Annotated in this window: 51 protein-coding genes (1 of these 51 running past the window's edge); 22 read left to right on the plus strand and 29 right to left on the minus strand. The window is 70.9% G+C overall.

What is annotated here, in order from left to right:
* From ACWDX9_RS17220 to ACWDX9_RS17240, 5 genes are all read right to left on the minus strand, one after another.
* On the minus strand, positions 1-299 hold a 299-nt coding region (locus ACWDX9_RS17220; RefSeq protein WP_449954598.1), incomplete at its 3' end, for an NAD(P)H-binding protein.
* Between the two features lie 350 nt (positions 300-649).
* Positions 650-1,249, minus strand: a complete 600-nt coding sequence (locus ACWDX9_RS17225; protein WP_192786541.1) for a response regulator transcription factor — start codon at positions 1,247-1,249, stop codon at positions 650-652.
* Positions 1,246-2,337 (minus strand): histidine kinase, encoded by a 1,092-nt coding sequence (locus ACWDX9_RS17230; protein WP_449954600.1) that lies wholly within the window; start codon positions 2,335-2,337, stop codon positions 1,246-1,248. The genes ACWDX9_RS17225 and ACWDX9_RS17230 overlap by 4 nt, the downstream gene beginning before the upstream one ends.
* Entirely contained in the window at positions 2,334-3,452 is a 1,119-nt protein-coding gene (locus tag ACWDX9_RS17235; RefSeq protein ID WP_449954603.1) for a sensor histidine kinase, read from the minus strand. Before ACWDX9_RS17235 ends, ACWDX9_RS17230 begins: the two co-directional genes overlap by 4 nt.
* Positions 3,453-3,503: 51 nt before the next feature.
* Complete coding sequence (locus tag ACWDX9_RS17240; RefSeq protein WP_449954606.1) at positions 3,504-4,487, minus strand: hypothetical protein; 984 nt, start codon at positions 4,485-4,487, stop codon at positions 3,504-3,506.
* 145 nt (positions 4,488-4,632) lie between these two features.
* Here ACWDX9_RS17240 and ACWDX9_RS17245 point away from each other — a divergent pair, with 145 nt between their 5' ends.
* Genes ACWDX9_RS17245 through mug form a run of 5 tightly spaced genes read left to right on the plus strand, consistent with a single transcriptional unit; the run spans position 4,633 to position 11,472 of the window.
* Positions 4,633-5,547, plus strand: a complete 915-nt coding sequence (locus tag ACWDX9_RS17245) for an LLM class F420-dependent oxidoreductase (RefSeq protein ID WP_350722841.1) — start codon at positions 4,633-4,635, stop codon at positions 5,545-5,547.
* A 44-nt stretch (positions 5,548-5,591) separates the two neighbouring features.
* On the plus strand, positions 5,592-7,067 hold the full coding sequence (locus tag ACWDX9_RS17250) for a 3' terminal RNA ribose 2'-O-methyltransferase Hen1 (RefSeq protein WP_449954608.1): 1,476 nt from the start codon (positions 5,592-5,594) through the stop codon (positions 7,065-7,067).
* Positions 7,006-9,513: a polynucleotide kinase-phosphatase gene (locus ACWDX9_RS17255; protein WP_449954611.1), complete on the plus strand. Its 2,508-nt coding sequence runs from the start codon at positions 7,006-7,008 to the stop codon at positions 9,511-9,513. The genes ACWDX9_RS17250 and ACWDX9_RS17255 overlap by 62 nt, the downstream gene beginning before the upstream one ends.
* Positions 9,514-9,563: 50 nt before the next feature.
* Entirely contained in the window at positions 9,564-10,964 is a 1,401-nt protein-coding gene (locus ACWDX9_RS17260) for a sugar porter family MFS transporter (RefSeq protein ID WP_449954614.1), read from the plus strand.
* A 10-nt stretch (positions 10,965-10,974) separates the two neighbouring features.
* Positions 10,975-11,472, plus strand: coding sequence for a G/U mismatch-specific DNA glycosylase (mug, locus tag ACWDX9_RS17265; RefSeq protein WP_449954617.1), 498 nt, complete (start codon positions 10,975-10,977; stop codon positions 11,470-11,472).
* A gap of 23 nt (positions 11,473-11,495) precedes the next feature.
* On the opposite strand, the gene ACWDX9_RS17270 is transcribed toward mug, so the two are convergent.
* The 3 genes from ACWDX9_RS17270 to ACWDX9_RS17280 all read right to left on the minus strand — a co-directional run bounded on the left by ACWDX9_RS17270 (position 11,496) and on the right by ACWDX9_RS17280 (position 15,980).
* Positions 11,496-12,362: a CAP domain-containing protein gene (locus tag ACWDX9_RS17270; protein ID WP_364239635.1), complete on the minus strand. Its 867-nt coding sequence runs from the start codon at positions 12,360-12,362 to the stop codon at positions 11,496-11,498.
* 315 nt (positions 12,363-12,677) lie between these two features.
* Positions 12,678-13,928 carry a class I SAM-dependent RNA methyltransferase gene (locus tag ACWDX9_RS17275; protein WP_350722853.1) on the minus strand — a complete coding sequence of 417 codons (1,251 nt, stop codon included), beginning with the start codon at positions 13,926-13,928 and terminating at the stop codon, positions 12,678-12,680.
* Positions 13,929-13,937: 9 nt separating this feature from the next.
* Complete coding sequence (locus tag ACWDX9_RS17280; protein WP_449954621.1) at positions 13,938-15,980, minus strand: APC family permease; 2,043 nt, start codon at positions 15,978-15,980, stop codon at positions 13,938-13,940.
* Positions 15,981-16,082: 102 nt separating this feature from the next.
* On the opposite strand from ACWDX9_RS17280, the gene ACWDX9_RS17285 reads away from it, so the two are divergent.
* The 4 genes from ACWDX9_RS17285 to ACWDX9_RS17300 all read left to right on the plus strand — a co-directional run bounded on the left by ACWDX9_RS17285 (position 16,083) and on the right by ACWDX9_RS17300 (position 19,193).
* Complete coding sequence (locus tag ACWDX9_RS17285) at positions 16,083-16,748, plus strand: potassium channel family protein (protein WP_449954624.1); 666 nt, start codon at positions 16,083-16,085, stop codon at positions 16,746-16,748.
* Positions 16,748-17,407 carry a potassium channel family protein gene (locus tag ACWDX9_RS17290; protein WP_350722859.1) on the plus strand — a complete coding sequence of 220 codons (660 nt, stop codon included), beginning with the start codon at positions 16,748-16,750 and terminating at the stop codon, positions 17,405-17,407. The genes ACWDX9_RS17285 and ACWDX9_RS17290 overlap by 1 nt, the downstream gene beginning before the upstream one ends.
* A gap of 810 nt (positions 17,408-18,217) precedes the next feature.
* Positions 18,218-18,880, plus strand: a complete 663-nt coding sequence (locus tag ACWDX9_RS17295) for a DUF433 domain-containing protein (RefSeq protein ID WP_449954626.1) — start codon at positions 18,218-18,220, stop codon at positions 18,878-18,880.
* Positions 18,861-19,193 (plus strand): PIN-like domain-containing protein, encoded by a 333-nt coding sequence (locus ACWDX9_RS17300; RefSeq protein ID WP_449954629.1) that lies wholly within the window; start codon positions 18,861-18,863, stop codon positions 19,191-19,193. The genes ACWDX9_RS17295 and ACWDX9_RS17300 overlap by 20 nt, the downstream gene beginning before the upstream one ends.
* A 329-nt stretch (positions 19,194-19,522) precedes the next feature.
* On the opposite strand, the gene ACWDX9_RS17305 is transcribed toward ACWDX9_RS17300, so the two are convergent.
* From ACWDX9_RS17305 to ACWDX9_RS17330, 6 genes are all read right to left on the minus strand, one after another.
* Positions 19,523-19,744, minus strand: coding sequence for a hypothetical protein (locus tag ACWDX9_RS17305; protein WP_363965927.1), 222 nt, complete (start codon positions 19,742-19,744; stop codon positions 19,523-19,525).
* 103 nt (positions 19,745-19,847) lie between these two features.
* Positions 19,848-20,519 (minus strand): DUF3159 domain-containing protein, encoded by a 672-nt coding sequence (locus ACWDX9_RS17310; RefSeq protein ID WP_449954632.1) that lies wholly within the window; start codon positions 20,517-20,519, stop codon positions 19,848-19,850.
* 3 nt (positions 20,520-20,522) lie between these two features.
* Positions 20,523-20,729 carry an OB-fold nucleic acid binding domain-containing protein gene (locus tag ACWDX9_RS17315; RefSeq protein ID WP_225289212.1) on the minus strand — a complete coding sequence of 69 codons (207 nt, stop codon included), beginning with the start codon at positions 20,727-20,729 and terminating at the stop codon, positions 20,523-20,525.
* Positions 20,730-20,948: 219 nt separating this feature from the next.
* Positions 20,949-21,587 (minus strand): DUF3710 domain-containing protein, encoded by a 639-nt coding sequence (locus tag ACWDX9_RS17320; RefSeq protein ID WP_449954634.1) that lies wholly within the window; start codon positions 21,585-21,587, stop codon positions 20,949-20,951.
* Between the two features lie 46 nt (positions 21,588-21,633).
* A complete protein-coding gene (gene dut / locus ACWDX9_RS17325) occupies positions 21,634-22,074 on the minus strand; it encodes a dUTP diphosphatase (RefSeq protein ID WP_355194384.1) in 441 nt (146 codons plus the stop codon).
* Positions 22,075-22,309: 235 nt separating this feature from the next.
* Entirely contained in the window at positions 22,310-23,569 is a 1,260-nt protein-coding gene (locus ACWDX9_RS17330) for an AI-2E family transporter (protein WP_449954637.1), read from the minus strand.
* A gap of 155 nt (positions 23,570-23,724) precedes the next feature.
* Between ACWDX9_RS17330 and ACWDX9_RS17335 the strand changes: the two genes are divergently transcribed.
* Positions 23,725-25,878 (plus strand): DUF6351 family protein, encoded by a 2,154-nt coding sequence (locus ACWDX9_RS17335; protein WP_449954640.1) that lies wholly within the window; start codon positions 23,725-23,727, stop codon positions 25,876-25,878.
* On the opposite strand, the gene ACWDX9_RS17340 is transcribed toward ACWDX9_RS17335, so the two are convergent.
* On the minus strand, positions 25,856-27,088 hold the full coding sequence (locus ACWDX9_RS17340) for an MFS transporter (protein ID WP_449954642.1): 1,233 nt from the start codon (positions 27,086-27,088) through the stop codon (positions 25,856-25,858). The genes ACWDX9_RS17335 and ACWDX9_RS17340 overlap by 23 nt on opposite strands.
* A 57-nt stretch (positions 27,089-27,145) precedes the next feature.
* On the opposite strand from ACWDX9_RS17340, the gene ACWDX9_RS17345 reads away from it, so the two are divergent.
* Positions 27,146-27,664: an ArsR/SmtB family transcription factor gene (locus ACWDX9_RS17345; RefSeq protein ID WP_449954645.1), complete on the plus strand. Its 519-nt coding sequence runs from the start codon at positions 27,146-27,148 to the stop codon at positions 27,662-27,664.
* A 69-nt stretch (positions 27,665-27,733) separates the two neighbouring features.
* On the opposite strand, the gene valS is transcribed toward ACWDX9_RS17345, so the two are convergent.
* On the minus strand, positions 27,734-30,223 hold the full coding sequence (gene valS, locus ACWDX9_RS17350) for a valine--tRNA ligase (RefSeq protein WP_449954648.1): 2,490 nt from the start codon (positions 30,221-30,223) through the stop codon (positions 27,734-27,736).
* Positions 30,224-30,331: 108 nt separating this feature from the next.
* Here valS and ACWDX9_RS17355 point away from each other — a divergent pair, with 108 nt between their 5' ends.
* Positions 30,332-30,616 (plus strand): DUF4235 domain-containing protein, encoded by a 285-nt coding sequence (locus tag ACWDX9_RS17355; protein ID WP_185077851.1) that lies wholly within the window; start codon positions 30,332-30,334, stop codon positions 30,614-30,616.
* Here ACWDX9_RS17355 and ACWDX9_RS17360 read toward each other — a convergent pair.
* Genes ACWDX9_RS17360 through paaN form a run of 4 tightly spaced genes read right to left on the minus strand, consistent with a single transcriptional unit; the run spans position 30,549 to position 36,201 of the window.
* Complete coding sequence (locus ACWDX9_RS17360) at positions 30,549-31,982, minus strand: alpha,alpha-trehalose-phosphate synthase (UDP-forming) (protein WP_449954651.1); 1,434 nt, start codon at positions 31,980-31,982, stop codon at positions 30,549-30,551. The genes ACWDX9_RS17355 and ACWDX9_RS17360 overlap by 68 nt on opposite strands.
* A gap of 10 nt (positions 31,983-31,992) precedes the next feature.
* Positions 31,993-33,528, minus strand: a complete 1,536-nt coding sequence (locus ACWDX9_RS17365) for an FAD-dependent monooxygenase (RefSeq protein ID WP_449954654.1) — start codon at positions 33,526-33,528, stop codon at positions 31,993-31,995.
* Positions 33,525-34,472 (minus strand): MBL fold metallo-hydrolase, encoded by a 948-nt coding sequence (locus ACWDX9_RS17370; protein ID WP_449954657.1) that lies wholly within the window; start codon positions 34,470-34,472, stop codon positions 33,525-33,527. The genes ACWDX9_RS17365 and ACWDX9_RS17370 overlap by 4 nt, the downstream gene beginning before the upstream one ends.
* 22 nt (positions 34,473-34,494) lie before the next feature.
* Entirely contained in the window at positions 34,495-36,201 is a 1,707-nt protein-coding gene (gene paaN, locus ACWDX9_RS17375) for a phenylacetic acid degradation protein PaaN (protein WP_449954660.1), read from the minus strand.
* A 99-nt stretch (positions 36,202-36,300) separates the two neighbouring features.
* Between paaN and paaI the strand changes: the two genes are divergently transcribed.
* The 3 genes from paaI to ACWDX9_RS17390 are packed head-to-tail and all read left to right on the plus strand — an operon-like array spanning position 36,301 to position 38,576.
* Positions 36,301-36,681, plus strand: a complete 381-nt coding sequence (gene paaI, locus ACWDX9_RS17380; protein ID WP_350723237.1) for a hydroxyphenylacetyl-CoA thioesterase PaaI — start codon at positions 36,301-36,303, stop codon at positions 36,679-36,681.
* Complete coding sequence (gene paaK / locus ACWDX9_RS17385; RefSeq protein WP_449954663.1) at positions 36,681-37,976, plus strand: phenylacetate--CoA ligase PaaK; 1,296 nt, start codon at positions 36,681-36,683, stop codon at positions 37,974-37,976. Before paaI ends, paaK begins: the two co-directional genes overlap by 1 nt.
* A gap of 3 nt (positions 37,977-37,979) precedes the next feature.
* On the plus strand, positions 37,980-38,576 hold the full coding sequence (locus ACWDX9_RS17390) for a TetR/AcrR family transcriptional regulator (protein WP_449954666.1): 597 nt from the start codon (positions 37,980-37,982) through the stop codon (positions 38,574-38,576).
* Here ACWDX9_RS17390 and ACWDX9_RS17395 read toward each other — a convergent pair.
* From ACWDX9_RS17395 to ACWDX9_RS17410, 4 genes are all read right to left on the minus strand, one after another.
* Positions 38,565-39,386: a hypothetical protein gene (locus tag ACWDX9_RS17395; protein WP_449954668.1), complete on the minus strand. Its 822-nt coding sequence runs from the start codon at positions 39,384-39,386 to the stop codon at positions 38,565-38,567. The two genes, ACWDX9_RS17390 and ACWDX9_RS17395, sit on opposite strands and share 12 nt — an antisense overlap.
* A gap of 79 nt (positions 39,387-39,465) precedes the next feature.
* Positions 39,466-39,765 carry a DUF4193 domain-containing protein gene (locus ACWDX9_RS17400; RefSeq protein WP_020542847.1) on the minus strand — a complete coding sequence of 100 codons (300 nt, stop codon included), beginning with the start codon at positions 39,763-39,765 and terminating at the stop codon, positions 39,466-39,468.
* Positions 39,766-40,085: 320 nt separating this feature from the next.
* Entirely contained in the window at positions 40,086-41,351 is a 1,266-nt protein-coding gene (locus tag ACWDX9_RS17405) for a sensor histidine kinase (protein WP_449954697.1), read from the minus strand.
* Positions 41,352-41,445: 94 nt separating this feature from the next.
* Positions 41,446-42,099 (minus strand): response regulator transcription factor, encoded by a 654-nt coding sequence (locus tag ACWDX9_RS17410; protein WP_350722895.1) that lies wholly within the window; start codon positions 42,097-42,099, stop codon positions 41,446-41,448.
* A gap of 235 nt (positions 42,100-42,334) precedes the next feature.
* On the opposite strand from ACWDX9_RS17410, the gene ACWDX9_RS17415 reads away from it, so the two are divergent.
* Positions 42,335-42,499: a hypothetical protein gene (locus tag ACWDX9_RS17415; protein ID WP_165959788.1), complete on the plus strand. Its 165-nt coding sequence runs from the start codon at positions 42,335-42,337 to the stop codon at positions 42,497-42,499.
* 46 nt (positions 42,500-42,545) lie between these two features.
* Here the strand turns inward: ACWDX9_RS17415 and ACWDX9_RS17420 are convergent, their stop codons facing one another.
* Entirely contained in the window at positions 42,546-43,334 is a 789-nt protein-coding gene (locus ACWDX9_RS17420) for an inositol monophosphatase family protein (protein WP_355194354.1), read from the minus strand.
* Entirely contained in the window at positions 43,334-45,310 is a 1,977-nt protein-coding gene (locus tag ACWDX9_RS17425; RefSeq protein ID WP_449954671.1) for a prolyl oligopeptidase family serine peptidase, read from the minus strand. Before ACWDX9_RS17425 ends, ACWDX9_RS17420 begins: the two co-directional genes overlap by 1 nt.
* A gap of 88 nt (positions 45,311-45,398) precedes the next feature.
* Here ACWDX9_RS17425 and ACWDX9_RS17430 point away from each other — a divergent pair, with 88 nt between their 5' ends.
* Entirely contained in the window at positions 45,399-46,385 is a 987-nt protein-coding gene (locus tag ACWDX9_RS17430; protein WP_449954674.1) for a ferrochelatase, read from the plus strand.
* On the opposite strand, the gene ACWDX9_RS17435 is transcribed toward ACWDX9_RS17430, so the two are convergent.
* Positions 46,376-47,545 carry a lytic transglycosylase domain-containing protein gene (locus ACWDX9_RS17435; protein ID WP_449954675.1) on the minus strand — a complete coding sequence of 390 codons (1,170 nt, stop codon included), beginning with the start codon at positions 47,543-47,545 and terminating at the stop codon, positions 46,376-46,378. The genes ACWDX9_RS17430 and ACWDX9_RS17435 overlap by 10 nt on opposite strands.
* A gap of 93 nt (positions 47,546-47,638) precedes the next feature.
* Here ACWDX9_RS17435 and ACWDX9_RS17440 point away from each other — a divergent pair, with 93 nt between their 5' ends.
* The 5 genes from ACWDX9_RS17440 (at position 47,639) to sepH (ending at position 55,218) form a co-directional block, all read left to right on the plus strand.
* A complete protein-coding gene (locus ACWDX9_RS17440; protein ID WP_449954678.1) occupies positions 47,639-48,841 on the plus strand; it encodes an MFS transporter in 1,203 nt (400 codons plus the stop codon).
* A gap of 54 nt (positions 48,842-48,895) precedes the next feature.
* On the plus strand, positions 48,896-49,621 hold the full coding sequence (locus ACWDX9_RS17445) for a polysaccharide deacetylase family protein (protein ID WP_449954680.1): 726 nt from the start codon (positions 48,896-48,898) through the stop codon (positions 49,619-49,621).
* Between the two features lie 43 nt (positions 49,622-49,664).
* Positions 49,665-50,942, plus strand: a complete 1,278-nt coding sequence (locus ACWDX9_RS17450; protein ID WP_449954683.1) for a D-arabinono-1,4-lactone oxidase — start codon at positions 49,665-49,667, stop codon at positions 50,940-50,942.
* Between the two features lie 318 nt (positions 50,943-51,260).
* Complete coding sequence (locus tag ACWDX9_RS17455) at positions 51,261-52,205, plus strand: S8 family serine peptidase (RefSeq protein ID WP_449954685.1); 945 nt, start codon at positions 51,261-51,263, stop codon at positions 52,203-52,205.
* 160 nt (positions 52,206-52,365) lie between these two features.
* A complete protein-coding gene (gene sepH, locus ACWDX9_RS17460; RefSeq protein ID WP_449954687.1) occupies positions 52,366-55,218 on the plus strand; it encodes a septation protein SepH in 2,853 nt (950 codons plus the stop codon).
* 242 nt (positions 55,219-55,460) lie between these two features.
* Here the strand turns inward: sepH and ACWDX9_RS17465 are convergent, their stop codons facing one another.
* Together ACWDX9_RS17465 and ACWDX9_RS17470 are read right to left on the minus strand one after the other, a co-directional pair.
* Positions 55,461-56,927, minus strand: coding sequence for a PH domain-containing protein (locus ACWDX9_RS17465; RefSeq protein ID WP_449954690.1), 1,467 nt, complete (start codon positions 56,925-56,927; stop codon positions 55,461-55,463).
* 269 nt (positions 56,928-57,196) lie between these two features.
* On the minus strand, positions 57,197-57,551 hold the 3' portion of the coding sequence (locus ACWDX9_RS17470) for a PH domain-containing protein (RefSeq protein ID WP_350722916.1). It continues 167 nt past the right edge of the window; 355 of the gene's 522 nt are visible here — the last part of the coding sequence; the start codon falls outside the window, past its right edge; the stop codon is at positions 57,197-57,199.

Below are 57,551 nucleotides of genomic sequence, written 5' to 3' on the forward strand. Positions count from 1 at the left end.
CGCTCGGCGTGATGATCGCGGCGGTCGTGGTGGCGGTGCTGGTGATGCTGTTCGCCTCGGGACCGATCAGCAGGTTCGTGGACCGGCACCCGAGACGCCCCGGTGAAGGCGCGCTCGACGGTTGCGGCGTCGCCGTGCGAGCCGGTGACCACCTCGACCCGTCCGCGCACGGCCTCGGGGAGCCGGGCAGGATCGCGGACCACGACGCGCAACTCCTCTCCGCGGGCGGGCGCGGCCTCGACCAGCAGAGACAGCAGCCGCCTGCCGATGTTCCCGGTGGGGGCGGTAATGACGATCATGAAAACCTCGCGGTCTATGTCGGATCGGTACGGCCCTTTGATCGTGCAGACCCGAACCGCATTGCCACAATGGAAACTTCAGCATCCAATCATTGCCCGAAACGGAATAATGCCGGTGAGCAGCCCAGACCCGAACCTCGACGCCAACCTCGCCGTCGCCCTCGACGCCCTGCTGACCGAGCAGAGCGTCACCCGTGCCGCCGCCCGGCTGCACACCTCCCCCGCGGCGATGAGCCGTACCCTGGCCAGCGGGCCACGCGGTCATCGGCATAGCGGGCGGCGACTGGCGTACCCAGGTGGACCTGCTGGCGAAGGTGCGCGACCTGCTGCGGTGAGGTCCCCGGCCGGGTTCAGAGCCAGCCCATGCGCTGGGCCGTGCGGATGGCCTCCAGGCGGTTCTGGGCGTTGAGCTTGGTCATCGCGCTCGACAGGTAGTTGCGTACGGTGCCCTCGGTCAGGTGCAGCTCGGCCGCGATCCGCGAGATCGTGGCCCCGTCGCCGGCCAGCCGCAGCGCGTCGCGCTCGCGCTCGGTCAGCGGGCTGTCGCCGGCGGCCATCGCGGCGGCGGCGAGCTCGGCGTCGAGATAGCGGCCGCCCGCCTGGACCTTCCGGATCGCCATGGCCAGCTCCTCCGCCGAGGCGTCCTTGCCGAGGAAGCCGCTCACCCCCGCCGCCATGGCCCTGCGCAGGTAGCCGGGGCGGCCCAGGCTCGTCAGGATGACGATCTTGCACTGCGCGCTGATCTGCTCGGCCGCGCTGAGGCCGTCCATGCCGGGCATCTCGATGTCGAGCACGGCCACGTCGGGCCGGTGCTCGGCCACGGCGGCCACGACCTCGTCGCCCCTGCCCACCTGGGCGACGACCTCGATGCCCTCCTCCAGGTCCAGCAGGGCCGCGATGGCGCCCCGGATCAGGTGCTCGTCGTCCGCCAGCAACACCCTGGTCGTCATGCCGGCACCGCCGCCCGCAGCAGGTAGCCGCCCTCGTGCGTCGGCGCGGCCTCCAGGGTGCCGCCGACCGCGCGTACGCGCTGGGCCAGCCCCGCCAGGCCGTTCGGCGCGTGCTCGCCCGCCGGCCCGCTCACCCCGTCGTTGGACATCTCCAGCACTCCATCCTCGATCGTGATCCTGCAGCGTCCGGCCGTGCTGTGCTTGAGCACGTTGGTGGTCCCCTCGCGCACGACCGTGGCCAGCAGCGTGCGGGTCTCCGGTGACAGCGAGCCCGTCTCGGCGCGCACGGTGCATCGTACGTCCGCCGCCTCCAGCACGGCCCGCACGCTGGCGAGCATCTCGTCCAGGTCGACGGCCCGGTAGCTCTGCACGACGGAGCGCACCTCGCGCAGCGACCGCCGGGCCAGGTCGCGCACCGCGAACATCTCCTCGGCCGCCGCCGCCGGGTCGGCCGGCAGCGTGCGCGACGCGCCCTCGGTGCGGGCCGCGATGTCGGTGAGGCTCTGCCCGAGCAGGTCGTTGAGGTCGCGGGCGAAGCGCAGGCGCTCCTCCGAGACCGCCAGCCTGGCCTGCGCCTCCTGCCCTTCGTGCGCCTCCTTGGCCACCCGCCAGAGCCACAGGTTCGTCAGCACGCCGCCCACGCTCACGGCGGTGAACACCGACTGCACCAGGAGCGTGCCCCAGATGGGCACACCCTGCAGCGCCACGTACAGGTTGAAGAGCACGACGGACAGGACCGACAGGATCACGATGGTGCGCCTGCGCACGAAGGGCCCCAGCATGCTCAGCCACGTCGGGATGGCCCACATGAAGAAGGCGACGGACATGACCAGGATGATCACGCCGGTCACCGCCAGGATCGCGGTGGGCCGCCTGCCGCCCCTCATGGCCACCCGGTGCGGCCGCGTCGCGAGCACGTTGAAGACCAGCAGCAGGGCGACACCGGCCAGGACCACCGGCCACGGCACGTTGCTCGTCCAGCGGACATAGAGGTCGTAATAGCCGAAGAAGGAGAACAGGTTGATGAAGTCGGTCGAGTAGACGATCACCCAGCGGATCTTGTCCAGCTTCGTCGCACGGCGGATCACGCGGGCACCGCCGCTCGCAGCAGGAACTCGCCCGCCGGGGTCGGCCGGGCGGAGAAGGAACCGCCCGCCGTGGCCAGCCGCTCCGACAGGCCCCGCAGGCCGCTGCCGGAGGCGGAGGGGCGCCCGTCCACGCCGTCGTTGATCATTTCGAGCACGCCGGCGTCGATCGTGATCGCGCAGCGGGTGGCCGCGCTGTGCTTGAGCACGTTGGTGGTGCCCTCACGCACCGCCCAGGCCAGCAGGGTCCGGGCGGCCGGCGACAGCCCGTCGGCCCTGGCGTCGATCAGGCAGCGCGCGCCGGCCGCCTCCAACGCCACCCGCGCGCCGGCCAGCTCCTCGTCGAGGTCGAGCGTCTGGTATCCGTGCACCGCCTGCTGCACCTCGGCCAGCGACTCGCCGGCCAGCCGGTGAACCTGGGCCATCTCGGCGTCCGCCCGCCCGGCGTCCTTGGTCGCCAGCTTGGCGGCCAGCTCGCTCTTCAGCGTGATCACCGACAGGCTGTGGCCGAGCAGGTCGTGCAGGTCACGGGCGAAGCGCAGCCGCTCCTCCGACACCGCCAGCCGGGCCTTGGCCTCCTTGCTGTCGTGGGCGTCCCTGATCGTCCACCAGATCCAGCGCCAGACCAGCATGGCCACCGTCAGCGCGACGGCGCTGAACGTCTCGGGGACCAGCACCCCGTACCACGGCTCGCCGGTCACGGCCATGACATAGCCGCCGGCCAGGCCGACCACGGCCACGCCGAGGCAGAGGGTCACGGCCCACGGCAGGTAGAGGGCGGCGATCGACAGCCACAGGACGCCGATCTCCAGCCAGGTGGGCACGTTCTCCAGCGGCTGGTGCGGCACCAACGCCACCGCGACCGCCGCGGACAGTCCCGCGACCACCAGCTTCGGCGTCGGCCGCGGCCTGGTGTCGTAGGCCTCCCTGAGCAGGGAGGGGAAGAGGCCGAAGCAGACCAGCAGGCATGCGAGGACGGCCGCGGCGTGGAGCGTGGAGATCCGGCCGTCCGCCAGGTAGATGACGATGACCACCACGAACATGACGCCGAGGAGCATGACCGCGGCGTCCATCCAGTAGAGCAGGATCTTTCGCGCCGTCTCCGGACGCGCCGCCATCACGCCATCCCCCTGCCGCTGGAAACCTCGCCCGTCGCGGAAATCCTATAGTCAGGGAGAGGCCTGCCAAAGAATCCGTGACACGTCCGGCTTCGGGGCGACTCCGCGCAGCGACAGCCAGGCCAGGCCGTGGCGGGCGGCGTAGGCGGCCAGGGTCCGGGCGTCGACCTCGTTCAGATCGCCCTCGCCCACCAGCACCGGGGTGAGCGCGATGTGCGGCCACGCCTCCTCGGGGTCGTCCAGGCCCTGGGCCCGCGCGATCTGGTCCCTGGCCGCCAGCACGGCCTCCGCCACCCGTCGCAGGCGGCCGTCTGGGGCGCCGCGCGGCTCGATGTCGGCCAGCAGGTTGACGGTGCCGATCTCGGCGCCCGCCTGGCGGGTGGCCCGCAGCATCGCCACGTCGCCGGAGCCGAGCCCGTCCGACTTCAGTGGCAGCGTGAAGCTGACCTGGAGCGGCCGCTCGCGCTGCATGGCGTAGATGGCCCGCGCCCGGCGCAGCACGGCGGCCTCGTCCCGGCTGTCGCTGACCTCGAAGTCGATGGTGTCGGCGTCGAACGCCCCGACCACCCTGCGGTAGGCGGCCGCGAGCCCGCCCGGCCTGGTGCAGGTGTCGGCCAGCTCCCGCCCCTCCGGGCCGCCGAACACGGGCGCGGCGTCGCCGCCCAGCGCCCTGAGCCGGCCGATCCGGTTGGCCACGGGGTTCTTGCCGGGATCGAGCGGGTCGGACTGGGACGGGCCATTCCATTTGGGCGCGCAGCCGTCGTCGCCGGAGACGAGGTGGCCGAGCGCGTACCGGCGCACACCGGTGCGCCTGGTCTCCTTGGACAGGTCGAACTCGGGCTCCCGCGCGGTGTCGACGAACTCCACGAACGCCGCCTGCGGCTCCACCGCCACCGGTGGCGAGACGGCAGGGGTGTGCCTCACCACCGGCGGCCTCGGCGCGAGCGTGGCACCCGCGGGAAGCATGCGCACGATCGCTCCGGTGGCGCCGGTGAGAGCGAGGGCCCCGAGGATCGCGAGCGGGCGCGGGAGCATGCCCGGCTCCCTCTTGTGCCGCGGCATAGGCCACCCCACGTGGTCATTCGGCTACTTTCCGGCGCTGACTCGAACGGTAGCAAGCGCGCGAGCCGCTGCGCGCTCCTTTTCCGGCACGCGTCCGTTGTGTGCGGATAATGTCGTCATGAAGCTGCGGATCTTCACCGAGCCCCAGCAGGGCGCGACATATGACGACCTGCTCACCGTCGCCCAGGCCACCGAGCGACTGGGTTTTGATGCTTTCTTCCGTTCCGACCACTACATGCGCATCGGCCCCGGCGACCCGGGGGTCGGCTCGACCGACGCGTGGATCACGCTGGCCGGCCTGGCCAGGGAGACCTCGAGGATCCGGCTGGGCACCCTGGTGACGCCGGCCACGTTCCGGCTGCCCGGGCCGCTGGCGATCAGCGTCGCGCAGATCGACCAGATGAGCGGCGGCCGGGTCGAGCTCGGCTTCGGCACGGGCTGGTTCGACACCGAGCACGCGGCGTACGGCATCCCGTTCCCGCCGCAGAACGAGCGGTTCGGGCGGTTCGAGGAGCAGCTCGAGATCATCACGGGTCTGTGGACCGCGGAGAAGAGCTTCTCGTTCGAGGGCAGCTACTACCGGGTGGCCGACTCGCCGGCGCTGCCCAAGCCGGTCCAGCGGCCCAGGCCGCCGATCATCATCGGCGGGTTCGGCGCCAAGCGCACGCCGAGGCTGGCGGCTGCGTACGCCGACGAGTACAACCTCCCGTTCCACACCCTGGCCGACACGGAGCAGGCGTTCGCGCGGGTGCGCGCGGCCTGCGAGACGACCGGGCGCGACCTGACGTACTCGGTGGCGCAGACGACCGTCGTGGGCGCGGATCGGGCGGAGGTCGAGCGGCGCGCGGCCGCCATCGGCGAGAACCCCGAGACCCTGCCGGTGGGCGGCCTGTGCGGCACCCCGGCCGAGATCGTGGAGAAGATCGGCAAGTTCGCCGAGCTGGGCGCCGAGACGGTCTACCTCCAGATCATGGACCTGAACGACCTCGAGCACCTGGAGCTGATCGCCGCTGAGGTGCTTCCGCACGTGTAAGTAATCATTGGCGGCGCTTCGTGGCGGTACGGCAGACTTGGGGCGTGCTGCTGACGATCACGACCACCGCGAGGCCCGCCACTGACCTGGGTTTCCTCCTGCACAAGCATCCCGGGCGAGTGCAGGAGTTCGGCCGGTCGTTCGGCACGGCGACGGTGTTCTACCCCGAGGCCGAGGAGGAGCGCTGCACGGCGGCGCTCCTGCTCGAAGTCGATCCGATCGCGCTGGTCAGGTCGCGCGGCAAGAGCTCGCCCGACTTCAGCCTGTCGCAGTACGTCAACGACCGCCCCTACGCGGCCTCCTCGCTGCTGGCCGTGGCGCTGGCCGACGTGTTCCGCACGGCGCGGGCGGGCCGGTGCACGGCCAGGCCCGAGCTGGCGGGCACGCCGCTGCCGCTGGAGCTGCGGCTGCCCGCGCTGCCCTGCCGGGGCGGCCCCGAGCTGGCCACCAGGCTGTTCGAGCCGCTCGGGTGGGAGGTGGACGCGCAGGCTCTGCCGCTCGACGAGGGCTTCCCCGAGTGGGGCGATTCGCGCTATGTCCGGCTCACCCTGCGCGGCACGGCGCGCCTCGCCGACGCGCTCAACCACCTGTACGTGCTCCTGCCGGTGCTCGACGACGGCAAGCACTACTGGATCGCGCCCGACGAGGTCGACAAGCTGATCAGGGCGGGCGAGGGCTGGCTGGCCGGGCACCCGGAGCGCGGCCTGATCACCCGGCGCTACCTGGGGCGGCGCTGGGCGCTGGCCCGCACCGCGCTGGCGCGCCTGGCCGAGCTGGGCGACGAGACCGAGGAGGAGCTGGAGCCCGCGGTGGAGGAGGACGCGCCCGCCGGGGAGACCGCCGCCGACGAGGCGGCCGCCGCGGAGGCCGAGGCCCAGGGCGACGCTCCCCAGGAGGAGGCGGCGCCCAAGGCGAAGCCGCTGAACCTCCGGCGGCGCGAGGCGGTGCTGGCCAAGCTGGAGGAGCTCGGCGCGGTCAGCGTGATCGACCTGGGCTGCGGCCAGGGCGAGCTGGTCGGCGCGCTGCTGGCCAGGCCCAGGTTCGCCAGGGTCGGCGGCATGGACGTCTCGTCGATGGCGCTCACCATCGCCGCCCGCAAGCTGCGCCTGGACCGCATGCCCGACAGCAAGCGCGCCCGGCTCACCCTGTTCCAGGGCGCGCTCACGTACACCGACAAGCGGCTGTCCGGCTACGACGCCGCGGTGCTCATGGAGGTGATCGAGCACGTCGACCCGCCGCGCCTGACCGCGCTCGAACGCGTCGTGTTCGGCCGCGCCCGGCCCCAGCACGTGCTCGTCACCACCCCCAACGTCGAGCACAACGTCCGCTACGAGTTCCTGACCGGCCTGCGCCACCCCGACCACCGCTTCGAGTGGACCCGCGCCGAGTTCGCCGCCTGGGCCACCAGGGTCGCCGGCGAGTACGGCTACCAGGTCGCTTTCGCGCCGGTCGGCGACGATGACCCCGAGGTCGGCCCGCCGACCCAGATGGGAGTGTTCACCCGTGATCAGCGTTCCTGAGCTCTCGCTGGTGGTGCTCGTCGGCGTCTCGGGCAGCGGCAAGTCGACGTTCGCCAGGAAGCACTTCAAGCCCACGCAGGTCATCTCCTCCGACTTCTGCCGCGGTCTCGTCTCCGACGACGAGAACGACCAGTCGGCCACGCCCGCGGCGTTCGACCTGCTGCACCACATCGTCGGCGTGCGGCTGGCCAGGGGCCTGTTCACCGTGGTCGACGCCACCAACGTCCAGTACGCGGCCCGCAGGAGCCTGCTCGACCTGGCCAGGAAGTACGACGTGCTGTGCGACGCGATCGTGCTCGACGCGCCCGAGGAGGTGGCCATCGAGCGCAACGCCGCCCGGCCCGACCGCGACTTCGGCCCCGGCGTGGTCATCCGCCAGCGCAAGGAGCTGCGGCGCTCGCTGAGCAAGATCTCCAACGACGGGTTCCGGCGGGTCCACGTGCTGCGCGGCCTCGACGAGATCGACGACGCGGAGATCACGTACGAGAGGGCCTGGTCGGACAGGACCGAGCTGACCGGCCCCTTCGACATCATCGGCGACGTGCACGGCTGCCGCTCGGAGCTGGAGACGCTGCTGCGCAGGCTCGGCTGGGAGGGGCTCACGCACCCGGGGGGGCGCACGGCCGTGTTCGTCGGCGACCTGGTCGACCGCGGGCCCGACACCCCCGGCGTGCTGCGCCTGGTGATGGACATGGTCGAGGCCGGCACCGCGATCTGCGTGGCCGGCAACCACGAGCAGAAGCTGGTGCGCGCGCTCAACGGCCGCAAGGTCACGGTCGCGCACGGCCTGCAGGAGTCGCTCGACCAGCTCGCGGCGCAGGAGCCCGAGTTCGTGGAGCGGGCCAGGACGTTCATGGACGGCCTGCTCAGCCACTACCGCCTCGACGGCGGCCGGCTCGTGGTCGCGCACGCGGGGCTGAAGGAGGCCTACCACGGCCGCGCCTCGGGCCGGGTGCGCGCGTTCGCCCTGTACGGCGACACGACCGGCGAGACCGACGAGTACGGCCTGCCCGTCCGTTACCCGTGGGCCGACGAGTACCGCGGCCGGGCGATGGTCGTCTACGGCCACACCCCCACGGTCCGCCCCGAGTGGGTGAACAACACGATCTGCCTCGACACCGGCTGCGTCTTCGGCGGCCACCTGACCGCGCTGCGCTACCCGGAGCGGCAGATCGTCCAGATCCCGGCAGAGAAGGTCTGGTACGAGCCGGCCAAGCCCCTCGGCACCGGCTCGGCCCGCGATCCCGGCATGCTGGACATCAACGACGTGATCGGCACCCGGCACGTCGAGACCAGGTTCGGCACCAGGGTCAAGGTCCTGGAGGAGAACGCGGCCGCGGCCCTGGAGGTCATGAGCCGGTTCGCGGTGGACCCGCGCTGGCTGGTCTACCTGCCGCCCACCATGGCGCCGCCGGAGACGTCCCGGCTGGACGGCTACCTCGAGCACCCGCACGAGGCGTTCGAGGAGTTCGCCGCCGCCGGGGTGCGCGAGGTCGTGTGCGAGGAGAAGCACATGGGCTCGCGGGCCGTCGCCGTGCTGGCCAGGACGCCGGAGGTGGCGGCGGCCAGGTTCGGCGTGACGGACGGCAGCACGGGCGCCGTCTACACGCGTACCGGGCGGCCGTTCTTCGACGACACGGCGCCGCTGGTCGCGCGGCTGCGCGAGGCGTGCGAGCCGCTCTGGGCGGAGCTGGACTCCGACTGGGTGGTGCTCGACTGCGAGCTGCTGCCCTGGTCGGCGAAGGCCGGCGAGCTGATCCGCTCGCAGTACGCCTCCGTCGGCGCGGCCGCCCGCGCCGCGCTGCCCGAGGCGGTCGCGGCCCTTGAGGCGGCGGCCGGGCGGGGAATGGACGTGGGCGGACTGCTGACCCGCACCCGGCGCCGCTCCGACAACGCTGCCCTGTTCCGCGACGCTTATGCACGCTACTGCTGGCCGGTCGACGGCCTGGAGGGCATCCGGGTGGCGCCGTTCCAGATCCTCGCCTGCGAGGGACGGGCCACGGCGCTGGAGCCGCACGCCTGGCACCTGTCCACGCTGGCGCTGCTCGACTCGCCGCTGATCGCCCCCACCCGGCACGTCTCCGTCACGCTCGACTCGCCCGGGTCGAGGGCTTCGGCGACCGAGTGGTGGGAGTCCCTGACGGCGGCGGGCGGCGAGGGCATGGTGGTCAAGCCCGCCGCGTACGCTCCCGGGCGGGTGCAGCCCGGGGTGAAGGTGCGCGGGCGCGAATACCTGCGCATCATCTACGGCCCCGACTACACCGAGTCGCTCGACGTGCTGCGCCGGCGCTTCCTGGGCAAGAAGCGCTCGATGGCGCTGCGCGAGTACGCGCTGGGGCTGGAGGCGCTGTCGCGGCTGGCGGACGGCGAGGCGGCCTGGCGGGTGCACGAGCCGGTCTTCGCGGTGCTGGCCCTGGAGTCGGAGCCCGTGGATCCCCGGCTCTGACTAACGCCATGACCTGCGGGTATGTCCCCCCACCACGGGGAAGGACCTGCATGGCAACGAAGTTCGCGCACCACGAGCACCTCGGCCACGTCATCTTCATCACGGCGGCCGCGGCCATCGGGGGGTTCTTGTTCGGCTACGACAGCGCCGTGATCAACGGCGCCGTCGTCGGCATCCAGAAGTACTTCCGCGTGGGGCCGGTCGAGATCGGGTTCGTGGTGGCCATCGCGCTGCTCGGGTCCGCCGTGGGGGCGTGGGCGGGCGGCGGGCTGGCCGACCGGCTGGGGCGTACCAGGACGATGCAGGTGGCGGCGCTGCTGTTCGCGGTCAGCTCGATCGGTCAGATGCTGCCGTTCGCCATCTGGGACCTCGCGTTCTGGCGCGTGATCGCGGGATTCGCGATCGGCATGGCGTCGGTGATCGGGCCCGCGTACATCGCCGAGGTGGCCCCGCCCGCCTACCGGGGACGGCTGGGCTCGTTCCAGCAGCTGGCGATCGTGCTCGGCATCGCGTTCTCGCAGCTCGTCGACTACGTGATCGTCCAGCTGGCCGGCGGCAACGTGAACAACCCCCTCTGGGGCCTGCAGGCGTGGCAGTGGATGCTGGGCGCCTGCGTCGTGCCCGCCCTGTTCTACCTGACGTTCGCGCTGATCATCCCCGAGTCGCCGCGCTACCTGATCATGTCGGGGCGCACCAGGCGGGCCCGCGAGGTGCTGTCCGAGATCGAGCCCGAGGACGTGGACATCGAGGCCCACATCGCGGAGATCCAGCACGTGCTGCGCACCCAGCGGGTGCCGGGGCTGAAGGACCTGCGCGGGCCCGCGCTCGGGCTGCTGCCGATCGTCTGGATCGGGATCGGCCTGTCGGTCTTCCAGCAGTTCGTCGGCATCAACGTGATCTTCTACTACTCGTCCGTGCTGTGGCAGTCGGTCGGCATCAACCAGAGCGCCTCGCTGCTGATCAGCTTCTCCAGCTCGATGATCAACATCGTGGGCACGTTCATCGCGATCTCGCTGGTGGATCGGATCGGGCGCAAGCCGCTGCTCCTGATCGGCTCCGCGGGCATGGCGGTCTCGCTGGCCACCGCGGCGTGGGCGTTCAGCGCGGCCAGGGAGGTGGGCAAGACGGTCACGCTGCCCGACCCGCAGGGGCTGATCGCGCTCGTGGCGGCCAACGTGTTCGTGCTGTTCTTCGCCCTGTCCTGGGGCGTGGTGGTCTGGGTGCTGCTGGGAGAGATGTTCCCGAACCGCATCCGCGCCGCCGCCCTGGGCCTCTCCGCCGGGGCCCAGTGGATCGCGAACTGGGCGGTCACGGTGACGTTCCCGGCGATGGCGGCCTGGAACCTGCCGCTCACCTACGCCATGTACGCGTTCTTCGCGGTGCTGTCGTTCCTGTTCGTCGTCAGGTGCGTGCGCGAGACCAAGGGCCGCAAACTCGAAGAGATGGGCTAATCTCCGGCACGTGATCGACGACGTCCTGGCCCCCGAGCTCGACGTGCTGTTCTGCGGCATCAATCCCGGCCTCCTGTCCGAGGCCACCGGCCACCATTTCGCCCGGCCCGGCAACCGCTTCTGGCCCGCGCTGCACCTGTCCGGCTTCACCCCGCGCCTGCTGGCCCCGGCCGAGCAGCACCTCCTCCCCTCGTACGGCCTCGGCATCACGAACATCGTCGCCCGCCCGAGCGCCAAGGCGTCGGAGCTGACCCGGGAGGAGCTGGTGGAGGGCGGCCTGGCCCTGACCGCGAAGGTGGCGGCCGCGGCGCCGGCGGTCCTCGCGGTGCTGGGGATCTCGGCGTACCGCATGGCCTTCGCCCGCCCCAAGGCCCGCATCGGCCCCCAGGAGGAGCTCGTCGGTGGGGCCAGGGTGTGGGTGCTGCCCAACCCGAGCGGGTTGAACGCCCACTGGACCCTGGCCACCATCGCCGACGAGATGGGACGGCTGCGCGGCCACTTGGCCTGAATGACCTGCCTGGGCTGCTTGGCCTACTTGGCCGCGAAGTCCTGGGTCCAGTAGATCCGGCCCTGGGAGTTCTTGGCCACGCCGACGCCGATCAGGTTGTACCGGCAGTTCATGATGTTGGCCCGGTGGCCCTCGCTGTTCATCCAGCCCTGGACCACGGAGGCCGGGGAGGGCTGGCCGAAGGCGATGTTCTCGGCGAAGGCCGTGCCTCCGCTGAAGCCGGCCCCCCGGATGCGGTCCATGAAGCTGCGGCCGTCCTTGGAGGTGTGGTCGAAGTAGCCCTGCTTCGCCATGTCGTCGGAGTGGCCGAACGCGGCGGTGCGGAGCTGCGGGTCGTGCTTGAGCGGCTGGCAGCCGCCCTTGGCCCGCTCGGCGTTGGTCAGCCTGAGTACCTCGTTCTCCTCGGCCGTGCCGACCGTCCCTCCGGACGACGGGGGCGGCGCGGTGGGCGTCGGGGTCGACGTGCCGCTGGGGCTGGGAGTGGTGGGAGTGGGCGTCGGCGTGCTGTCAGGGGTGCAGGTCAGCCGGACGGCCCGGGACTTGGCGGTGCCGCCGCGATAGTCGGTCGCGACCGCGTAGTAGGTGCCCGGTTTGCAGGCGAGTGTCAAGGTGATGCGGCCGTCCTTGGAGGCCCCGCTCTTGACGACGGGGTCGGGACCCGGGACGGCGCGCTTGATGCGGATGCGCAGGAGTGCGGAGTCGTCGCAGTTGCGACGGGTGGCGAACGACTTGATCTTCAATGCGTTGGTCAGGCTGGGCTTGGCCACGTTCACGCGGCACGAGGCCTGCGCCTCGACCGAGCTCTGCGCCGCGGCCTCGGCCGCACCGATCGGCGCGCAGAGCGCCGCCAGGCCGATGAGCCCGGCAAATACCCCAATGGGTCTACGCATAGGGGATTCCCTCCAGTTGCCATAGACGCTGGATGGCAAGGCATTCTGTCGGGAACGAGACCGACTTGTCACTAAATTGCGACATAAATCTCGCAACTCGGGTAAACCAGAGTGCCACCTGAGGCGTCCGTCCCCCCGCTGTCACAGGCCCGAAACTCCTGTCCCACCGGGCTTTGCACGCCCCATGGCCCCCCTGGGAGCCACCTAGAGGTACGCGGAGGATCGCTTGAGGGTTCACGAAGAAACCCGCGGCGCATCTTGCGCCGCGGGCTGAGGAGGACCCGGCTCACCCGCGAGGCGGGCCGGGACGACGGATCACTGCTTGGCCAGCAGGGCCACGCACTCCACGTGGTGGGTCATCGGGAAGGCGTCGAAGGCCCGCAGGTCGGAGAGCGGGTAACCGAGCTCCGCCAGCCAGGCCAGGTCCCGCGCCAGCGTGGCCGGGTCGCAGGAGACGTACACGATCCGCTGCGCGTCCAGCGCGGCGATCCGCTCCACCACCTCGCGCCCCAGCCCGGAACGGGGCGGGTCGACGACCACGAGGTCGGCGCGTTCGATCTGGAAGCGGTCCAGCGCCTCCTCGACCCTTCCCCGCTCCACCCGGGCCTGCGGCAGGTCGCGGAGGTTGGCGCGGGCGTCGCGGACGGCAGCCGCCTCCGACTCCAGCCCGAACACCGCCCCCTCGGCCCCCACGGCCTCCGCCAGACCGGCGGCGAACAGCCCCACCCCGCAGTAGAGGTCGAGCGCCCACTCCCCCGGCTCCGGCGCCGCGTAGGCCAGCACCGCGTCCAGCAGCGTCTCGGCGGCGCCCGGGTGGACCTGCCAGAAGCCGCTGCCCGCGACCCGGAAGCCGCGGTCGCCGACCTGCTCGTGCAGCACCCCCGAGCCGCGGCGCGGCACCGTACGGCCCTTGCCCTGGTCGAGGAGGATCGAGGCGGGCGCTTCGAGCTCGGGCACGGTGACGCTGCGGCGCGGCCTGGGCGAGACGACCACGGCCCGGTCGCCGGACGAGGACGCGATGACCTCGACGCCGGCCGCGCCCGGCCAGGAGTGCTGCTCCGCCCCGACCGCCTCCACCTCCGGGTGGGCGATCAGGCAGGCGTCCACGACCTCGATGTCGTGCGAACGGTGCCGGCGGAAGCCCAGCTCACCGCCGGGCCGGGCGGCGAACTGGACGCGGGTGCGCCAGCCGAGCCCGTCCTTGGCGCCCGGCACCTCCTCCACCACGACCTCGCGCGACAGGCCCGCGAGCCGCTTGAGCTGCTCGGCCACGACCTGCGCCTTGAGCCGCCGCTGCGCCTCCAGCGTGGCGTGCTGCCAGTCGCACCCGCCGCACCGCCCAGGGCCGGCGTACGGGCAGGGCGGGACGACGCGGTCGGGCGAGGGCTCCAGGATCTCCACGGCGTCGGCACGCAGGAACCTGGTGGTCTCCTCGGTGACGTCGGCGATCACCCGCTCGCCTGGCAAGGCGTGGCGTACGAACACCACGCGCCCTTCGTGGCGCGCCACACACCAGCCGCCGTGCGCGACCGGACCTACCGTCAGCTCGAGAGATGCCTGTTCCACAGGGACACCCTATGCCCGAGCCTGCTCTCCATCCTTTGCGGTCTGGTCCCAGGGACGTCGCACCGCGCCCGGCGCGAACGGTTCCGGCCTGCCCTTGAGGCGGTCGGAGGAGTGCAGTTGCCAGGGCACGCTCGTCACCATGACCCCCGGCTTGAACAGCAGCCGCGCCTTCAGCCTGAGCGCGCTCTGGTTGTGCAGCGCGTGCTCCCACCAGTGGCCGACCACGTACTCGGGGATGAACACGGTCACCACGTCGCGCGGCGAGCGCCGCCGCAGGGTCTTGACGTAGTCGAGGATGGGCTGCGTGATCTCGCGGTACGGCGAGTCGAGCATCTTGAGCGGCACCGGGATGCCCCGCCGCTCCCACTCCTCCTGCAGCCTGCGCGCGTCCTCGCCCTCGACGCCCACCGTGACGGCCTCGATCGTGGACGGCCTGGTGGCGCGGGCGTAGGCCAGCGCGCGCATGGTCGGCTTGTGCAGCTTGGAGACGAGCACGATCGCGTGGTTGCGCGCGGGCAGCATGGTCGGCTCGTACTCCTCGCTGATCTCCAGCTCGGCCGCCACGTTGTCGTAGTGACGCCTGATGCCCTTCATCATGAGGAACAGGATCGGCATCGCGATGCACACGATCCACGCCCCGACCAGGAACTTCGTCAGCAGCACGACCACCAGCACGAGCCCCGTCATGATCCCGCCGAAGAAGTTGATCACGCGGGAGCGGTGCATCTGGTGGCGCACCTTGGGGTCGGTCTCGGTCTTCAGGTGGCGGGTCCAGTGGATGACCATGCCGATCTGGCTGAGCGTGAACGAGACGAAGACGCCGACGATGTAGAGGTTCAGCAGGCGGCTGACGTCGGCCTGGAAGCCCCACAGCAGCAGGCACGCGCCGAGCGCGAGGATGATGATGCCGTTGGAGAAGGCCAGCCGGTCGCCACGGGTGTGGAGCTGGCGCGGCAGGTAACGGTCCTGCGCCAGGATGGAGCCGAGCACCGGGAAGCCGTTGAAGGCCGTGTTGGCGGCCAGGAAGAGGATCAGGGCGGTCACCGCCGAGATCACCACGAACGGCAGCGACCCCCCGCCGAACACCGCGTCGGCCACCTGGGAGATGATCGGCTGCTGGTAGTAGCCGGGGCCGACGGGGGTGCCGTTGGGCAGGTGCAGGTCGGTGGCGACCACGGACGGCTCGGCGATCTTCACGCCCGACGCGAGACCGAGCGCGATGATGCCGCCGAACATGGTGATCGCGACCAGGCCCATCATCAGCAGCGTGGTGGCGGCGTTCTTGCTCTTGGGCTTTCTGAAGGCGGGCACGCCGTTGCTGATGGCCTCGACGCCCGTCAGGGCGGCGCAGCCGGAGGAGAACGCGCGCAGGATCAGGAACGCGGCGGCGAAGGCGGTCAGGTTGGTCTGCTCGGCCTCGATGGTGAAGTGGGCGCTCGGCGCCTGGAGCTGCTCGCCCAGCACCAGCAGCCGGAACCCGCCCCAGGCGATCAGGGCCAGAACGGCGATCATGAACGCGTACGTGGGAACGGCGAAGGCGGCGCCGGACTCGCGGATGCCGCGCAGGTTGATCACCGTGAGGAGGATCACGATGGCGATGGCGATGGCGGGCTTGTGCTGGCCCACGAACGGAATTGTGGCGCCGACGTAATCGACGCCGTTGGCGACGGACACGGCCACCGTGAGCACGTAGTCGACCATGAGCGCGCTGGCCACGGTGAGCCCGGCGTTCTTGCCGAGGTTGGTGGTCGCCACCTCGTAGTCCCCGCCGCCGCTCGGATAGGCGTGCACGTTCTGCCGGTACGACGCCACGACGGTGAGCATCACGACCACGACGGCGACCGCGACCCAGGGACTGTAGGTGTAGAAGGAGACTCCGGCCAACGACAGGATGACCAAAATCTCTTGGGGCGCGTACGCCACAGAAGAGAGCGCGTCACTCGCGAAAACCGGCAGTGCTATCCGTTTTGGGAGGAGTTGCTCGTGAAGCTGCCCGCTACGCAGGGCGCGCCCCACGAGCAAGCGTTTGACAAGATCCGTTACCTTCGCCACGTAACGAGATGCTAGCCCCATGCCGAGGCCTTAAACGAGGCGCTCCCCCCTCGGGCCATACTGGTGTCCAGCAATGGGCCGACCGCGAAAGTGCGGGGGGAAATGCATATAGTGATCATGGGGTGTGGCCGAGTCGGTTCGACTCTCGCTCATATCCTCGAGGACAGCGGCCATTCCGTCGCCATCATCGACCGCGACCCGCAGGCGTTCCGGCGGCTTCGCGCCGGGTTCCGAGGGCGGCGGGTGACGGGCGTGGGCTTCGATCGCGACGTGCTCACCGAGGCCGGCATCGAGTCCGCCGCCGCGTACGTCGCGGTCTCCAGCGGCGACAACTCCAACATCATCTCCGCTCGCGTGGCCCGCGAGACGTTCGGCGTGGACAACGTGGTGGCCCGCATCTACGACCCCCGCCGCGCCGAGGTCTACCAGCGGCTCGGCATCCCCACGGTGGCGACCGTACGGTGGACGGCCGACCAGATCCTGCGCCGCATCCTCCCCGAGGGCGCCGAGCCGCTCTGGCGCGACCCCACGGGCACGATCATCCTGGCGGAGGTCACCGCCAACCCCGAGTGGATCGGCACCCGCGTCGTCGACCTCGAGCACCGCGTCAAGACGCGCGTGGCCTTCATCAACCGCATGGGGGAGTCCCTGACCATCACGGAGGACACCGTGGTGCAGGAGGGCGACGTGCTCCACGTCATCGCCGCGGAGAACGACATGGACCGGATCAACAAGGTGCTCGCCGCGGCACCGGAAGAGGACGAGTGATGCGCGTCGCCATCGCCGGAGCGGGCGCCGTGGGCCGCTCCATCGCGGCCGAGCTCCTGGAGAACGGCCACGAGGTCCTGCTCATCGACGTGGACCCCCGGGCCATCAAGATCGACAGCGTGCCGCGCGCCGAATGGCTCCTCGCCGACGCCTGCGAGATCGCCTCCCTCGACGAGGCCGGGCTCAACAACTGCCACGTCGTGGTCGCCTCCTCCGGCGACGACAAGGTCAACCTGGTGGTCTCCCTGCTGGCCAAGACCGAGTACGGCGTACCGCGCGTGGTGGCCCGCATCAACCACCCCAACAACGAGTGGCTCTTCAACGAGTCCTGGGGCGTCGACGTGGCCGTCTCGACCCCGCGCCTGCTGAGCGCCCTGGTGGAGGAGGCGGTCAGCGTCGGCGACCTCGTACGCCTGATGACCTTCCGCCAGGGCCAGGCCAACCTGGTGGAGCTCACGCTGGCCGAGGACGCCCCGGTCGTGGGCCAGCGGGCCGGCTCGGTGCCGTGGCCGGTGGACTCCGCCCTGGTCGCGATCCTCAGGGAGGGCCGGGTCCTGGTGCCGACGGCGGACGATCCGCTGGAGGCGGGGGACGAGCTGCTGTTCGTCGCGAACCAGGAGGTGGAGCAGGAGCTCGCCCACCTCCTCTCCCAGCACTAGCCCGCAAGGCAAGGTCCTCGCACCGGGAGGCGCTTCGCGCCATGCGAGCACTCGGGCCCCGCCTCCCAGGGGCTCCGCCCCTTCGACCCCGCAACGGCGCGGTCCTCGCTTGAAGGCGCGCTGCGCGCGACGAGAGCTCGGGCAGCGCCCTGTGGGGGCAGGCCCCCACATCCCCAGGCGGGGGCCTGCCGGCCCCCGCGCCCCTCGGACGCGGCGCCGATTACCGCGACGTAAAGCCATGTCGGCAATGGCGACAGGGAAGGGCAGACCCTTTGGCTCGACACGATGTGAACATCACGTGAGCGGCGCAAGCCGGCGCCCGGTGAACCGTCTGGTCGTGGATGAACTGGTAATGCCGAGGGCTCATCGGTCGCCCGTACTGGCCGAGCGGACTGGCACTCGGCCGGGACGACAGGACGGGCCTTGCGGGCTGCCGACGACCTGACCGCTCTACAGGCTGTCGCTGAGCTCGTGGACGACCCCCGAGGCCGCTCGTTGACTGAGCCGTAGCTTCACCCGGTCCGGCCAGAAGAAGCTCAGCCGCAGTGCACGTTGCCGAGCTCGCGGGTCACCCAGAGCAAACCGGATCCGAGGCGAGATCCAACTCACCGTGGCCCACGCCGTCGGAAACCACGGCATGCCAACCCCTCAGCCCAGATCCTCGCGAAGAAGGCCGCGTAGCCACCAGCGTGTCAGGCGGGCTGAACGCGACCGTACTGAATGCCATCCAATGCATGTGCTGCAAGGAGATCTTTGGGATGATGGCTCCGATGCGGGTTCTCGATCGAGAAGAGGGAGGGGGCGGAGCCTATGTCCTACAGTCCGAATCTTGCGGCGGCGTTGTCGGGTGCCACGCTTCGCCAACTCGCGCATTGGCGTAAGGCCGGCGCCGGCCGTGGAGCCGTACTCATCCCCGAGATCCCCGAGATCTCCGAGAACCGTCCCATTCTCTACTCCTTCCGCGACCTGGTGGCACTACGAACCTGTGTGAAGCTGCGCAATGACACCTCGCTGCAGAAGATTCGGCGCGCTCTGGACACGCTTCGTGACGACCTGCAGGAGCGTGAGCACCTGTCGGCTTACCGCCTGGTGACCGATGGCTCCACGGTCTATCTCGTGGAGCCCGGACAGGCGACCGACCTCGTGCGTCGTAAGGCCCACGTGGTCATCCATGAGATGGTGGACGTCCTCCGCCCGTTCTACCGGGATGGCCGGCACATTCCCGATCTGCTCCGGCCTCGTGACCACGTCACCGTCGATCCGGCCATCAGGGGCGGGGTACGGGTGATCGAGGGCACCCGCGTGCCCAATGACGAGGTCGCCGCGTTGTTGCGCGACGGGGTGCCGGCCGAGCAGATCTCCACCTACTACCCGAACGTGACGGCTCCCGCGGCATTGGACGCGAAGGACTTCGCCGATTACGTCGACAGCTATGATCCCGCGAGGGAGCCGCGTGAGGCTGCTGCTGGATGAGAACGTCCCCACGCCGCTCCATCAGGTTCTCACCACATTTATTCTCAACCACGAAATCGTGCATTTGCTCAATCTTGATGGCTGGTCTGGAACCCGAGCCGCGGCTGACGGCTTTGCTGCGATCCTGACAAACGACGGACGACAGATGCAGCGTCCCCGAGAGGTCGCGGCTATCGCCGCCTCCGGAATACATCGAGTCGAATACTCACACAAGCACCCAGGGCTGGTGGGGATGGGCATCGCGATCGCAACCGTTGGGGCAGCATGCCTGGTGCGTTGGCCTTGCTGGAGGAGTCTGACGGTCAGCGGTTGATCAGCTTGCGTGGGATCGATCCGACTGCGGCAAGCCGCCTCCGTCTCATCGATCCAGCCAAGACGCCGCCGAAGTTCTGGCCCTCGCTTCTGTAGGCATGGTCGCGCCAATTCACGCGAACACCCCTATGCCTCGTCCAGGTCATCCCACGCCTGGCCCCTGTACTGCAGTGCGCTGCTCGTCTCTGCCGACGAGATCTCCCCGGCTTCACCAGCCCCGTCGTCTGTTCACCCACGCCGACGCGAACGGCTGCCCGTGACCCATGAGCAAACAGCACGAAGACCCCTCGCCACGGGCGGCGAGAGGTCTTTCCGGAGCGGAACCGGCGCTCAGTCGAAGGTCACGCTGAAGCGCCTGGCGTCATCCGCGTCCATGCAGTTGAAGACGACACTCATGGGCAGCACGACAGAGCCCCTGTCCAGGCTCTCGAGGAACCGTTCGCACAGAGTGTCATCCGGCCCCCTCCAGTCGTCGTCGGCGACGGCCGGCCCCGCTGCCAGGAGCAGGGCGGCGGCGGTCGTGGCCAGGGCGGTGACGGCACGTGCGTACATTGGGGCCCCCGATTGGCTCGAAGTGATCCTTCGCCAGCCTTCGTACCCGCGCAAGTGGATCAGCTCTTCTAGGAAATGATCCGGAGATCTTTACCAGGGATCGTCAGGCGGGGGCCACCGGGGGTTTGATCGGGGTGCGGCCGCGGCCCAGGATCCAGAGCATGGCGCCGAGGGCGGCCACCTGGAGCGGCCAGCCCATGGCGATCTTGGCGACGCCGAGGGCGGCGACCGCCTCGTTGCCGCCTCCGAACCAGTAGACCGGCCCCTGCACGGCCACCCGGACCGCGCACGGCAGCAGGAGCAGCCAGGTCAGCCGCGTGCACAGCTTCACGATGCCCGGGTCCTTGTGCCAGGCGGTCGGGTCGCCCGTGACCGAGCCGATCAGGAAGCCCACCACCGGCCACCGGGTGACGATGGACAGCAGCATCGCCACCATGTAGCCGGCGTTCCACAGGATGCCGGGCAGGAAGTAGTCCTTCGCGTCGCCGGTGCGGCTGGCGAAGAACGCGCCGATCGCGATGCCGATCAGGCTGTTGATCACGAACTGCGGCGTGGACCGCTGCACGATCCTGACCAGCAGCAGGACCACCGCGATCGAGACGCTCACGATGAGCGACAGCTTCAGCTCTTCGGTGGTGACCCAGCACACCGTGAACGCGATCGTCGGGATCGCCGCCTCGATGATGCCCCGCACCCCGCCGAAGGCCTTGGCGAGCTGGGCTCGCACCGCCGCCTCAACGGTGTCGTGGGCGACCTCTTCCGCCTCAGCACTCACGTGTCAACTCCCTGGGCGCAGTTCGTAACGCGGATTGAACATCACCTTGCGTCCGTCCTGCATGCTGACCAGGCCCTCGGCCTTGACCGTGCGGCCGGGCTCGATGCCCGCGATCTTGCGGCGGCCGAGCCAGACCAGGTCGATCACGTCGGACCCGTCGTAGAGCTCGGCCTCAAGGGCGGGGGCGCCGCCCCTCGGACGGAGTGTCACCGTACGTAGCGTACCTGCCACGCAGAAGCGCCGACGGCCGCCACACGAGACGATGGGGGTCGCGCCGACCTCGTCGGCGTCTTCTCGCAGTTCCTGGGCCTCGATCTCGGACTGGGGTGAGGCCAGCCGACTGAAGAACCCGCGCAATCCCCCGCGTTTCGGAGGCTCTGCCGTACTCATGATGAATCAGCCTATGTGATGTCGGCGCGATGTCAGCCCTCAGCGAATCTCGCTGATTTCGGGTCCCCGTTTGAACGGGTTGAACCCGGGCCGATCCTCGGCCGTCTCGCCTGCTTGGTCGTTGGGGCGGCGCAGCGGGATGGGCTCCTCGCGGGCCATCGGGTCGCTGCCCCGGACCACCACGACGTCCTTGACGAAGTCGATGTACGCCGCCGCCACGGCCTCGTCCAGCGCCGCCTTGCCGGAGATCACGGCGAGCAGGAACCAGCGGGGCCCGTCGATGCCGAGATATCGGGCGGGGCGGGAGCCGTCCTCGACCTTCATCTCGCCCCTCAGCTCGCTGCCGAACGGGCCCTCCCGCTCCTCCAGATGCTGCGCCTGGGCCAGGATCTTGGTCTTGACCTCGTCCCACAGGCCCGAGCTGCGCGGTGCGGCCAGGGCCTGGAGCTGCAGCGAGCTCTCCTCGTAGAGCACGACGACACCGACGTGCTGGTCTCCGACGGAGGCCAGCCGCACGTCGAAGTCGGGATTGTGCGGCAACCGCAGGCCGCCCAGGTCGATCCGGTCGGTCTCCGGGTGGGGCTCGTCGGCGTCCCACGGGCCGGAATCTCGCGCAAGGGCGGCAGGATCCTGCTCGACGACCTGCTCCGGCTGCTCACGACGACGACGTCGGAACACGTTCCTCACTCTCCTCGCTCGCCGGGCCGCAAGCGCGGCCCGATGCTCATCGGCCTGTAGATCCGAACCCGTTGGCGCCGCGCACCGAACCCGGCAGGCTCTCCACCTCGTAGAAGGCCGCGCGCTCCACCCGCTGGACCACGAGCTGGGCCACCCGGTCGCCCCGCTGGAGGCGGAACGGCTCCTTGGCGTCGGTGTTGATCAGCGTCACCCTGATCTCGCCGCGGTAGCCCGCGTCGACCGTGCCCGGCGCGTTGACCAGCGTGACACCGTGCTTGGCGGCCAGCCCGGACCTCGGGTGGACGAACGCGGCGTAGCCGTCGGGCAGGGCGATCGCGACGCCCGTCCCGATGACGGCCCGCTCGCCGGGCAGCAACTCGACGTCCTCGGCCGCGTAGAGGTCGGCGCCCGCGTCTCCCGCGTGGGCGTAGGACGGCATCGGCAGCCCGGCGTCGAGCCGCTGGATGAGGACCTCTACGTTGCTCAAGGGTTCACCTCGTAGTCCTGGGTGTTCTGTACGGTGGCGTGCTTGGCGAAGTGTCCCATGCTCACCTCGACGAACAGCGCCGCCGCGCGGACGGGCGGACGGACCGTCACAGGGCTGTTTCGCCCCTCAGCCTCAAGGTACGCCTTCCCGCCCGCATTGCCGTCGCACCCGGCACGCAAGTGGAGTGTCGTGCCCACGGGAGCGGAGAGGAGACAGGGAGTCACGGCTGACGAGGTTACTCGGTGTCCACCCGCCGGCCGTTCTCGCCCTGGCTTCCGGGCTCGGCGCCTCTGCCGCCGGGCTCCGCACCGCGCGATCCGGATACGTCGTCGCGGGGAGCGGCCCCCTCGCCGCGCGGACGGGGAACCTCGCCGGGCCCTCCCCCGGCGTCCCCTCTGGGCCCCTTGTCCTCGCCGGGGCCATGGCTGGGCGGTGGCAGGGCGGGTGGTTGATGCATGAGCTCGGGCAGCGCGCGGTAGATCACCGCGGCCACCGGCACGGCGACGGCGGCCCCCGCGATGCCGGCCAGGATGCCGCCGATGGCCAGCACCAGGATGATCGCCAGCGGATGGAAGTTGAGCGCCCGGCCCACGATCAGCGGCTGGAGCACGTGATTTTCCAGCTGCTGCTCGACGATGAGGATGCCGAGGAAGATCAGCGCGTAGACGAGGCCCTTGGCGCCCAGCGTGACGAGGGTGGCGACCGTGCCGGCGAAGAAGATGCCGACGATGGGGATGAAGCTGGCGAAGAAGATCAGCACGGCCAGCGGCGCCCACAGCGGCACGCCCATGCCCGCCAGCACGATGCCCATGATCAGCCCGTGCACGGCGGCCACGGCCACGGTGCCCTGCACGTAGTGGGAGAGCGTGGCCCAGGCGGCCCGCCCGGCCCGGTCCACGCGCGGCGCGACGTTGCCGAACCCCCGCAGGACCCACGACCAGATGCGCTCGCCGTCCTTGAGCAGGAAGAACGTCACGAACAGCAGCAGCACGATGGACGCGAGCACCTCGAAGGCGACCGCCCCGGCCGACAGCACGGTGCCGGTGATGGCCGTGCGCTGCGTGTTGACCATGGTGGCGATCTCGTCGACGTAGCTCGTGATCTGCGCCTCTTTGAGGTGCAGGGGGCCGGTGATCAGCCAGTCCTGCACCGATCGGGCCGTCGCCTGCACCTGCTGGACGAGGTTGGGGAACTCGTCGCTGGCCCGCGCCCCGACCAGCCACCCGGTGCCGGCGAGCACGGTCAGGGCCACCAGCATGGTGATCCAGGTGGCGTAGATGGGCCGCATGCCCGCCTGGCGCAGGCTGTTGGTCAGCGGGAACAGCAGCGCGGTCAGCAGCAGCGCGATCGCCACGGGCAGCGCCACGAACGTGAGCCGGGCGATGACGAGGGCGAAGAAGTAGACGACCACGCCGACGAGGATCAGGCACGCGCACCACGCGGCCATCTTGGCCAGCACGGGCGGCACGAGCTTGGTTGGGCGGTCGGGCAACACGTGTTCAAGACTGGCACGTCCGCGGCCCGGATGCGCGCCCATAAATTACGGGGCGGCTGACAACAGGGCGACACGAAGGCCGCGCGACCAGCACAAGCCCACCTCATCAAGGTCGGGCCTGTGCAAGGGATGGACGGCGTGTCACCGTCATGGTCATGAAGGCTGTGGTGGTCCTCGCCGTGCTCGCGTCGCTCTTGCCCGCCCCCGCGTACGCCTCCCGCGCCGATCTGGCGCTGGACGTGCTCTCCAGCCGCCCCGACCAGGTGACCGGCGGTGACGCCCTGCTCAGGGTCCGCCACCGCGAGGGCACGCGGCTCCGGGTCACGCGCGACGGCGAGGACGTCACGGCGGCCTTCAAGCAGACCAGGGACGGCCTCACCGCCCTGGTCACCGGCCTGCGGACGGGCGCGAACACGATCGTCGCCACGGCGGGCGGGGAGCGGCGGACGCTGACGTTGCGCAACCATCCCATCGAGGGCCCGGTCTTCTCGGGTCCGCACCAGTACCCGTTCCTGTGCAAGACCGAGCGCAGCGGGCTGGGCCCGCCCGCGGCGGACAACCCGGACGGCCAGGGCATGCGCGTCGCGGGCGGCTGGAGCAGGGACTGCTTCGCGCCGGCCCTCACCGACCGCCTCTACCGGTCCACGGACGGCACCTTCAAGCCCATGCCGACGAGCGGATCTCCTGGGCGGCCCGCCGACATGTCCACGACCACGCTGCCGGACGGCCGCACGGTCGACTTCGTGGTACGCAGGGAGCGCGGCGTGATCAACCGCTTCCTCTACTCCATCGCCATGGTCGAGGACGGCTGGACCGGCCGGGCGATCTACCGGTTCGACGGCGGCGTGGGGATCGGCCACGACCAGGGCACGCTCGGCGGCAACGCCCTCGACCCGTACGGGCTGGGCCAGGGCTACGCGATCATGTACTCGTCGGGCACCCGCACCTCCACCCACTACAACCTGATCCTGGGCGGCGAGACGGCCCTCATGGTCAAGGAGCGCTTCATCGAGCAGTACGGCGTCCCGCTCTACACGGTGGGCGTGGGCGGCTCGGGCGGGGCCATCCAGCAGTACATCTACGGCCAGAACCTGGGCGACCGGCTGATCGACGCCGCGATCCCGCAGTACTCCTATCCGGACATGGTCACCCAGACCATCCACGTGGGCGACTGCGAGCTGCTCGAACGCTACATGGACCACAATCCGCGCTGGGCCCGGTGGGACGACAGGACGGCCCTCATCGGCATGAACGCCAGTGACACGGTCGCGAACCCCTACACCGGTAAACAAGGCTCCGACGAGTGCGTCAGCGGCTGGCGCGGCCTGACCCCGCTGACCATGAACCCGCGGTGGACCTCGAACAACGACCCCGAGTGGCAGCGCATGGACCCGCCGGGCGTCAAGGACACCGTGCAGTGGACGCACTGGGACGACGTGCGCAACGTCTACGGCGTGGACGAGCACGGGTACGCCCGCTCGACCTGGGACAACGTGGGCGTCCAGTACGGGCTGAAGGCGCTGGCCGACGGCGTGATCACCCCGGCCGAGTTCCTGGACGTCAACGCGAAGGCGGGCTCGTGGAAGGAGGCGGCGGACATGGTCCAGGAGGGCTGCCCGTTCGTGCCGTCCGCCTGCCCGGCCGACTTCGACCCCTGGAGCGCCCGCAACCTCGACCTGGGCGACCCGGCGCCCAGGCGCGCGGGAGACCCGATCGCGATCAGGAACGTGCGGCGCAGCGGCCTGGTGTTCAGGGGCGACATCGACATCCCGATCATCGACTGGCGGCACTACCTGGAGGACCGGCTCGACATGCACGACTCGCACCAGTCGTTCGCCTCCAGGCAGCGGATGCTCGACCACGACGGCCGGGCGGGCAACCAGGTCATCTGGTTCACGGACGCGCGGCCCGACGGGCCGAAGTTCGACCAGACGCCGCAGGCGCTGCAGGTGATGGACGCCTGGATGGCCAACATCCGGAAATATCCGGCGCGCGGCGTGGTCGGCAACAGGCCGCCCGAGGCGGTGGACCGCTGCTTCGCCACGGACGGCACGCAGATCGCGGCCGGCCCGCACGTCTGGGACGGCATCCTCGACCGCCGCTCCCCCGGCGCCTGCACGCGGCACTTCCCGCTCTACTCCACGACCCGCGTGGTGGCGGGCGGCCCGCTGGCGGGCGGCGTCTACCAGTGCCGCCTCCAGCCGGTCGATCGGGCCGTCGCGAGGGGCCTGTACGGCTCCTGGCACCCGACCGAGGAGGAGCGGGCCAGGCTGAAGCAGATCTTCCCTACCGGAGTGTGCGACTACTGACGGGCAGCTCGCGCATCGAGCGCAGGGGCGAGGTGACCAGCGGCAGGAACGCCAGGCAGGCCCCGGCCGCCGCGGCCAGAAGCGTGTTCCGCACCCCGATCGCCCCGCCCAGCGCGCCGCCGATCACCCCGCCCAGCGGCAGCGTGCCCCACACGAGGAAGCGCATGGTGGCGTTCACCCGCCCGAGCAGCGGCTCGGGCGTGATGGCCTGGCGGAAGCTGAGCTGCGTGACGTTGTAGATCACCACCCCCGCCCCGACGCAGAACTCGTAGGCCACGAGCAGCCCCAGCCGCCAGTCGGCCGCCATCCACGGCAGCACGAACGTCAGCGGCGCGGGCACGGCGATGCCCAGCCACATCGCCGGCCCCTGTCCGAGCCGCCTGACGACCCGGGCGTTGACCAGCGCGCCGACGATCCCGCCGAGGCCGCCCGAGGCCATGAGCAGCCCGATGGTGCCCGCGTCCAGGCCGAGCTCCCTGGCCAGGAGCAGCAGGAGCATGGGCTGGGCCACGGAGGCGAAGAAGTTCGCGGTGGCGGTGCAGCCGGCGATGCGGCGCAGCAGCCGGTGCCCGAGCACGAATCGCACGCCTTCGGCGATCTCCTGGCCCAGGTTGGCCCGGCCGGGCTCCTGGCGGGGCTCGTGCCTGCGGATCGTCCCCAGGCACAGCGCCGACCAGGCGAACCCGGCCACCGTGGCGACCAGCGCGAACGGCGCCGTGAGGAGGTGGATCAGGTAGCCGCCCCCGCTCGGCCCGCCGACCTGCGCCACCGTGCGGACGATCTCCAGCGTGGAGTTGCCCTCGACGAGCCGCTCGCGTTCGACCAGGCAGGGCAGGTAGCTCTGGTACGCGACGTCGAAGAACACGGTGAACACGCCCAGCACCAGCGCCACCGCGTACAGCTGGTGGATCGTCAGCACGTCCAGCCACCACGCGACCGGCACGGACGCGAGCGCCAGCGCCCTCGCCCAATCGCTGACCACCATGACCACGCGCTTGCGCAGCCGGTCGACGAGGGCGCCGGCGGGGAGCCCGATCACCACGAACGCCAGCGTCTGGCACGCCGCCAGCAGGCCCACCTCGAACGCAGAGGCCCGCAGCGCCGACACGGCCACCAGCGGCAGCGCCAGCACCAGGAGCTGGCTGCCCGCCTGGCTGGCCACGTCGGCGAGGAACAACCGGCGGAAGTCGTGATCGCGTAACAGGCTCACCCGTCAGAGGATCCCTGACCGATTGAGAAAAATCAACCGGTTATAGGGTGGCGATCCATGGGCACCCGACGCCGCCCCGCCACCGAGGACGAGGCCCGCGCGCTGGCCTCGGCCGTACGGCTGCGCATCCTGCGGCTCTGTCTCGACCAGGCGCTCACCAACAAGGAGATCGCCGGCCGCCTCGACGCCAACCCCGCCACCACCCTCCACCACGTGCGCAAGCTCGTGGAGACGGGTTTCCTGGCCGCCGAGCCCAGCCGCCCGGGGCCGCGCGGCTCCACGGAGATCCCCTACCGGGCCACCGGCAAGTCGTGGGAGATGGACGTCCGCGAGAGCGGCGTGAGCGGGGGCAGCGCGGCGATGCTCGACGCGTTCCTGCAGGAGAGCAGGCTCATCGACATCGAGCGGGCCGACCTCGTCAGGCTGGGGCTCAGACTCACCCCCGACGGGCACGCGGAGCTGCGCAGGCGGCTGGAGGAGCTGTTCGACGAGTTTCGCGGGCGGCAGCCGCCGCCGGACGGGCAGGCGTACTCGATCTTCCTGGCCATGCACCGCGACGTCACCCGGGACCCCTGAGGACCCCTGAACGCACGGACGCCGGGCGCCCCGCAGAGGGGGGCGGCCCGGCGTCCTGCCATCCGGACGTCAGCCCAGGTGGACCTCGACTTTCAGCTCGTCACCATACTCCAAGACGAACTCCTCCACAGTGCCTGCGGCACAAAGGTCGTCCTGAGCTTGGCGGACAAGCCCGACTTCGGGCGCCCAAACGGTCAGCCTGGAGACCTCGGCCCGCATCGACTGCTTGGCCTCGGACTTGGCCTTGCGCACCTGGCCGAGCACCTCGGACGCCACGGCCAGCACGGCCGGGTCGCCGGCCCCGCGCGAGAGAGCGGGCCACGGGGCCCGGTGCACCGACCCCTCGCGCCACCACGACCACACCTCCTCGGTCACGAAGGGCAGGAACGGCGCGAACAGCCGCAGCAGCACGTCGAGCGCCTGCCGCAGCGCCGCGTGGGCGGAGGCGGCGGCCGGACCGGACTCGTAGGCCCTGGCCTTGACCAGCTCCAGGTAGTCGTCGCAGAACGCCCAGAAGAAGCGCTCCACGGCCTCCAGCGCCCTGGTGTGGTCGTAGGCCTCGAACGCCTGGCCGGCCTCGCGCACGGCGTCGGACAGGCCCGCGAGCATCGACAGGTCGAGCGGCTCGGTGACCGTGTTTGATCCTGGCCCGTCGTTCATGGCCAGGCCGAGGACGAACTTGGACGCGTTGAGGATCTTGATCGCGAGCCGCCGCCCGATCTTGAGCTGCCCGGCGTCGAACGCGGTGTCCACGCCGTAGCGGCCGTTGGCCGCCCAGTAGCGCACCGCGTCGGAGCCGTGCTGCTTCAGCAGGTCGAGCGGGGTGACCACGTTGCCCTTGGACTTGGACATCTTCTTGCGGTCGGGGTCGAGGATCCAGCCCGAGATCGCGACGTCGCTCCACGGCAGCCGGCCGAACTCGTAGTGCGACCTGACCACGGTCGAGAACAGCCAGGTGCGGATGATCTCGTGCGCCTGCGGCCGCAGGTCGGCCGGGTAGACCCGCTTGAACAGGTCGTCGTCGGTCTCCCAGCGGCCCGCGATCTGCGGCGTCAGCGACGAGGTGGCCCAGGTGTCCATCACGTCGGGGTCGGCCATGAACCCGCCGGGCACGCCGCGCTGGTCCTCGGTGTAGCCGCGCGGCACGTCGGAGGACGGGTCGACCGGCAGCATGTCCTCCGTGGGCACGATCGGCGCGTCGTGGACGGGCTCCCCCGACTCGTCGATCGGATACCACACCGGGAAGGGCACGCCGAAGAAGCGTTGGCGCGAGATCAGCCAGTCACTGGTGAGCCCCTCGACCCAGTTGTCGTAGCGCACGCGCATGTGCGGCGGGTGCCACGTCAGCTCGCGCCCGCGCCCCAGGAGCCGATCGCGCAGCTCCTCGTCGCGCCCGCCGTTGCGGATGTACCACTGGCGGGTGGTGACGATCTCGAGCGGCCGGTCGCCCTTCTCGTAGAACTTGACCGTGCGCGAGACGGGCCTCGGCTCGCCCTCGAGGTCACCGGACTCCCGCAGCAGCTCCACGATCCGCTCGCGGGCGCTGTGCACGGTCTTGCCGGCCAGCTCCTTGTACGGCTCCGCCTCCACGCCCTCCGGCGGCTCGGCCAGCAGCCGCCCGTCCCAGCCGATGATCGGCCGGGTCCGCAGGTGCAGCTCCCGCCACCAGGTGACGTCGGTGATGTCGCCGAACGTGCAGATCATGGCGATGCCGGTGCCCTTGTCGGGCTCGGCCAGCCGGTGGGCCAGCACCGGCACCTCCACCCCGAACAGCGGCGTCAGCACCGACGTGCCGAACAGCGGCTGGTAACGCTCGTCGTCGGGGTGGGCGACCAGCGCCACACACGCCGGGATCAGCTCGGGCCTGGTCGTCTCGATGAAGACCGGGCCCTTCTCGCCGTAGAACGAGATCTTGTGGAACGCGCCCGGCCACTCCCGGTCCTCCAGCTCGGCCTGGGCGACGGCGGTGCGGAAGGTGACGTCCCACAGCGTCGGCGCCTCGGCGAGGTAGGCCTCGCCGCGCAGCAGGTTGCGCAGGAAGGCGCGCTGCGAGACCGCCTGCGCCTCGTCGCTGATCGTGGTGTAGAGCAGCGACCAGTCGACCGACAGGCCGACCCGCCGCCAGACCTCCTCGAACGCCTGCTCGTCGAGGGCGGTCAGCTTGTGGCACAGCTCCACGAAGTTGCGCCGCGAGATGGCGATCTCACGTTTGCCGGGCTTGTCCGGTGGCACGAAGTCAGGGTCATAGGGCAGCGACGGGTCGCAGCGCACACCGTAGACGTTCTGCACCCGGCGCTCGGTGGGCAGGCCGTTGTCGTCCCAGCCGATCGGGTAGAACACCGACTTTCCGATCATGCGCTGGTATCGGGCCATGATGTCGGTGTGGGTGAAGGAGAAGACATGACCGACGTGCAGCGAGCCGGACACGGTCGGCGGCGGCGTGTCGATGGCGTAAACCTGCTCGCGCGACGCGGACCGGTCGAAACGGTAGGTGCCCTCGTCCTCCCAGCGAGCTACCCATACCTGCTCCAAGCCGTCGAGGGTCGGCTTTTCCGGCATGGATGCATGGCGTAGTCGCTGTTGAGTCATGCCTCCATATGGTACGGCTTCGCAGGCCCGGCAAGCGGTGCAGACTAGTGTTCGTTACAGAGGGGAAGGGAGATCGACATGGCGGAGGACAAGCCCGATGTCGCCTGGCGTGTGATCGGCGGCTTGGTCGGTCTGGCCACCGGCTGGGCGGCGAGGAAGGTCCTCGGGTTCGTCTGGGTGAAGGCGACCGGGAAGGAGCCGCCGCTCGACACAGACTCGCCCGAGGTCAGCATGGGGGAGGCGATCGGCTACGCCGTGCTCATGGGCGTCGGCATGTCGGTGGCGCAGATCGTGGTCAACCGGACCGCCAAGAAGCGTTACGACGCGTGGAAGTCTGTGAAGCAGGTGACTCAAGGGCAGTGAGAAACTCGTTGGCCCAGCGGTCCACGTCGTAGGTGGCTACCCGGCGGCGCATCGTGCGCATCCGCCGGGCCAGCTCGTGCGGCGTGGCCCGCATCGCGGCCACCATCTGCCGCTTGACGTCCTCCACGTCGTACGGGTTGACCAGGTAGGCCTGGCGCAGCTCGTCGGCCGCCCCGGCGAACTCGCTGAGCACCAGCGCGCCGTGCAGGTCGTGGTGGCAGGAGACGTACTCCTTGGCGACCAGGTTCATCCCGTCGCGCAGCGGGGTCACGACCATGACGTCGGCGGCCAGGTAGAGGGCGGCCAGCTCGGCGTGGTCGTACGACTGGTGGAAATACTGGATCGGCTGGTAGCCGAGCTGCGCGTGCTCGCCGTTGATCCGCCCGACCTGCAGCTCGATGTCGTCGCGCAGCCGCTTGTACTCCTCCACCCGCTCCCTGCTGGGCGTGGCGATCTGCACGAACACGGCCTCGTTCGCCTTCAGCCGCCCGTCCTTGAGCAGCTCGCCGAACGCCTCCAGCCGCTGCCCGATGCCCTTGGTGTAGTCGAGCCGGTCGACGCCGAGCAGCACGTGCTCGGGATCGCCCAGCTCCGCCCTGACCTCCTTGGCCCGCGCCATGATCTGCGGGTCGCGCACCAGCGAGTCGAGCTGCCCGAAGTCCACCGAGATGGGGAACGCCTGCGTGGTCACCACGCGGTCGTCGAGGAAGATCTCGTTCCCCTTGTACGGCAGCCCGAGCAGCCTGCGGCACAGCCGCCGGAAGTTGGAGGCCCCCCCGGGCAGCTGGAAGCCCACCAGGTCGGCCCCGAGCAGCCCTTCGACGAGGTCCTTGCGCCACGGCAGCCGCCAGAACAGCTCGGTCGGCGGGAACGGGATGTGCAGGAAGAACCCGATCCGCAGGTCCGGCCTGAGCCTGCGCAGCATGGCCGGGACGAGCTGGAGCTGGTAGTCCTGCACCCAGACCACCGCGCCCTTCTCGGCGGCGTCGGCGGCGGCGTTGGCGAAGCGCTCGTTGACGGCGCGGTAGGTGTCCCACATCGCCCGGTCGAACACCGGCGGCGCCACCACGTCGTGGTAGAGCGGCCAGAGGGTGGCGTTGGAGAAGCCCTCGTAGTACAGCTCCACCTCGCCCGCCGACAGGGGGATCGGGATGAGGTTCATGCCGTCCTGCTCGAACGGCTCCAGCTTCTCGTCGGGGGCTCCGTGCCAGCCGAGCCAGGCTCCGTGCCGGCGCTTCATCACCGGTGCGATCGCGGTCACAAGCCCGCCAGGGCTCCTGCGCCACGAGGCCGTTCCGTCAGGCTCGAGCATCCGATCCACCGGCAACCGGTTCGCGACGATCAGAAACGAGCTACGGCCAGTCACGCAGTTCCTCCTATTGTTCACCGAGCACGCGGCGGACAGCGTCCACCATCGAGTCCGGACCCGCATGGGGGATGATCGCGGCGATATGGGAATCGGGCCTGATGAGCCATGCCTCATCCGGTCCGGCGCCGAGCCTTTCAGCGAGCGAGCCGGTCCCATCCATCTCCGCGAGCCCGCGCACGGCGAGCGGCGCCGTAATGACCTTGCCCAAGACCTGCGCAAACAAACGCGAATCGCACATATCACCCAACAACACGAGAAAACCGTCACGACAGAACTCCCGCAACCTGCCGCCCGAAAGTCCCACGTCCGGAAGGATCACCCCGGGCGCCGGAACGCACAGCGCGCCCTTGGGCGGCCTGCCCCCGAACGGCCGCGTCGGCTCGGGGGTCGTCAGCGGCGAGTCCACGTACCAGAACGGCTCCGCGAACCGGCCCGAGTCCACCTCCGCCACCAGCCCGCCCTCCAGCACGGCCCGCCTGCGCATGCGCTCCGCCACGGTCCTGGGGGCGAGGAAGCGCATCGTGGCGGCGGTGATCTCGAGGTTCTCCCGCGCGGCCGCGTGCCGCTCGGCGTGGTACGACTCCAGCAGGCCCTCCCTCGCCCAGCCGTTGAGCACGAAGGCCAGCTTCCAGGCCGCGTTCTCGGCGTCGGGCACGCCGGAGTTGAGCCCTCGGGCGCCGAACGGGGCCACCAGGTGGGCGCTGTCGCCGGCCAGCAGGACCCGGCCGACGCGCATGCGGGAGGCGATGCGGGAGTGGAAGCGGTACGTGCTGTGCCAGAGCAGGTCATAGGGCCGGCCGCCGATGATCTGCCCAATTTTTCTGGAAATATCTGCTTTTGTTGGGATGAAGTCGGGCGCGATCTGCCAGTCGATCCGGAACGTGCCGCCCGGGCAGGGGTGGATCAGGACCTGGCGGCCCGGGTTCCACAGCGGGTCGAAGTAGAAGCGGCGCTCGTTCTCCCAGCCGGGCAGGTCGGCCCTGACGTCGCAGATGAGGAACTGGTCGTCGAACGTCTCCCCGTCGAACGAGACGCCGAGCGCCTGGCGTACCTGCTGGGCCCTGGCGCCCGCGCAGACCAGCGCGTAGGACGCGCGCAGCGACCGCTGACCGCAGCGGACCGTCACCCCCGAGGGGTCCTGGTCGAGGCCGGTGACCTCGTGGTCCCAGCGCACCTCGATGAGCGGCTGCGCCGCGATGGCCTCGTCCAGGATCTGCTCGGTGCGGGTCTGGGAGATGTTCACGCACGCCGGCAGCGGGCCCTCGCGCTCGAACGACCAGGAGAACAGCTCGCGGTCGCGGTAGTACGTGCGGGCGGTGGTCCAGGCCAGGCCCTCCTCGGCGATCTTGCCCGCGCCGGCGGCGGTCCAGATGTCGAGCACGTCGCGCTGCTGGCAGATGGACTTCGACCCGGTGGAGTCGCGCCCGGCCCGCCGGTCGAGCACCAGCACCTGGATGCCCCAGCGGGCCAGCAGCAGCGCGGCACTCTGCCCGACCGGCCCCGCCCCGACCACGATGACCTGCGCACTGGCCGGGGCGTTCATGGCTGGAGCTGGTCCCAGACTTCGCGGTCGCGCTCGGCGGTCCAGATGCGCGGGCGCTCGACGCCGTGCAGCTCGTCCCAGAGCCTGGAGACGTTGAACGGCAGGCAGTGCTCGAAGATCGGCCAGGACCCGTACCGGGGCGCCAGCGCCCGGTGCGTGCGCTCGAACGCCTCCTTGAGCGAGCCCGCCGCGCCGACCTCGCGCAGCATCACGGTGAGGAAGTCACGCGTCTGCGCGATGGCCGCGTCCACCCCCTGCCGGCCGCGCGCCACCGCTCCCCTGCCCCCGACCAGCGTCTCCGCCCCGAACGACGCGACCTTGTCGAGCGTCGCGGCGGACCATTCGAGGTGGAAGGCGTCGCCGGTGTAGAGGGCGGCCTGGGACTCGACGAGGTCGCCGGCGAACATGATCCGCCGCTTCGGCAGCCAGGCCACCAGGTCGCCCTCGGTGTGGCCGCGCCCGCAGTGGGCCAGCACCAGGTCGCCCCGGTCGCCGCCCAGGTCGATGGTGAACGTGTCGCTGAACGTCGCCGTCGGCCACGTCAGCCCCGGGATCGACTCGGGCTCCTTGAACAGGCGGGGCATCCTGGCGTACTCGCTGGCCCAGTCCTGCTCGCCGCGCTCGGCGATCAGCTCGCGGGTCTTGTCATGCGTCACGATCACGTCCGCGCCGAACGCCGACGCGCCCAGCACCCGGACGGCGTGGTAGTGCGACAGCACCAGGTACCTGATCGGCTTGTCGGTGTGCTCCCGCAGCCTGGCCAGCCATGCGCGGGCGGCCACGGGCGTGGCGAGCGCCTCGAAGCAGACGAGGAAGTCCTCGGCCTCGATGGCGCCCACGTTCGGGTCGCCTTCAGCCGTGAGCGCGTACACGCCCTCGGCCAGCACCTCCAGGGACTGCTTCTTCTCGCCGAGATCGGCCGACGAGGCGAACGGTCTGGCCATCACCACTCCTCCCGCGACGCGGTCAGCACCCGCCAGAACCTCTTCCCCCTCCGACGGCCCCTCTCCCAACGCCGCCCCACGTCACGCCGGGCGCCTGGTCTGGACGATGTGGAAGCGGCCCGCGACGTAGCCCGGGTCCGTGAGCGAGGCCGTGGCGGCCGGGTTGGCGCCCGTGCCGTGGTAGTCGCTGAACGCCGCCGACTGGTTGACGAAGACCCCGCCCGTCAGGTTGCACGACAGGTTCACCCCCGCGTCGAGGGCGGCCCGTTCGGCCTGGTCGAGCACCTCGTCGGAGGTGGAGTAGGCGGCGGCCGTGAGCGCCCCGCGGGCCTTGATCGTGCGGCGCAGCACCTCCAGGCTCTCCTGCGTCGACCCCGTCGGGATGACGAACGCGATCGGCCCGAAATGCTCCCGCCCGTAGACGTCGGAGTCGTCCGGCGAGACCTTCACGATCACCGGCGTCCGCACCACCGCGTCCGGGAACCCCGGATGCTTCACCGCGCGCGACTCCAGCACCACCTCGCCCAGCGACGGGCGCCGCCTCCACCCGGGCCAGCACGTCGGGGTTGACGATGGCCCCGGTCAGCTCCACCGCGCGGGCGTCGTCCCCGAGCAGCCTGCCGACGGCGCCCGCCAGCCCGGCGCAGACCTCGTCGAAGCTCTTGTGCCCCTCGTCCGTCTCGATCCCGCCGGCCGGCACGAGGAGGTTCTGCGGCGCCGTGCACATCTGGCCGCTGTAGAGCGACAGCGAGAACGCCAGGTTGCCCAGCATGCCGCGCCAGGAGCCGGTCGAGTCGACGACGATCGTGTTGACCCCCGCCTTCTCGGTGTGCACGAGCGCCTGCCGCGCGTTGCGCTCCAGCCAGTCGCCGAACTCCGTGGAGCCGGTGAAGTCGACGATGCGGACGTCGGGGTGCGTGGCGAGCGTTCTGGCCAGCCCCTGCCCCTCCTCCACCGCGAGCGAGACCAGCCCGGGGTCGAAGCCCGCCTCGGCCAGCACCTCGCGGGCGATCCGCACGGTGATGGCGAGCGGCAGCACCGCGCGCGGATGCGGTTTGACGATCACCGGGTTGCCGGTGACGAGCGAGGCGAACAGCCCCGGGTACGCGTTCCAGGTCGGGAACGTGTTGCAGCCGATCACCAGCGCGACGCCCCGGGGCACGACCGTGAAGCGCTTGTCCATGACCAGCGGCTCGCCCTTGGCCGGCTTCTCCCAGCGGGCACTCGCGGCCGAGGAGGTCATGGCCGCGTAGCCGTACGCGACGGCCTCGAGCGCGCGGTCCTGCGCGTGCGGCCCGCCCGCCTGGAAGGCCATCACGAACGCCTGCCCGGTCGTGTGCTGCACCGCACTGGCCAGCTCGAAGCTGCGCCGGTTGATCCGGTCGACGATCTCGACGCAGGCCAGCGCGCGGGCCTCGGGCCCGGCGTCGCGCCAGGCGGGCAGCGCCGCCCGGGCCGCGGCGATCAGGTCGTCCACGAGCGGCTCCGGGTAGGTGACGCCGAGGTCGATGCCGTACGGGGAGCGCTCGGCGCCGATCCAGGACCCGGTGCCCGGCTGGTCGAGGGGGAACGGCTTGCCGAGGTAGGACTCGAACGCCTCCTTGCCCCGCTCGGCCGCTCCCTCGCCGTAGACGCGCGGGCTCGGCGACTCGGGATAGGCGCTCCAGTATCCCCGCTCGGCGATGGCCGACAGCGCCTTCTCCAGAGTCTCGCGGTGCTGCTCGAACATGGTGTTCATCCTCTTGACAGGGATGGTCCGGACGGTGAAGTGTTTACCGAACATTCGGTCAGTTGACAAGGGAGACCTGCGTTGGAGAGCGCGCGTCGCATGATGGACGCCGACACCGCCTCCGCCGCCCTGGGCATCGAGCTGACGGAGCTCGGCGAGGGCCGGGCGGTGTGCCGCATGACCGTGACCGACCAGATGATCAACGGGCACGACCTGTGCCACGGCGGCTACGTGTTCCTGCTGGCCGACACCGCGTTCGCGTGCGCCTGCAACAGCCACGGCCCGGTGACGGTGGCGGCGGGCGCGGAGATCACGTTCGTCTCCCCGGCCCATGCGGGCGACGTGCTGGTGGCCGAGGCCGCCGAGCGCACCCGCTACGGCCGCAGCGGCATCTACGACATCACGGTGCGCGGGGCGGCCGGCCGGGTGGTCGCCGAGTTCCGCGGCCGCAGCAGAGAGCTGAGACAGGTGGAGGGCTGATGAGACTCGGCGATCCCCCCGCGCCGGAAGATCTCGATCCCATCGAGCGGGCGTCCCGCGACGAGCTCATGTCGATCCAGCTGGAGCGACTCCAGCGGACACTCACCCACGCCTACCAACATGTCCCGATTTATCGGCAAAAATTCGACCAGGCGGGCGTGCATCCGAGCGACTGCAAAGAGCTCGCCGACCTGGCGAAGTTCCCCTTCACCACCAAGCAGGACCTGCGCGACACCTACCCGTTCGGCATGTTCGCCGTCCCGCGCGAGCAGGTGGCCAGGATCCACGCCTCCAGCGGCACCACGGGCACGCCCACCGTGGTCGGCTACACCCGGCACGACCTGGACGTCTGGGCGGACGTCGTGGCCCGCTCGATCCGCGCCTCCGGCGGCCGGCCCGGCGACATCGTGCACGTGGCCTACGGGTACGGCCTGTTCACCGGCGGGCTGGGCGCCCACTACGGGGCCGAGCGGCTGGGCTGCACGGTGGTGCCGGTCTCCGGCGGCATGACGCCCCGGCAGGTCCGGCTCATCACCGACCTGCGGCCCGACATCGTCATGGTCACGCCGTCGTACATGCTGGCCCTGCTGGACGAGTTCGAGCGGCAGGGCCTGGACCCCCGCGCGTCCTCCCCGCGGATCGGGATCTTCGGCGCCGAGCCCTGGACCGAGCGCATGCGTGCGGAGCTGGAGGACCGCTTCGACCTGCACGCCGTGGACATCTACGGCCTGTCGGAGGTGATCGGCCCCGGCGTCGCGAACGAGTGCGTCGAGACCAAGGACGGCCTGCACGTCTGGGAGGACCACTTCTACCCGGAGACCGTCGATCCCCTCACCGGAGAGCCCGCCCAGGCGGGCGAGCTGGTCTTCACCAGCCTCACCAAGGAGGCCATGCCGGTCATCCGCTACCGCACCGGCGACCTGACCAGGCTGCTGCCGGGCACCGCCAGGCCCGCGTTCCGGCGCATGGAGAAGGTGACGGGCCGCACCGACGACATGATCGTCCTGCGCGGCGTGAACGTGTTCCCGACCCAGATCGAGGAGCTGGTGCTGCGCGTGGAGGGCCTGTCACCGCACTTCCAGCTCCACCTGACCCGCCCGGGGCGGCTCGACGTGATGACGGTCAGGGTCGAGGCCCGGCCGGGCCTCGCTACCCGTGGAGAGGCCGGCGAGGCGCTGCGCCAGGCTGTCAAGGACACCGTCGGCGTGAGCGTGGAGGTCGAGGTGGTGGATCCGGAGACGCTGGAGCGCTCGGTCGGCAAGCTCAAACGAGTCATCGACAAGCGGGATAATTAAGACATGGCCTCTCCGACCCCCACCCGCCAGCGCAAGCGCGGACACGACCCGGAGTCCGTGCTGTCCACCGCCGTCGGCGTCTTCAACGAGCGGGGCTACGACGGGACGAGCATGGAGGACCTGGCCAGGGCGCTCGGCGTGACCAAGTCGGCCATCTACTACCACGTGCCGGGCAAGGAGCAACTGCTCGCGCGGGCGCTGGACCGGGCGCTCGACGGGCTGTTCGCGGTGGTGACCGACGAGCGCGCCGCCTCGGGGCCGGCGATCGACCGCCTGGAGTGGGCCGTACGGCAGAGCGTGCGCATCCTCGTGGACCGGCTGCCGTACGTGACGCTGCTGCTGCGGGTGCGCGGCAACAGCCGCACCGAGCAGGCGGCGCTGGAGCGGCGGCGGGAGTTCGACAGGTTCATCAGCCGCCTGGTCAAGGAGGCGGCGGCGGAGGGCAGCATCCGGCCGGACGTGGACCCGGCGCTGGTGACGCGGCTGCTGTTCGGCGCGGTGAACTCGATCACCGAGTGGTACAGACCGGCGCGCGGGGCCTCGGCGGACGACCTGGCCGACGCGCTGCTCAAGATGACCTTCACCGGCCTACGGGTCTAACGCGTCCCGCCGCGGGGGATCGACCTCGGGGGTCTCGGCGCCGCGGGGCAGCTTGACGCGCAGGTCGTTGCGTACGGTCTCGCCGAGTTTCTTCGTGGCGATGCGGTTGAGCGCGCCGCCGGCGATCGCTCCCGTGAGGAACGGGCCGAGCGTGGTCAGGTGGCGGCCGAGCGTCCGGAGGAGGCGGTTGCGCAGGGCGGTCTTGGTGGCCGCGCCGAGCGCCAGCGAGACGGACGTGGGCGTGAGGGGGTCGATGCCACGTTGTCTGGCCCACGCGGCCGTGAACGCGACCGCGCGCTGGGTGCCCGAGCCCTCGACGCGTACGCCGTAGACCTCGTGCAGCTCGGCCAGGAGCTTGACCTCGATGGCGGCGACGACGATGGTCTCGGCGACGAGTTGCGCGGGGGCGGAGAGCAGAAGGGGCGGTGCGGCGAACTCTGCCGCCGCGAGCGCTCCGCCGATGGCGCCGACCGTCATCGTGGCCTTCTGGGCGGTGCGCACCAGGTCGTCGGCGAGTTGCTCGCCGGTCAGGCCGTGATGGTGCTCGGAAAGGGTGTGCAGGTCCCTGATCGGGATGCGCGGCGCGATGTTGAGAAAGACGTCCGCCAGCCAGCGGCCCCGGCCGGCGCCTGTGGCACGTGCCTTCTTGGCCCCCTCGGACAGCGCGCGGGCTAGTCGGCCGAGCAGCCTGCGCCGCTCGGCCGGCTCCAGCTCGCCGGGCGCGGTGAGCTTGCCTACGAGCTCGCCGACCTCGCGATCGGGGCCGGCGACCTCGTTGTCTGGTTGCTTGTCCTGCTCAGGTACGGCCACGCGTTGCCTCCGTCCTCATGGGCGCGATCACTCAAGGTCGGGTTTCGTCTCCCTACCCCGAGCACTTCGCTCCAGTCGATTAGGCGGCGCACTCCCGACAGACCTGCTGGCCGTTCTTCTCGGAGGCCAGCTGGCTACGGTGGTGCACCAGGAAGCAGCGCGAGCAGGTGAACTCGTCCGCCTGACGGGGGATCACCCGCAGGGAGAGCTCTTCGTTCGACAGATCCGCACCAGGCAGTTCCAGCGACTCGGCCAGGTCGGTCTCGTCGATGTCGATGCTGCCAGACGACTTGTCGGTGCGCCGCGCCTGCAACTCCTGGAGGCTGTCCTCCCCCAGGTCGTCGTCTGTCTTGCGTGGGCTGTCGTAGTCGGTAGCCATTGTGGTTACTCCATCCCCCTCATCTATATGTCCTCGCGCTCATCGCGCGTCTTCTAACGTCCAGGAAGCCCATCTTGTGCCCGTTCCGCCGGGGAGATTTCCCATGGGTACCCCGCGGGAACGGACGACGAACCTCCCAACACGACAGGGCCTGCTGCCGTCGGCAATGGTTAGCCAAATATGGCGAAACCCACAGCCTTGGCGCCATGCACCACCGTGTTCGACGGCACATCCAACCACATGTGCGGCGTGAATGAGACGCCCCCCACGCCTCAACACGGGCACCAACACACGGACGAACGCGCCGGAGCAAGACGATCTCAGCGTCTCGGGAGCCGAATGGTCACGACCAGCCCTCCACCATCACGTGGCACCGCGGCCACATTTCCACCGTGAGCCTGAACCACCGCACGAACGATGGACAGCCCCAGCCCCGATCCCTTCGCCGAATCCACGCGGTCCGCGTGGAGCCTTCTGAAGGGCTCGAACAGGCTGTTCACCTCGTACGCCGGGACATGCTGCCCTGTGTTGGCCACCTGAACAACCAAGGCACCGTCCGCCATTCCCGTCTGGATCCAGACTTTTCCGTTTTCGGGAATGTTGTACTTGACCGCGTTCTCGAGGAGGTTGCTGACCGACCGCTCCAGGAGCACCGGATCGCCTATGGTAGGCGCGCTGACCAGTTCGGCCGTCACGGTTACCCCGTGCTCCTCGGCGAAGGCCGTCACCTGTTCCACGGCCGTCTGAGCGACTTCCCGGACATCGACCGGTTTGCGCACGGCGAGTTCGCGCTCGCTCCTCGCCAGCAACAGCAGTCCCTCGATGAGCTTCTCGTTACGCGCGTTGACTTCGAGAAGGGTACGGCCGAGCGCTTTGAGATCCTCGGACGCCTCGGGATCGGACAGGGCGATCTCCAGGACGGTCCGGTTAATCGTGAGGGGAGTTCGCAATTCGTGGGAGGCGTTGGCCACGAATCTGCGCTGGGTGTCGAAGGCGACGTTGAGCCGGGTGAGCATGGCGTCGAACGTGTCGGCCAGCTCCTTCAGCTCGTCGTTGGGGCCCTGCAGGTCGATGCGCTGATGGGCCAGGGTGCTCTCGGACAGCTTGCGCGCCGTCGCCGTCATCTGGGCCACCGGCCGCAGCGCCCGGTCGGCCACGAAGTAGCCGATGATCAGCGCCAGGATGCCGACACCCATCAGCGCGAGCAGGGAGTTGCCGAACAGCGCGTCCCGCGCACGCTGGATCGCCAGCGCCTGCATGTTGTGCCAGGCGTTCTGGAGCTGCTCGTCCGCGCTGGGAGGCAGTCCCAGATCGATGGTCGGCCAGGCCCAGGTGATCGCCGATCCGACGATCATGTAGACCGACCCCAGCAGCACGGCGGCCGCCGCGAAGACGAGCGCGCCGTACGTGAGCGTCAGCCGCCACCGGATGCTGACCTTGGCGGGCAGCTCCCTCATCCGCTCCATCGGCGTGCGCTGCACCGGCGACTGCGCGGGCGGTGGCGGGCCGTCCCAGGCGGGCGGCCCGCTGGGTGGTGGCGCCTGCTGCACGCGCGTCGCCTTCCTCGCCGAATGCGGGCTGATCATCGGATGCGTCGGCCCCGACTGGAGCTCCTCCGACCTCTCCATCACGGGGCCTCCCCCGCGACGGCCGTGCGGCGTTCAATGGATCGCCGTTTTCTCACAGTTTGTACCCAACCCCGGGCACAGTCTCGATCACCTGAGGCTCGCCCAGCTTCTTCCGCAGCGTCATCATGGTCACGCGGACCACGTTCGTGAAGGGATCGATGTTCTCGTCCCATGCCTTGTCCAGCAGGTCCTCCTGGCTGACCACGGCGCCCTCGGCCCGCATCAGCTCCTCGAGCACCGCGAACTCCTTCTTGGTCAGCACGACCTCCTTGCCGTCGCGCTCCACCAGCCGCTTGCCCGGGTCGAGCCGGATGCCGCCGCGCTCCAGGACGGGCGGCAGGGCGGGCGCGGAGCGGCGGCCGAGCGCGCGCACCCTGGCGACCAGCTCGATGAACACGAACGGCTTGGCCAGGTAGTCGTCGGCCCCCAGACCGAGACCCTCCACCTTGTCGTCCACGTCGCCCGACGCGGTCAGCATCAGGATCCGCGAGGCGCTGCGCTGCTCCACCAGGCGACGGCACACCTCGTCGCCGTGGACCACCGGCAGGTCGCGGTCCAGCACGATCACGTCGTAGTCGATGTAGGAGGTCCGCTCGAGGGCGCCGCCCCCGTCGTAGGCGACGTCGACCGCCATGGCCTCGCGCCGCAGCCCGGTCGCGATCGCGTCGGCGAGCACCCGCTCATCCTCAACCACCAGCACCCGCACGCCTGATGCACCTCTCTCCGATTCTGGTCACTCATTCTGTCCACAGCCTCGATAAGCGCACGGTAAGGCATGTTCAGAGGTGGGTGACCCCCCGGTCAGGGAGAGGAGCACAAAATTCATGTTTCGGGGTGCGACGGGCCGGGGTATGCCTGCGGGACACCCATCGCCCGGACATCACCCGGCAATGGGCGTGCTTCGCCCAAGAGCATGGACCGGACCCCAGAGAGTAGGTGAGATGGGCGAGTTCACGACTACGATCGAACACCGCCTCGACCAGGCTTATAAGGGCCTTCGGGAGGCCCGTAGCGTCGGCGACGAATATCTCGCTGACACGCTCACCGCCGAGATCGAGGACCTGCGCAGGCTGGCCGACGATCACGGCATCCCGTTGCCCCGCTGACCAAGCGCGGACGGCCGGAGCCCGCGGGGGCTCCGGCCGTTCGCGTTCAGGCGTCCCGTTCCGGGTTCTGTGCCGCCAGCAGGTCGTGCAGCTCCTCGAAGAGCCCCGGCGCCGCGCAGAGCGCGAACTCCGGGCTCACCGGCCTGCCGTGCAGGCCTTCGAGCCTGGCCCCCGACTCGGTCGCCACCAGACCGGCCGCGCCGTAGTCCCACGGGTTGATGCCGCGCTCGTAGTAGGCGTCCACGCGGCCGGCCGCGAGCGAGCACAGGTCGATCGCGCACGAGCCGCCGCGCCTGATGTCCCGCACCCGGGGCAGCACCGCCGCGACCACCTGGCCCTGGACCGCGCGCCTGCTCACCGCGTAGCCGAACCCGGTCGCCACCAGCGCCTGCGCGAGCGGCACGCCCGTGTTGCAGCGCAGCCGCTCCGCGCCGAGCCAGGCGCCCTCGCCGAGCGCCGCCGTGTAGACCTCGCCGCGCGCCGGCAGGTTGACGACCCCGGCCACGACCTGGCCGTTCACCTCGACGGCGATGGACACCGCCCACTCCGGCAGGCCGTACAGGAAGTTGACGGTGCCGTCGATCGGGTCGACGACCCAGCGCACGTCCGAATCGCCGGGCTTCTCCCCGCCTTCCTCGCCGAGGATCCTGTCGCCGGGCCTGGCGGCCAGGATGCGCTCGCGGATGAGCTCCTCCGACGCCTTGTCCAGCGCGGTGACCACGTCGGTGGGGCTGGACTTGGTCTCGATCTCCTCGGACATCGTGGGCCGCTTGGCGAGCAGCATGTCGCCCGCCTCGCGCGCGATGTCCTCGGCCAGTCTCAGGAAATCCGTCATCAGGCCACCGAGTCCGGACGCTTCCACTCCTCGCCGAGCACGTGCTGGGCGAGGAAGGCGAAGACGGTCTCGTACCAGGCGACGATGTTGCCCGGCTTGAGGATCCAGTGGTTCTCGTCGGGGAAGTACAGGAACTTCGACTCGACCTCGCTGCGCCGCAGGTCCCACCAGAGCCGCAGGCTCTCGCCGATCGGCACGCGGTAGTCCTTGTCGCCGTGGATGACGAGGAGGGGGGTGGTGATCTTGTCGAGCGCGTTGTGCGGCGACAGGAGGTCGTACCGCTCGGAGCCGGGCTCGCCCATCTCGCGCTGCCAGTACATGGCGGCGTCGGTGGTGCCGGCGAACTGGTCGAGGTTCCACAGTGCCGCGTGGGTGACGATGGCCTTGTAGCGGTCGCTGTGGCCGGCGAGCCAGTTGGCCATGTAGCCGCCGTACGAGCCGCCCATCGCGCCGATGCGCTCGCTGTCGATGTCGTCCCTGGCCAGGGCCACGTCGACGATCGCGTCGAGGTCGGCCTGGGTGCGCGGGCCCCAGTTGCCCCAGCCGCGGTCGATCATCTCCTGCCCGTAGCCGGTGGACAGGCACGGGTCCGGCATGAGCACGGCGTACCCGCGCTGGGTCATGAGCCACACCTGCCAGCGCCACTGCCAGTCGTTCCACGAGGCGACCGGGCCGCCGTGGATCCACAGCACGAACGGCGCCGGCTCGTCGGCCGAGGCGCCTTCGGGCAGCGCGAGCCAGCCGCGGATCGTGGCGCCGTCGTCGGCGGTGGCGGAGATCTCGGTCAGCGTGCCCGGCGCCTCGGGGCGCGGCCCGGGCGAGGGCAGGTCGACGATCTCGCCGCCGGCCACGTCGATCCTGGCCGGGCCGGGAGCGAGGGCGATGCCGCTGCGCAGCGCGTAGACGGAGCCGCCGTCGGAGGAGACGTTGAGCCCGGTGTACGCGGCGTCGTCCAGGGTGAGCCTGCTGCTCTCCCCGTCCAGCGGGACGCGGAAGACCGGGCGGCGGCCCTGGTGGTCGGCCACGATGTAGACGGCCGAGGAGTCCGGCGCCCACGCGATGTCCGCGGGGAACAGGTCGGGCGCGTACGCGCGGCCCTCGCCGGTGGCCACGTCGGCGATCCACAGCTCGCTGCGCGCCGAGACCTCCAGCCCGGTGAACCGGTCGCGGGCGCAGGCCACCTTGGAGCCGTCGGGCGAGATCGCGAGCGGGCCCGTGAAGTCGAAGCCGTCCTCGGTGAGCACCGTGCGCCGCTCGCCCGAGGCCACGTCGATGGCCACCAGGTCGGTACGGCTCTCGCCCTTCGGCAGGTACGTGCGCCAGGTCGTGAACACCGTGGCGCCGTCCGGGCTCAGCTCGAACGAGGCGTCCCGCAGCGCCTCCCCCGCGTCGGGGGTCAGCTCACGCACGTCCTCCAGGCGGTCGCCGCCGAGCCTGGCGGTGAACAGCCTGGTGCGGCCCGGGCCGAGGTCGTGGTCCCAGAAGCGGATCGGGTAGCCCTCGTGCAGGATGGCGCTGATCCCGGCGTCCTTGCGGGCCTTGCGCCTGTCCTCGTCGGCCGCCTCCTCGCCGTCGAGCACGTCGGCGGAGAACACCACGACGTCGGCGGCCGTGCGCACCGCGCCGATGCCGCCGGGGCGGGTGGCCACCTGGCGGGCCTCACCGCCCGCGCGGGGCAGCAACCAGAGCGCGGGCACCTCGTCGGAGGAGTCCTTGACGGTGGGGTCGGGGCGGGCGGAGGTGAACAGCACGTCGCCCGCGGCCGTGAAGACCGCGGCCGACTCGCCCTTGGCCGAGCGGGTCAGCCGGTAGGGCTCGCCGTCGACCGGAATCGCCCAGAGCGCGGTGCCGTAGGACTTGCCGTCGGGGTTGAGTGACTGGACCGTGGAGATCAATCTGGAGCCGTCGGGGGAGAGCTTCAGCGAGAGAACCCGGGGGATGGCCACGTAGTCGCGTATGTCATTGAATGCGCTCACTCAATCGAACCTACCTGTTCATGGCCTCACTCCGTGAGGCTGCTCGGTCGTCGGGAAGACCGACGACGGTCCCGAATAGGGTGGTCGCGTGGGAACATACGACGCGTTGCTGGTTCTGTCGTTCGGCGGGCCCGAGGGGCCCGACGACGTGCTGCCGTTCCTGGAGAACGTGGTGCGCGGCAGGGGGGTGCCGCGCGAGCGACTGCTCGAGGTGGCCGAGCACTACCAGGGCTTCGGCGGGGTCAGCCCGATCAACGGGCAGAACCGCGACCTGGTCGAGGCGCTGCGCCCGATCGCCGGCGTGCCCGTCTACTGGGGCAACCGCAACTGGCACCCGTTCGGCGAGGACACCGTCCGCCAGATGAAGGCCGACGGGATCAGGAAGGCGGCCGTGTTCGCGACCTCGGCGTTCGCGGGCTACTCGAGCTGCCGCCAGTACTACGAGGACATCGCCAGGATCTCCGTCGAGGACGGCCCGGAGCTGGTCAAGATGCGCCACTTCGGCGACCATCCGGGGTTCGTGGCCGCGATGGGCGACCACACGCGGGCGGCGCTCGAACGGCTCGGCCGCGACGACGCCAGGCTGGTGTTCACCGCCCACAGCATCCCCGTCTCCATGGCCGAGACCGCGGGCCCCTCGGGCGGCCTGTACGAGGCGCAGCTCCGCAGGAGCGCCGAGCTGGTCAGCCAGGCGCTCGGCCGCACGCAGCCGTGGGACCTGGTGTGGCAGTCGCGCAGCGGCCCGCCGCAGGTGCCGTGGCTGGAGCCGGACGTCTGCGACTTCCTGCGCAAGACGGACGCCCGTTCGGTCGTGCTGGTGCCGATCGGGTTCGTCTCCGACCACATGGAGGTCGTCTACGACCTCGACACCGAGGCCAGGCAGGTGGCCGCCGAGCTGGGGCTGCCCATGGAGCGGGCGGCGACCGCCGGCACGCACCCGCGCTTCGTCCAGATGGTGCGCGAGCTGATGGACGAGCCCGAGCCCGTCCCCTGCGCGCTCACCTGCTGCCCCCCACCCCGTGTTCATCGCCTCAGTCCAGGCGGCGGCGCTCCCTCGCGGCGCCCTCAGGCGTAGGTGCGGGCGTAGGCCTGGGCGATCCCCATGACCTTGTTCACGTAGTCCCACGAGTGGTTGTAGAACCAGATCGCCTTGCGTAGCTTCTCGCCGCCCTGGCCGGCGCCGTTGGCACACAGGTAGTTGGCGGCGCCGGGCACCGCGTCGTACGGGCTCCAGATGTCGGACTTGCCGTCCCCGTCGCCGTCCACGCCGTAGTGCTTCCAGGTGGCGGGCATGAACTGCATGGGCCCGAGCGCGCCCGCGCTGGACGGGCCGTTGTTGCGGCCGTGGCTGCTCTCCACCTGCCCGATCGCCGCCAGCACCGTCCACGACAGCCCCGGGCAGCGGGTGGCCGACGCCTTGTACAGGTCCAGGTAGCTGCCCGGGCGGCCCACGTTCACCGTCGTCTGGGGCTTCTGCTGCTTCGGCGTACGGTGCGCCGCGTCCAGCATGACGACCTGCGAGCCCTTGCCGAGCACCTTGCGCACCCCCGCCTCGCTGATCTTGCCGGCCTTGCCGTGCAGCAGCACCGCGACCCCCGGCGCGAACCCCAGCGACCTGCCCAGGTCCGCGCTCACCAGCCCGTCCACGCCCATGAGCCCGAGCGTGGCCGAGGCCGCCACGCGCAGCCGGGGACCGCCGTCCACCTGGTACATGCCGCCCAGGATCATCCCGAACTTGCGCATCGCGCCCGCGTCGGCCACCAGCTCGCCCCTGGCCAGCGCGCTCCACACGGCGGGCTGGTCGGCGACGGGCTGCGGCGTCCAGGAGCGGAAGTCTGCGGGATCGACGGCCAGCAGGTTCAGGCCGGTGCCGGCCACCTTGACCGCGCCCGCGTCCACCACGGCCACCTTCTGCACGTACTTCAGCCCGCTGAGCGCGAACCTCGTGCTCTTGGGGACCGTGCCCGCGGCGATGGCCAGCACGCGCGGCGGCGTCGCGGTGACCCCGGCGCCGCCCTGGCCGAAGTCCTTGACCGGCGCGGCCGTGGGCACGATCTGGTCGAGGCGCGGCGAGGGCTGCTGCGGCCGCTGCGTGGGCTTCCTGCGCACCGGCTCGTTCGCGGTTTTGACCAGGTCGTCGCCCAGGATCACGACGACTCCGCCGGCCGCGGCCGTGACCACGAGCACGGCGGCGACCATGAGGATGACCGCGCGGAACGAGGGAAGACCGGACACTCGGGACACGTTAACCCACTCGCCCGCTAAATCACTTGCCATACGGACATACGGTGCGTCATGGTTACTTGGCTCAAGTAAGGGGGAAACGGCGTGGTCGGGCCTTACCGGGGATTGTTCGACGGGCCCGGCGTCAAGGGATTCGTCCTGGCGGGATTCATCGGCCGTATGCCGATGTCCATGCTCGGCATCGGGGTCGTGCTGCTGGTCTCCGCGCTCACCTCGTCGTACGCCACCGCCGGCGGCGTCGCCGCCATGACCAACCTGGCCTTCGCCGTGGCCGCCCCCATGTCGGGCCGCCTCGTGGACAGGTTCGGGCAGGGCCGGGTGATACCGCCGTTCGCCGTCGTCAACGCGCTCGCGCTGGTCGCCCTGATGCTGTGCGCCGGGTTCGGGCTACCCGACTGGACGCTGTACGCCTCGGGCCTGCTCGTGGGCGGCACCTCGCTGTCGCTGGGCTCGATGGTGCGGGCCCGCTGGTCGGTCATCCACGGCGGGTCGGGCAAGCTGCACACCGCGTTCGCCTTCGAGTCGGTGGTGGACGAGGTCATCTTCGTCACCGGGCCCGCGCTGGTCACGGTGCTGGCCACCGCCGTGAACCCGTACGCGGGGCTGGTCGTGGCCCTGGTCTGCATGCTCCTCGGCACCTTCGCGCTGGCGGCCCAGCGGCGCACCCAGCCGCCCGTGCAGCCGGTCAGGTCGGCGTCGGGCACGCCCATCCTGATCCCCGGCATCGCCCTGCTGGCGTGCGTCTACCTGGCGCTGGGCGCCGTGTTCGGCTCGGTCGACCTGATCACGGTGGCCTTCGCCGAGGAGCACGGCGTGAAGGGCGCCTCCGGGTTCCTGCTGGCGGCGTTCGCGGGCGGGTCGATGGTGTCGGGGCTGTGGTTCGGGTCGCGGGACTGGAAGATCTCGCTGCGCGGGCGGTTCGTGCGGACGCTCGCGCTGTTCGTGGTGGGGCTCATACCGATCATGTTCATCGGTGACGCGCGGGTCATGGCGCCGGCGCTGTTCCTGGCCGGATTCGCCATCTCGCCGACGCTCATCACGGGCTTCTCGCTCACCGAGCGGCTGGTGCCTCCGTCCCTGCTCACCGAGGGCATGGCGTGGATCTCGACGTCGATCGGGTTCGGCGTGGCGGTCGGGGCATGGGCCGGCGGGCGGCTCACCGAGTTGTTCGGCGCGTCCAACGCGTACGCCTTCTCCTGGGGGGCGGCGATCCTGGCCGCGGCCGTGGGCATCGGAGGTTCGGGTTTGCTGAGACTTCCCGAGGCTCCTTCACCCGCCAATAGTTGATCCGCTACGGTCGGGACATCCCTCGCAACACCCATCTCATTGGAAGCATTACCTATGTCCCGACAAATCAGTTCACTTCTAGCTATCGCGGCTGTCTGCGTCACCCTGGCCCCGGCGCCCGCCTTCGCGCAGGCGCCGAAGAAGGCCGCGCCGGTCGACTGCGAGCAGGTCAAGTGCCTCGCGCTGACGTTCGACGACGGGCCCGGCAAGTACGCGGGAACGCTCCTCGACACGATGAAGAAGTATGACGCGAAGGCGACGTTCTTCCTCGAAGGCCAGTACGTCAAGAGCCGCCCCGCGTTCGTCAAGCGCATGGTGGCCGAGGGCCACGAGGTCGGCAACCACAGCTACAGCCACCCCGACTTCACCAAGTCCGACGCGGGCACCATCAGGAACGAGATCAAGAAGACCCAGGACGCGGTCAAGAAGGCTTCGGGCGTCGAGCCCAAGCTGCTGCGTCCGCCGTACGGGCTGGCCGACCTGCAGGTCGCCGACGTCGCCACGGAGTTCGGCATGCCGATGATCCTGTGGACCGCCGGCTCCGAGGACTGGTCCAGCAAGAACGTCGACGCCATCAAGAAGAAGACCATGGAGGTCGCGCAGCCCAACGGCATCATCCTGATGCACGACTGGGTGAAGCAGACCGTGGACGCGATGCCGGCCCTCATCAAGTCGCTCCAGAAGAAGGGCTACCACCTCGTGACGGTGTCCGACATCGTCAAGCAGCAGAACCTGCAGCCCGGCGACATCTTCCCGGTTCCCGCGGGCTGGGAGAAGTGAGTATCGTTCGCGTCTAACCGAACGATGCTCTGGAGGGGTGCTCATGACGTTCGCGAATTGGGCGCGTAACCAGTCGGGCACCCCTGCCGAGGTGCGTATGCCGGCCTCGGTCGAGGACGTCGTACGCGCCGTGCGGGACGCCGCCGCCTCCGGGCGGCGGGTCCGCATGGTGGGCACGGGCCACTCCTTCACGGGGGTGGCCCTCACCGACGGCGTCATGCTGCGCCCCGGCGCGCTCACCGGGATCAGGTCATGGGGCGACGACCGCGTGACCGTGCTGGCCGGCACCCCGCTCCGCGTGCTGAACGAGCTGCTCGACGAGCGCGGCCTGGCCCTGGCCAACATGGGCGACATCACCGAGCAGACCGTCGCGGGAGCGATCCAGACCGGCACGCACGGCACCGGCCGCGACAGCGGCGGCCTCGCCGACCAGGTCGCCGAGCTGGAGCTGGTGCCGGCCGACGGCTCGGTGACGACGGCCGGGCCGGGCGAGGACCTGTTCGACGCGGCCAGGGTCGGGCTGGGGGCGCTCGGGGTCCTGACGGCCGTGACGCTCCGGGTGGAGCCCGCGTTCCTGCTGCGCAACCGGCGGCGCAAGCTGTCCCTCAGCGAGGTGCTCGGCTCGCTCGACGAGCTGACCTCGGAGAACGAGCACCTCGACTTCTTCTGGCTGCCGCACACCGACGCCTGCCTGGTCAAGACCAACAACCGCAGCCCGGGCCCGGCCCGGCCGCCGGGCGCGTTGCGGCACTGGCTGGACAACGTCTTCCTGGAGAACACCGTCTTCGGCGCGGCCTGCGCGCTCGGGGGCCGCTTCCCCGACCTGATCCCGCGGATCAACGCCGTCAGCGCGGCGGCGCTCGGCGACTCGGAGTCGGTGGACACGTCGTACAAGGTCTTCACGGCGCGGCGGGACGTGCGCTTCCTCGAGATGGAGTACGCGGTGCCGCGCGAACGCCTCGGCCAGGCGCTGCGCGAGACCAGGGACCTGATCGACCGGATGGACTGGAAGATCACGTTCCCGGTGGAGGTGCGGGTCACGCCGCCCAGCGACGCGTGGCTGTCCACCGCGTACGGGCGCTCGTCGGCGTACATCGCGTGCCACATCTACCGGCCGACGCCGAACCCCGCGTACTTCGAGGGCGTGGAGGAGATCATGACGCGGCTGGACGGGCGGCCGCACTGGGGCAAGCTGCACACCAGGGACGCTTCCTACCTGAACAAGGTCTATCCCCGCTTCGCGGACTTCACGGCCCTGCGCGACCGGCTCGACCCAGGACGCCTATTCGGTAACGACTACCTGGATCGAGTGCTCGGCTAACGCATCGTTAGTTGACCTGCACCTCGCCGCGAACGTCGAGGATTCCCGTCCCGCCCTCGGCGGGAACCAGCGGCGCGGACGCCGCGAGCTGTGGAACGGGGTGCTTGGCGCTTCATAGACCCGACTACCGCCTGGAGGTCTCCGCGCCCTGAGACGACCGGCCCGGCCGTCTTGTCATTGCATTGCGTGCGAACCTGGTTACCGTCCGCATGCTCAAGGTAGCAAAGGTTCTGGGCTAACGTCGCCTTCAGTAAAGAAGCTTCCTCTGAAACGTGTCACGGCTCCGCGCGGGCCGTGAGGCGGGCATCCTCGTAACTCGTGCCCCGACGACTCGGCCTGCCCTCCGTGTACCTCGCCGCGGCCGTGGCCACCGCCGCCACGACCGCCGTTCCTCTCGCCATGACGCCCGCGTCAGGACTCGCCCTGCGGCCCGCCCCCACCGAGCCGACCCGGCCCTTCATCGTCACGGCACGCAGCCGCGGCGCCGCCCGCGATCTCGTCGGCGAGGTGCGGTGGCGGGTGCGGCGCTATTACACCGCCGCACTGCCCGGCTTCGCCACCTTCCTCACCGCCGCCGAGCTGGCCGAGCTCCGGTCGGACCCGCGGGTGCTCGCGGTCGAGCCCGACCGCGAGATCCGCCCCATGGCGCTCGGGAAGTCCCGCCCGCGCTCCCGCTGGGCCACCGGCGCCGGCGCCACCGTGTACGTCGTGGACAGCGGCCTGGACGCGGCCCGGGCCGAGCTCGGCGACCGGGCCTGGCGCGCCTTCGACGCCACCGGCGGCACCGGGCACGACTGCGCGGGCCACGGCACCGAGGCCGCCCGGCGCGTCAACGTCATGGCGCCCAAGGCCAGGATCGCCTCGGTACGGGTGCTCGGCTGCGCCGGCTACGGCACCCTGGCCGACCTGCTCGCCGGGCTGGACTGGATCGGCAGGCACGCCCACGGCCCCTCCGTCGCGAACCTGGCCGTCGACGGGTCCGACTCCCCCGCGCTCGACACCGCCACGCGGTCGCTGGTGCGGTCGGGCGTCTTCGTGGTCGGCGCGGCGTCCTCCGGCGCCTGCCGGACCGTGCCCGGCGCTCAGGCGTTCTCCGATCACGCCCCGTATCTGGCCGGGGTCGCCGCCCAATACCTGGAGCGCCATCCTGGCGCCGCCCCATCCGTTCTGGCCTCTTGGCTCAAGTGCACGACACCACGCGCCGCGATTCGTCAGAATCCGTCAGGGGCCTCTAACCTCCACTTGCACAACGGCGGGCTCTAGAGGGATGGATTCGACAAATGTGACCGGCGTCACACCGTCCCGGGAGTATCCCAGGAAGGCGATGTTCGGACATGCCGGGTACGGTGCTGGCAGGCAACCGGCACACGCGAGAGACTCAAGGGTCCGGGGGAAGAATGGCGACGCTGACGAAGGGACTCGCATGCAGGAGCTCCGACTCGTCGCGGTGAGTGAGGACGGCACCTATCTCGTGCTGGCTACTGCCGGGCGAGGTACGCGCTTCACGCTTCCCGTGGACGACCGGCTCCGTGCTGCCGTCCGCGGCAACTTCTCCCGTCTCGGCCAGTACGAGATCGAAGTGGAGAGTCCGTTGCGCCCCAAGGAGATCCAGGCTCGCATCCGCGCCGGAGAGACGGCGGAGCAGATAGCCGCGACCGCCGGGATCCCGGTCGAGCGTGTCCGCTGGTTCGAGGGTCCGGTGCTGCAGGAGCGGGAGTACGTCGCCCAGCAGGCGCAACGTGTGGCCGTCCGGATGCCCGGCGAGTCGTCGCCCGGGCCCACCCTGGGCGACCTCGTCGCCGAGCGGCTGACCAGGCGCGGCGTGCCCACCGACGAGATCGACTGGGACTCCGCCAAGCGGGACGACGGGCTGTGGCGCGTCAAGCTCGGCTACGTGTGGAACGGTCACACGCGTCACGCCGAATGGCTGTTCGACCCGCGCAAGCGGCACGTGACGCCCCATGACGACGAGGCCATGCGGCTGTCGTCGGCCGACTTCGACCCGGATCCCGTCGTCGTGGAGGACACGACGGTGACGCCGTTCACGCCGCGGGTCGCCAAGCTGCAGCCGGTGCCGCCGCTCGCCTCCGACCCGCTGCCGTTCCCGTCGGTGGTGCGCCGCGAGCCGGAGGAGCCGGCGGTCGGCTACAACCCGCCGCCCAGGTCGCCGGAGACGGCGTACGGCCGCGCCCCGGAGGCGGCGCCCCCGTTCGAGCGGGGCGCGCCTCCACGTGAGCCTGACACCTCCAGAGAGGTGTCCTACGACACGCCCGACCCCGGCGAGCACTACCGGCCGGAGTCGCCCGCCCGCGAGACCGGCTATGCCCGCCCCGGCGACACCTCGTCCCGCCGTGGCGGGTCTTCGCCGTGGCTGCCCGACTTCGGCTCCAGCCGTCCCGCCGGGCGCGAGGCGGACTCCTCCATCTACGCTCCTGCCGGCACGCCCGCGGACTCCCGCACCTCACCGCCGCCCGCCGTCGAGGAGCCGCCCGCCCCCGAGCGCCCTGCGGCCTGGCGCGAGCAGAGCCCTGCCCCGCAGGCCCCCGCACCGTCCCAGCCCGCCGCGGCCACGCCGCCCACGCCCCGGCCCACCACCGAGCCCCACCACCAGCCCACCACCCACGACCAGCACCCCACCCCGGCCCAGCCCGCTTCCCAGGACCGGCCCACTTTCCAGGACCGGCCCACCGCCGCGGACCAGCCCACCTCCTACGACCGGCCCGCGACCTCAGGCCAGCCTGCCCTCCAGGACCGGCCCGCCCTCGCGGACCAGCCGGTCTCCGGTGAGCACCTCGCCGCTCCGGACCGGCCCGTCTCCGGGGAGCAGTTGGCCGCTCCCGAGCGCCCCGTCTCCCAGGACCCGCCGGCCTCCCAGGCCCAGCCCGCGCCCCAGGCCCAGCCCGCAGCCCAGGCTCAGCCCGCTGCTGAGGCCCGGTCCGGCGCTGAGGCCCAGCTCGCTGCTGAGGCCCAGCGTGTCGGCCAGGGCCAGGCGAGCGCCGCCGTGGAGTCGCCCGCGCAGCCCGAGGCCGCGAAGCCCGAGGCCGCAACGCCCGCTGCGGTGGAGCGACCTGCCGCACCGGAGTCGTCCACGGAGCCCGCTCAGGACGCCCACTCCGCCGCGACCAGCCAGCCGAGCACGACCCCGGCCCCAATCGCGGCCTCCGAGCCGACCGCCGCCCCTGAGCCGGTCGTGACCCATGAGGCGACGGCGGCCACGCAGCCCGAGACGTCCGCAGACCCCGTGGCACCCGCGGAGACCGTAGCGACCACCGAGCCGACGTCGGCCACCCAGCCAGCGACTGCTGCGGAGCCGACCACGGTCACCGAGCCCGCAGCATCCGCGGAGCCGACCCCGGCCGCCGAGTCCAAGGCGACCACGGAGCCGACCACGGTTACCGAGCCCGCGGCGACCTCTGAGGCGATGGCCGTCACCCAGCCCGCGACATCCGTGGAGCCGACCGCGGTCGCCGAGCCGGTGGCCGCCTCGGAGTCGGCGGCAGTCACCGAGCCGGCGGCATCTGCGGCGCCGGTGGCGTCCGCGGAACCGACCACGGTCACCGAGTCGGCGCCGGTCACGGAGCCGGTCGCGTCCTCAGCCACCGAGCCGGTCACTTCCTCGGCCACCGAGTCGGACACGTCTTCGGCCAGCGCGCCGGTCGCCTCGGCCAGCGACACCGAGCCCACTCCTGAGCCCGCTCCCGCGCCGGTCTCCGAGGCCGTCTCCGCGCCTGCCGACGCGACCGCCGATGGGGACACCACACCCACCACGGACGCCCAGGCCACCGACGCCGTGAAGGCCGAGACGTCCACGCCAGCGGCAGACGCGCCCACCGCCGAGCCGACGGCCGCCATGCCCGAGCAGAAGGCGACCCAGGCCGTACCGGACGCCAAGCCGCAGCCCGAGGCGGCCCCTGAGGTCGCCGCACCGGAGGCCGCGAGCACCGCTGCGACGAAGCCTGCCGAGGCCGCCGCGCCGGAGCCCGCGGCTCAGCCCGCCGCGCCGAAGCCCAAGAGCGCGGCCGAGCCCGAGCAGCCCGCTCAGGAGGCCAAGCCGCCGGCGCCCGCTCCCAAGCCCAAGCCCACGGAGCCCAAGACCGCCCCGGCGGTCCCGGCGGCGCGTTCCGGCAAGGACGCGCCCAAGGAGGAGCCGCCCGTGCCGGTGCCGTCTCCCCCGCCCGCTCCGGCGGCCCGCCAGGCGCGCAAGGGTTCGCGGGGCCGCCGTGCCTCGGTCCCGACCTGGGACGAGATCATGTTCGGCGCCCGCCGCCAGGACTGACCCGTTTCAGGCGCGGAGACCGACCTCGGCGGCCCACCGCCAGGCCACGGCGCCACGACTTCAGCGGCACCACACCGGCGCGAGGGCCGTAACGCAGACCGGGGCCTCCCAGTCCGCCGCCGCAAAGGTCATGGGCCGTAACGAAGGACGGGATCTCCCAGCCCACCCGAGGGGAAGGGAGATCGGTGCCTCGGCACGGATCTCCCGGTCCACCGCCCAGAAAAGAGGGGGCGGCGCCGGGGTCAGGCCGTGGGTGGTGTGCTGGGGGACTCGAGGAAGGGGGCGAGCCACTCCGGCGTCACCTCACCGGGAAACGCCGCCCCCTGGGCCACCGACACGTCGATCGCCGAGTAGCCCCCCTTGCCCGCCCCGACCCCGGCGATCAGCGTGAGCACTCCGGCCCGCCGCTGGAACCACGTCTGCCGCAGCCGCCACCCCACCACGGCCCGGCGTTCGATCACGGCGTGGGAGCGCCGCAGCGACCCCGACCGCACCGCCACGCGTACCCCGTCGTAGCCGTGCCCCAGTGACCGGTACCGGTCGAGCCCGAGCGGGATCCCGGCCCCGGCCAGCAGCAGCGCGAGCACCAGCAGGACCCACCAGAGGATGATCCCCGTCGCCCAGATCCCCACGGCGCTCGCCACCGCCAGCACGGCCCACGGGAAGACGGCGCGGAACAGGCGGCGGTTGCGCGCCACGGGCGGGTGGCGGCGGAGTTCGGCCTGGTGGGGGCCGATGGCCTCCGCGGTCACCTGGTACGCCACGGCCCGGGGCACGTCGGGCAGGAGTTGCCCGCGCGTCTCGGAGTCGCCGAGCCCCGTGACGATGGCCCAGGCCCGTACGACCCCGGCCCAGCGTTCGGCGAGCCCGTCCACGATCTCGTAGCCGCGCACCCGGGCGGACTCCAGCGACACGCTGCGCCGGTTGATCAGCCCTCGTTCGGCGACCAGGTAGCCGTCGCGGTGCTTGAGCTTGAAGTCCCAGTTGAAGACCGCGTACATCAGCCCGCCCACGACCGGCATCGCCAGCACGAGCAGCACCGCCACGGCCACCAGCAGGTAGGGATGGTCCCAGACCCATTCCCCGGCGCTCCAGGCGGCGTCCTGGTCGAGGCCCAGGTCGTCGCCCCACTGGAACGCCAGGCCCACGGCGCCGCCCGCGAGGGCGAAGGGGGTGAGCAGGTACGCGCCGGACAGCGGCCCGTACAGCAGCCACTTCCTCGGCACCCTGATGATCACCCGCTCGTGAGGGGCCGCCGCCTCGGACTCCTGCGCCTCGGGCCGGGGCGCGCGCCGCAGCAGCACCGACTTGAGGCGGTCGGCCTCCTCCGGCGTGATTCCGTCGAGCTTGGCCTCCTCGTCGCCGCCGCTGGCCCCGGTGTCGATCTTGAGCACGGTCAGGCCGAGCAGGCGGTGCAGGGGCGGCGTGGACACGTCGACGCCGCGGATCCGCTCAAGCGGGATGGTACGGACGGAACGGCTGATCAACGACCGCTTGGTCTCCAGCCGGTCGCCGACGATCTCGTAGCTGAAGGTGGCCCACCTGATGATCGCGAACACCACGGTCCCCGCCACGCCCAGGGCCGCCCATACGTACGAGTGGGCCGAGAACCCGCCCACGAACAGCACGCCGACGAGGGGCAGGAGGAGGGAGGGAAGCATGCGTACGGGGTCGATGAGCAGCACCTTGGGGCTCAACCGCAGCGGCACCCGGACCGGAGGACCCGGCGGCCCTCCCATCGGGCCGGGCGGACCGCTCCACGGCTCGGACGCCTGCCCGCTCCCATCGCCGCCGCCCGGGTGCGCGGCCCAGGGCGGAGCGCCGTCCTGGTCATACGGCTGCGGAGGTCCGGCAAGGGGACGCGGCTCGCTCAGAGGCGGAGGACCAGGGTCGCTCCGAGGGGGAGAATCCGGCCGAGGACTCGGGTCGCTCCGAGAGGGCTGAGGGGGCGGGTCGCCTTGCGGGTGGTGGGGGTCGGTCATGTCGCGTCGTCCCTGAGCGCCTCGGCGCGGTGCGCGAGCTGCTCGGCGAGCCCGGCCGCCACCGCGTAGTCAAGACCCTTGATCGTCGAGGACCCGGCGTGGGACGCGGTACGGATCTCGAGCGTGGCCAGCCCGAGCAGCCGCTCCATCCACCCTTGCCCCTTGTCGACCGTCTGGATGCGGCTCACAGGCACGAACACCCACTCCCTGGTCAAGAACCCCGACCTGGCGTAGACGACGTCCCCTGAGAGCTCCCAGCGGTGCACGGCGTACCGTACGAACGGCTCGGCCACCAGGAACGGCGCCGTCAGCAGCACGACCGCGGCCGGCAGCAGCCAGGAGTTGTCCGCG

This window comes from Nonomuraea sp. NPDC003201, from assembly GCF_053590415.1.

Excerpts from the sequence above, each read along its gene's own strand:
- ACWDX9_RS17225 (WP_192786541.1), bottom strand. The coding sequence starts at position 1,249 with ATGACGACCAGGGTGTTGCTGGCGGACGACGAGCACCTGATCCGGGGC.
- ACWDX9_RS17235 (WP_449954603.1), bottom strand. The coding sequence starts at position 3,452 with ATGGCGGCGCGTCCGGAGACGGCGCGAAAGATCCTGCTCTACTGGATG.
- ACWDX9_RS17240 (WP_449954606.1), bottom strand. The coding sequence starts at position 4,487 with ATGCTCCCGCGCCCGCTCGCGATCCTCGGGGCCCTCGCTCTCACCGGC.
- ACWDX9_RS17245 (WP_350722841.1), top strand. The coding sequence starts at position 4,633 with ATGAAGCTGCGGATCTTCACCGAGCCCCAGCAGGGCGCGACATATGAC.
- ACWDX9_RS17255 (WP_449954611.1), top strand. The coding sequence starts at position 7,006 with ATGACCCCGAGGTCGGCCCGCCGACCCAGATGGGAGTGTTCACCCGTG.
- ACWDX9_RS17260 (WP_449954614.1), top strand. The coding sequence starts at position 9,564 with ATGGCAACGAAGTTCGCGCACCACGAGCACCTCGGCCACGTCATCTTC.
- ACWDX9_RS17270 (WP_364239635.1), bottom strand. The coding sequence starts at position 12,362 with ATGCGTAGACCCATTGGGGTATTTGCCGGGCTCATCGGCCTGGCGGCG.
- ACWDX9_RS17285 (WP_449954624.1), top strand. The coding sequence starts at position 16,083 with ATGCATATAGTGATCATGGGGTGTGGCCGAGTCGGTTCGACTCTCGCT.
- ACWDX9_RS17290 (WP_350722859.1), top strand. The coding sequence starts at position 16,748 with ATGCGCGTCGCCATCGCCGGAGCGGGCGCCGTGGGCCGCTCCATCGCG.
- ACWDX9_RS17295 (WP_449954626.1), top strand. The coding sequence starts at position 18,218 with ATGTCCTACAGTCCGAATCTTGCGGCGGCGTTGTCGGGTGCCACGCTT.
- ACWDX9_RS17305 (WP_363965927.1), bottom strand. The coding sequence starts at position 19,744 with ATGTACGCACGTGCCGTCACCGCCCTGGCCACGACCGCCGCCGCCCTG.
- ACWDX9_RS17335 (WP_449954640.1), top strand. The coding sequence starts at position 23,725 with ATGAAGGCTGTGGTGGTCCTCGCCGTGCTCGCGTCGCTCTTGCCCGCC.
- ACWDX9_RS17345 (WP_449954645.1), top strand. The coding sequence starts at position 27,146 with ATGGGCACCCGACGCCGCCCCGCCACCGAGGACGAGGCCCGCGCGCTG.
- valS (WP_449954648.1), bottom strand. The coding sequence starts at position 30,223 with ATGCCGGAAAAGCCGACCCTCGACGGCTTGGAGCAGGTATGGGTAGCT.
- ACWDX9_RS17355 (WP_185077851.1), top strand. The coding sequence starts at position 30,332 with ATGGCGGAGGACAAGCCCGATGTCGCCTGGCGTGTGATCGGCGGCTTG.
- ACWDX9_RS17365 (WP_449954654.1), bottom strand. The coding sequence starts at position 33,528 with ATGAACGCCCCGGCCAGTGCGCAGGTCATCGTGGTCGGGGCGGGGCCG.
- ACWDX9_RS17370 (WP_449954657.1), bottom strand. The coding sequence starts at position 34,472 with ATGGCCAGACCGTTCGCCTCGTCGGCCGATCTCGGCGAGAAGAAGCAG.
- paaN (WP_449954660.1), bottom strand. The coding sequence starts at position 36,201 with ATGTTCGAGCAGCACCGCGAGACTCTGGAGAAGGCGCTGTCGGCCATC.
- paaI (WP_350723237.1), top strand. The coding sequence starts at position 36,301 with ATGATGGACGCCGACACCGCCTCCGCCGCCCTGGGCATCGAGCTGACG.
- paaK (WP_449954663.1), top strand. The coding sequence starts at position 36,681 with ATGAGACTCGGCGATCCCCCCGCGCCGGAAGATCTCGATCCCATCGAG.
- ACWDX9_RS17390 (WP_449954666.1), top strand. The coding sequence starts at position 37,980 with ATGGCCTCTCCGACCCCCACCCGCCAGCGCAAGCGCGGACACGACCCG.
- ACWDX9_RS17400 (WP_020542847.1), bottom strand. The coding sequence starts at position 39,765 with ATGGCTACCGACTACGACAGCCCACGCAAGACAGACGACGACCTGGGG.
- ACWDX9_RS17405 (WP_449954697.1), bottom strand. The coding sequence starts at position 41,351 with ATGATCAGCCCGCATTCGGCGAGGAAGGCGACGCGCGTGCAGCAGGCG.
- ACWDX9_RS17415 (WP_165959788.1), top strand. The coding sequence starts at position 42,335 with ATGGGCGAGTTCACGACTACGATCGAACACCGCCTCGACCAGGCTTAT.
- ACWDX9_RS17420 (WP_355194354.1), bottom strand. The coding sequence starts at position 43,334 with ATGACGGATTTCCTGAGACTGGCCGAGGACATCGCGCGCGAGGCGGGC.
- ACWDX9_RS17445 (WP_449954680.1), top strand. The coding sequence starts at position 48,896 with ATGTCCCGACAAATCAGTTCACTTCTAGCTATCGCGGCTGTCTGCGTC.
- ACWDX9_RS17450 (WP_449954683.1), top strand. The coding sequence starts at position 49,665 with ATGACGTTCGCGAATTGGGCGCGTAACCAGTCGGGCACCCCTGCCGAG.
- sepH (WP_449954687.1), top strand. The coding sequence starts at position 52,366 with ATGCAGGAGCTCCGACTCGTCGCGGTGAGTGAGGACGGCACCTATCTC.